Origin of the sequence: Saccharopolyspora sp. 7B, assembly GCF_020177435.1 — a bacterium.
GTDB classification, from domain to species: Bacteria; Actinomycetota; Actinomycetes; order Mycobacteriales; family Pseudonocardiaceae; genus Saccharopolyspora_C; species Saccharopolyspora_C gregorii.
In genome coordinates, this window is record NZ_JAIUKC010000099.1 from 1 (window position 1) to 47,293 (window position 47,293).

Annotated in this window: 45 protein-coding genes and 1 pseudogene; 30 read left to right on the forward strand and 16 right to left on the reverse strand. The window is 72.2% G+C overall.

Annotation, left to right across the window (positions count from 1 at the left end; genetic code table 11):
- Nucleotides 1-104: 104 nt before the first annotated feature.
- Entirely contained in the window at nucleotides 105-1,595 is a 1,491-nt protein-coding gene (locus LCD33_RS16400) for a leucyl aminopeptidase (RefSeq protein ID WP_224955295.1), read from the reverse strand.
- A 402-nt stretch (nucleotides 1,596-1,997) separates the two neighbouring features.
- Here LCD33_RS16400 and LCD33_RS16405 point away from each other — a divergent pair, with 402 nt between their 5' ends.
- A complete protein-coding gene (locus LCD33_RS16405; protein WP_224955296.1) occupies nucleotides 1,998-3,278 on the forward strand; it encodes an APC family permease in 1,281 nt (426 codons plus the stop codon).
- A gap of 7 nt (nucleotides 3,279-3,285) precedes the next feature.
- Nucleotides 3,286-3,951, forward strand: coding sequence for a DUF402 domain-containing protein (locus LCD33_RS16410; RefSeq protein WP_224955297.1), 666 nt, complete (start codon nucleotides 3,286-3,288; stop codon nucleotides 3,949-3,951).
- 9 nt (nucleotides 3,952-3,960) lie between these two features.
- Here LCD33_RS16410 and LCD33_RS16415 read toward each other — a convergent pair whose 3' ends face one another.
- Nucleotides 3,961-4,257: a hypothetical protein gene (locus LCD33_RS16415; RefSeq protein ID WP_224955298.1), complete on the reverse strand. Its 297-nt coding sequence runs from the start codon at nucleotides 4,255-4,257 to the stop codon at nucleotides 3,961-3,963.
- A gap of 145 nt (nucleotides 4,258-4,402) precedes the next feature.
- Between LCD33_RS16415 and LCD33_RS16420 the strand changes: the two genes are divergently transcribed.
- The 3 genes from LCD33_RS16420 to LCD33_RS16430 all read left to right on the forward strand — a co-directional run bounded on the left by LCD33_RS16420 (nucleotide 4,403) and on the right by LCD33_RS16430 (nucleotide 7,001).
- Nucleotides 4,403-5,503, forward strand: coding sequence for a branched-chain amino acid aminotransferase (locus tag LCD33_RS16420; RefSeq protein ID WP_224955299.1), 1,101 nt, complete (start codon nucleotides 4,403-4,405; stop codon nucleotides 5,501-5,503).
- Between the two features lie 126 nt (nucleotides 5,504-5,629).
- Nucleotides 5,630-6,709, forward strand: coding sequence for an exo-alpha-sialidase (locus LCD33_RS16425; RefSeq protein WP_224978011.1), 1,080 nt, complete (start codon nucleotides 5,630-5,632; stop codon nucleotides 6,707-6,709).
- Between the two features lie 10 nt (nucleotides 6,710-6,719).
- Complete coding sequence (locus LCD33_RS16430; protein ID WP_224955301.1) at nucleotides 6,720-7,001, forward strand: MoaD/ThiS family protein; 282 nt, start codon at nucleotides 6,720-6,722, stop codon at nucleotides 6,999-7,001.
- Between the two features lie 4 nt (nucleotides 7,002-7,005).
- Here the strand turns inward: LCD33_RS16430 and cobS are convergent, their stop codons facing one another.
- The 5 genes from cobS to LCD33_RS16455 all read right to left on the reverse strand — a co-directional run bounded on the left by cobS (nucleotide 7,006) and on the right by LCD33_RS16455 (nucleotide 11,248).
- The gene (gene cobS / locus LCD33_RS16435; protein WP_224978012.1) at nucleotides 7,006-7,740 is read right to left on the reverse strand and encodes an adenosylcobinamide-GDP ribazoletransferase; all 735 of its coding nucleotides are present in this window, start codon (nucleotides 7,738-7,740) and stop codon (nucleotides 7,006-7,008) included.
- Between the two features lie 25 nt (nucleotides 7,741-7,765).
- Entirely contained in the window at nucleotides 7,766-8,872 is a 1,107-nt protein-coding gene (gene cobT, locus LCD33_RS16440; protein ID WP_224978013.1) for a nicotinate-nucleotide--dimethylbenzimidazole phosphoribosyltransferase, read from the reverse strand.
- A gap of 28 nt (nucleotides 8,873-8,900) precedes the next feature.
- The gene (locus LCD33_RS16445) at nucleotides 8,901-9,455 is read right to left on the reverse strand and encodes a bifunctional adenosylcobinamide kinase/adenosylcobinamide-phosphate guanylyltransferase (RefSeq protein ID WP_224955304.1); all 555 of its coding nucleotides are present in this window, start codon (nucleotides 9,453-9,455) and stop codon (nucleotides 8,901-8,903) included.
- Between the two features lie 80 nt (nucleotides 9,456-9,535).
- Entirely contained in the window at nucleotides 9,536-10,519 is a 984-nt protein-coding gene (locus LCD33_RS16450; RefSeq protein ID WP_224955305.1) for an aldo/keto reductase family protein, read from the reverse strand.
- Between the two features lie 90 nt (nucleotides 10,520-10,609).
- Nucleotides 10,610-11,248, reverse strand: coding sequence for a DUF3043 domain-containing protein (locus LCD33_RS16455; RefSeq protein ID WP_224955306.1), 639 nt, complete (start codon nucleotides 11,246-11,248; stop codon nucleotides 10,610-10,612).
- Nucleotides 11,249-11,496: 248 nt separating this feature from the next.
- On the opposite strand from LCD33_RS16455, the gene LCD33_RS16460 reads away from it, so the two are divergent.
- On the forward strand, nucleotides 11,497-11,859 hold the full coding sequence (locus LCD33_RS16460; protein ID WP_224955307.1) for an iron-sulfur cluster assembly accessory protein: 363 nt from the start codon (nucleotides 11,497-11,499) through the stop codon (nucleotides 11,857-11,859).
- Nucleotides 11,860-11,913: 54 nt separating this feature from the next.
- On the opposite strand, the gene LCD33_RS16465 is transcribed toward LCD33_RS16460, so the two are convergent.
- The gene (locus tag LCD33_RS16465) at nucleotides 11,914-12,129 is read right to left on the reverse strand and encodes an RNA-binding S4 domain-containing protein (protein ID WP_224955308.1); all 216 of its coding nucleotides are present in this window, start codon (nucleotides 12,127-12,129) and stop codon (nucleotides 11,914-11,916) included.
- A gap of 245 nt (nucleotides 12,130-12,374) precedes the next feature.
- Between LCD33_RS16465 and LCD33_RS16470 the strand changes: the two genes are divergently transcribed.
- Nucleotides 12,375-13,826 carry an alpha-amylase family protein gene (locus LCD33_RS16470; protein ID WP_224955309.1) on the forward strand — a complete coding sequence of 484 codons (1,452 nt, stop codon included), beginning with the start codon at nucleotides 12,375-12,377 and terminating at the stop codon, nucleotides 13,824-13,826.
- A 67-nt stretch (nucleotides 13,827-13,893) separates the two neighbouring features.
- Here the strand turns inward: LCD33_RS16470 and asnB are convergent, their stop codons facing one another.
- On the reverse strand, nucleotides 13,894-15,822 hold the full coding sequence (asnB, locus tag LCD33_RS16475) for an asparagine synthase (glutamine-hydrolyzing) (RefSeq protein WP_224955310.1): 1,929 nt from the start codon (nucleotides 15,820-15,822) through the stop codon (nucleotides 13,894-13,896).
- 432 nt (nucleotides 15,823-16,254) lie between these two features.
- Here asnB and LCD33_RS16480 point away from each other — a divergent pair, with 432 nt between their 5' ends.
- The 3 genes from LCD33_RS16480 to LCD33_RS16490 all read left to right on the forward strand — a co-directional run bounded on the left by LCD33_RS16480 (nucleotide 16,255) and on the right by LCD33_RS16490 (nucleotide 18,061).
- Entirely contained in the window at nucleotides 16,255-17,214 is a 960-nt protein-coding gene (locus LCD33_RS16480) for a cytochrome c oxidase subunit II (RefSeq protein WP_224955356.1), read from the forward strand.
- Between the two features lie 36 nt (nucleotides 17,215-17,250).
- Complete coding sequence (locus LCD33_RS16485) at nucleotides 17,251-17,649, forward strand: cytochrome c oxidase subunit 4 (RefSeq protein ID WP_224955311.1); 399 nt, start codon at nucleotides 17,251-17,253, stop codon at nucleotides 17,647-17,649.
- A 133-nt stretch (nucleotides 17,650-17,782) separates the two neighbouring features.
- Entirely contained in the window at nucleotides 17,783-18,061 is a 279-nt protein-coding gene (locus tag LCD33_RS16490; RefSeq protein WP_224955312.1) for an Lrp/AsnC family transcriptional regulator, read from the forward strand.
- A 104-nt stretch (nucleotides 18,062-18,165) separates the two neighbouring features.
- Here LCD33_RS16490 and trpD read toward each other — a convergent pair whose 3' ends face one another.
- From trpD to LCD33_RS16505, 3 genes are all read right to left on the reverse strand, one after another.
- Nucleotides 18,166-19,191, reverse strand: a complete 1,026-nt coding sequence (trpD, locus tag LCD33_RS16495; protein ID WP_224966989.1) for an anthranilate phosphoribosyltransferase — start codon at nucleotides 19,189-19,191, stop codon at nucleotides 18,166-18,168.
- 27 nt (nucleotides 19,192-19,218) lie between these two features.
- Nucleotides 19,219-19,626 carry a hypothetical protein gene (locus tag LCD33_RS16500; RefSeq protein WP_224955313.1) on the reverse strand — a complete coding sequence of 136 codons (408 nt, stop codon included), beginning with the start codon at nucleotides 19,624-19,626 and terminating at the stop codon, nucleotides 19,219-19,221.
- 150 nt (nucleotides 19,627-19,776) lie between these two features.
- The gene (locus LCD33_RS16505; protein ID WP_224955358.1) at nucleotides 19,777-20,136 is read right to left on the reverse strand and encodes a hypothetical protein; all 360 of its coding nucleotides are present in this window, start codon (nucleotides 20,134-20,136) and stop codon (nucleotides 19,777-19,779) included.
- 265 nt (nucleotides 20,137-20,401) lie between these two features.
- Between LCD33_RS16505 and LCD33_RS16510 the strand changes: the two genes are divergently transcribed.
- The 4 genes from LCD33_RS16510 to LCD33_RS16525 all read left to right on the forward strand — a co-directional run bounded on the left by LCD33_RS16510 (nucleotide 20,402) and on the right by LCD33_RS16525 (nucleotide 24,608).
- Entirely contained in the window at nucleotides 20,402-20,920 is a 519-nt protein-coding gene (locus LCD33_RS16510) for a heme-copper oxidase subunit III (RefSeq protein WP_224955359.1), read from the forward strand.
- A gap of 63 nt (nucleotides 20,921-20,983) precedes the next feature.
- The gene (locus LCD33_RS16515; protein ID WP_224966980.1) at nucleotides 20,984-21,787 is read left to right on the forward strand and encodes a c-type cytochrome; all 804 of its coding nucleotides are present in this window, start codon (nucleotides 20,984-20,986) and stop codon (nucleotides 21,785-21,787) included.
- Nucleotides 21,784-22,944 (forward strand): ubiquinol-cytochrome c reductase iron-sulfur subunit, encoded by a 1,161-nt coding sequence (locus tag LCD33_RS16520; RefSeq protein WP_224955315.1) that lies wholly within the window; start codon nucleotides 21,784-21,786, stop codon nucleotides 22,942-22,944. The genes LCD33_RS16515 and LCD33_RS16520 overlap by 4 nt, the downstream gene beginning before the upstream one ends.
- Nucleotides 22,941-24,608, forward strand: coding sequence for a cytochrome bc complex cytochrome b subunit (locus LCD33_RS16525; RefSeq protein WP_304612899.1), 1,668 nt, complete (start codon nucleotides 22,941-22,943; stop codon nucleotides 24,606-24,608). The genes LCD33_RS16520 and LCD33_RS16525 overlap by 4 nt, the downstream gene beginning before the upstream one ends.
- A gap of 72 nt (nucleotides 24,609-24,680) precedes the next feature.
- Here LCD33_RS16525 and LCD33_RS16530 read toward each other — a convergent pair whose 3' ends face one another.
- Entirely contained in the window at nucleotides 24,681-26,399 is a 1,719-nt protein-coding gene (locus LCD33_RS16530) for a DEDD exonuclease domain-containing protein (RefSeq protein ID WP_224955316.1), read from the reverse strand.
- Nucleotides 26,400-26,524: 125 nt separating this feature from the next.
- Between LCD33_RS16530 and LCD33_RS16535 the strand changes: the two genes are divergently transcribed.
- The 3 genes from LCD33_RS16535 to LCD33_RS16545 all read left to right on the forward strand — a co-directional run bounded on the left by LCD33_RS16535 (nucleotide 26,525) and on the right by LCD33_RS16545 (nucleotide 30,717).
- Nucleotides 26,525-27,892, forward strand: a complete 1,368-nt coding sequence (locus LCD33_RS16535) for an NYN domain-containing protein (protein WP_374201633.1) — start codon at nucleotides 26,525-26,527, stop codon at nucleotides 27,890-27,892.
- A gap of 394 nt (nucleotides 27,893-28,286) precedes the next feature.
- Complete coding sequence (locus LCD33_RS16540) at nucleotides 28,287-29,339, forward strand: NlpC/P60 family protein (RefSeq protein WP_224966978.1); 1,053 nt, start codon at nucleotides 28,287-28,289, stop codon at nucleotides 29,337-29,339.
- 133 nt (nucleotides 29,340-29,472) lie between these two features.
- Nucleotides 29,473-30,717 (forward strand): basic secretory protein-like protein, encoded by a 1,245-nt coding sequence (locus LCD33_RS16545; RefSeq protein WP_224978014.1) that lies wholly within the window; start codon nucleotides 29,473-29,475, stop codon nucleotides 30,715-30,717.
- Between the two features lie 66 nt (nucleotides 30,718-30,783).
- Here the strand turns inward: LCD33_RS16545 and LCD33_RS16550 are convergent.
- A pseudogene (locus LCD33_RS16550) lies at nucleotides 30,784-32,578 on the reverse strand (long-chain fatty acid--CoA ligase).
- Between the two features lie 412 nt (nucleotides 32,579-32,990).
- Here LCD33_RS16550 and LCD33_RS16555 point away from each other — a divergent pair.
- From LCD33_RS16555 to LCD33_RS16575, 5 genes are all read left to right on the forward strand, one after another.
- The gene (locus LCD33_RS16555) at nucleotides 32,991-33,779 is read left to right on the forward strand and encodes a metallophosphoesterase (protein ID WP_224978015.1); all 789 of its coding nucleotides are present in this window, start codon (nucleotides 32,991-32,993) and stop codon (nucleotides 33,777-33,779) included.
- 69 nt (nucleotides 33,780-33,848) lie between these two features.
- Nucleotides 33,849-34,289, forward strand: a complete 441-nt coding sequence (locus LCD33_RS16560; RefSeq protein ID WP_224955321.1) for an SRPBCC family protein — start codon at nucleotides 33,849-33,851, stop codon at nucleotides 34,287-34,289.
- A gap of 195 nt (nucleotides 34,290-34,484) precedes the next feature.
- Nucleotides 34,485-35,705, forward strand: a complete 1,221-nt coding sequence (locus tag LCD33_RS16565; protein WP_224955322.1) for an ArsA family ATPase — start codon at nucleotides 34,485-34,487, stop codon at nucleotides 35,703-35,705.
- 33 nt (nucleotides 35,706-35,738) lie between these two features.
- Entirely contained in the window at nucleotides 35,739-36,287 is a 549-nt protein-coding gene (locus tag LCD33_RS16570) for a hypothetical protein (protein ID WP_224955323.1), read from the forward strand.
- Nucleotides 36,281-37,240, forward strand: coding sequence for an ROK family protein (locus LCD33_RS16575; RefSeq protein ID WP_224955324.1), 960 nt, complete (start codon nucleotides 36,281-36,283; stop codon nucleotides 37,238-37,240). The genes LCD33_RS16570 and LCD33_RS16575 overlap by 7 nt, the downstream gene beginning before the upstream one ends.
- Nucleotides 37,241-37,297: 57 nt before the next feature.
- Here LCD33_RS16575 and LCD33_RS16580 read toward each other — a convergent pair whose 3' ends face one another.
- Together LCD33_RS16580 and LCD33_RS16585 are read right to left on the reverse strand one after the other, a co-directional pair.
- Nucleotides 37,298-37,747: a DUF308 domain-containing protein gene (locus tag LCD33_RS16580; protein WP_224966976.1), complete on the reverse strand. Its 450-nt coding sequence runs from the start codon at nucleotides 37,745-37,747 to the stop codon at nucleotides 37,298-37,300.
- Entirely contained in the window at nucleotides 37,744-38,511 is a 768-nt protein-coding gene (locus tag LCD33_RS16585) for a carboxylesterase (protein ID WP_224955326.1), read from the reverse strand. The genes LCD33_RS16580 and LCD33_RS16585 overlap by 4 nt, the downstream gene beginning before the upstream one ends.
- A gap of 175 nt (nucleotides 38,512-38,686) precedes the next feature.
- Between LCD33_RS16585 and LCD33_RS16590 the strand changes: the two genes are divergently transcribed.
- The 8 genes from LCD33_RS16590 (at nucleotide 38,687) to LCD33_RS16625 (ending at nucleotide 47,176) form a co-directional block, all read left to right on the forward strand.
- Nucleotides 38,687-39,454 (forward strand): 1-acyl-sn-glycerol-3-phosphate acyltransferase, encoded by a 768-nt coding sequence (locus tag LCD33_RS16590; RefSeq protein ID WP_224955327.1) that lies wholly within the window; start codon nucleotides 38,687-38,689, stop codon nucleotides 39,452-39,454.
- 196 nt (nucleotides 39,455-39,650) lie between these two features.
- Entirely contained in the window at nucleotides 39,651-40,151 is a 501-nt protein-coding gene (locus LCD33_RS16595; protein WP_224955328.1) for a polyadenylate-specific 3'-exoribonuclease AS, read from the forward strand.
- A 156-nt stretch (nucleotides 40,152-40,307) separates the two neighbouring features.
- Complete coding sequence (locus tag LCD33_RS16600) at nucleotides 40,308-41,345, forward strand: 6-phosphofructokinase (protein ID WP_224978016.1); 1,038 nt, start codon at nucleotides 40,308-40,310, stop codon at nucleotides 41,343-41,345.
- A 129-nt stretch (nucleotides 41,346-41,474) separates the two neighbouring features.
- Nucleotides 41,475-42,893, forward strand: coding sequence for a class II 3-deoxy-7-phosphoheptulonate synthase (locus LCD33_RS16605; protein WP_224978017.1), 1,419 nt, complete (start codon nucleotides 41,475-41,477; stop codon nucleotides 42,891-42,893).
- Between the two features lie 408 nt (nucleotides 42,894-43,301).
- On the forward strand, nucleotides 43,302-44,063 hold the full coding sequence (locus LCD33_RS16610) for a DeoR/GlpR family DNA-binding transcription regulator (RefSeq protein WP_224955331.1): 762 nt from the start codon (nucleotides 43,302-43,304) through the stop codon (nucleotides 44,061-44,063).
- Nucleotides 44,064-44,079: 16 nt separating this feature from the next.
- Nucleotides 44,080-45,441, forward strand: a complete 1,362-nt coding sequence (locus LCD33_RS16615; protein WP_224955332.1) for a sugar ABC transporter substrate-binding protein — start codon at nucleotides 44,080-44,082, stop codon at nucleotides 45,439-45,441.
- Complete coding sequence (locus LCD33_RS16620) at nucleotides 45,438-46,361, forward strand: carbohydrate ABC transporter permease (protein ID WP_374108060.1); 924 nt, start codon at nucleotides 45,438-45,440, stop codon at nucleotides 46,359-46,361. The genes LCD33_RS16615 and LCD33_RS16620 overlap by 4 nt, the downstream gene beginning before the upstream one ends.
- Nucleotides 46,358-47,176, forward strand: coding sequence for a carbohydrate ABC transporter permease (locus LCD33_RS16625; RefSeq protein ID WP_224955333.1), 819 nt, complete (start codon nucleotides 46,358-46,360; stop codon nucleotides 47,174-47,176). Before LCD33_RS16620 ends, LCD33_RS16625 begins: the two co-directional genes overlap by 4 nt.
- The last annotated feature ends 117 nt before the right edge of the window (nucleotides 47,177-47,293 follow it).

Consider the following 47,293-nt stretch of genomic DNA (forward strand, 5'->3'; position numbering starts at 1 on the left):
CGGGGGGCCCCCCCCGCCCCCGCGCCCCCCCGCGGCCCCCCCCGGGGGGGCGCCCGCCCCCCCCCCCCCCGCGCCCCCGGGGCGCCCCGTCCGGGAGTCCTTCGTCAGCCGTTCTCGGCGATGTCGGCGAGCACCGCCGCGATCGTGCGCACCGGAACACCGGTGCCGCCCTTCGCGGTGTAGCCGTGCGGCGAGTTCGTGTTGTACGCCGGGCCGGCCACGTCGATGTGCGCCCACGGCAGCCCGTCGCGGACGAACTCCTTCAGGAACAGGCCCGCGGTGAGCATGCCGCCCCAGCGGTGCCCGGCCACGTTCGCCAGGTCGGCGAGCTTCGAGTCCAGGTCGCCGCGCAGCTCCTCGGGCAGCGGCATCGGCCAGGCGCCCTCACCGGTGGCCTGCGAGAGCTTCGCGACGCGGTCGCGGAAGTCCTCGTCGCCCATCACGGCGGGGGTGCGCTTGCCCAGCGCCACCACCTGCGCGCCGGTCAGCGTGGAGGTCTCGATCAGGTAGTCCGGCTCGTCCTCGCCCGCGCGCACGATCGCGTCGGCCAGGATCAGCCTGCCCTCGGCGTCGGTGTTGAGGACCTCGACCGTCTTGCCGCCGTACATGCTCAGCACGTCGCCGGGCCGGTACGCGGTGCCGGAGGGCATGTTCTCCACCATCGGCACGGTGGCGGTCACGTCCAGCGGGTAGTTCAGCTTCGAGACCAGCACCATCGTGGCGATCACCGCGGCGGCGCCGGACATGTCCGAGGTCATCTCGTCCATCGAGGCGGCCGGCTTCAGCGAGATGCCGCCGGTGTCGAAGGTGACGCCCTTGCCGACCAGCGCGACCTTCTTCGCCGCCTTCGGGCCCTTGTGCCGCAGCCGGACCAGGCGCGGCGGGCGGCTCGAACCGGCGCCGACGCCGAGGATGCCGCCGTAGCCGCCCTTGCGCAGGGCCGCCTCGTCGAGCACCTCGACCTCCAGCCCCGCGGACCGGGCCAGCTCGCTCGCCCGGTCGGCGAAGGACCCCGGGTACAGGTCGTTCGGCGGGGTGTTGATCAGGTCCCGGGCGATGGTGACGGACTCGCCGATGGCGGTGCCGCCCTTGAGCGCGTGCTTGGCGGCGTCGTCCTTCGCGTCCGGCACGACCAGGTCGACCTGGTTCACCGGGTCGTCGCCCGGCTCGGACTTGTACTTGCGGAACGAGTAGGCGCCCAGCACGGTGCCCTGCACCGCGGCGCCCAGGTCCAGCGCGCCCAGCGTGGTCGCGGCGTGCGCGACACCGCTCAGCGCGCGGGCCGCGGCACCGGCGGCGCGGCGCACCTGCTCGCCGGTGGGGGAGTCGCCGGTGACCTTGCCGAGCCCGACGGCCAGCAGCACGTCCGCGCGCAGCCCGGAACCCGCGGGCAGCTTCACGACCTCCTCGGCCTTGCCGCTGGCGCCGAGGGTCGCGAGCACCTTCGCCAGGTCGCCGTCGAAGGCCGCGGCCACCTCCTCGCCGCCCGGTGCGATCTCCGGGCCGTCCGCACCGGCGATGGTGCCGATGACCAGGACGTCCGCGGTGAGTTTCGCGGCTTTGGTGTCGGTGAGGGCGAGTTTCGGCGTGCTCACGTGTGTTTCCTCCGGGCGGTGTCGCCGTCGATGGGGATCTCGGACGTAGGGACTGTCCCCGGCGGGCCTGACCTGGTCGGAGGCCGTCCCGCGACCGCCACTGTAGATCGGGCGGGCCGCGGTGGGTCCGACAGGCGGTCGCGGTGCGACCGGCCGCGCCGTAGGTCCGAGCTTAGCGCTGCGCCGATCATCGCCAGCGGTTTTCCCGCGCGGGAGCGCGTCGGCGCGGTCCGGTGGGAAAGCGCACCGGGACGGGCCGGTGCCGGTGCGTAGGCTGGGCCGCCGCGGACCCGGGCGCGACCGGCCGCGCGGCGCCCGCCGGGCCGCCGCCGCGGGCGTGCCCGGTCGGCGTCGACCGGCAGGCGGCTGCCGGTGGGGACCGCGTTCTGCAAAGGTGGACGAGTGGGGCAACAGGTCGCGGAGCAGCAGGCGGCAACCGGTGCGGGTCCCGCCGCGGGCGGACCTCGGCGGTCGCTCGGATCGGCGCTGCCGCTGGCGCTCGGCGGCATGCTCGGCGCAGGCCTGTTCGTCGGCATCGCCCCCGCCACCCTCGCCGCCGGGCGGCTGGTGCCGCTCGCGATCCCGCTGGTGCTGGTGGCGGTCGCGTGCTGCGCGCTGGCCTCGGCGCACCAGTCCGCCAGCTACCGCGGCCCCGGCGCCGGCTACGCGTGCATCCGGGCGCGGCTCGGCGTGCTGCCCGCGCGGTTCGGTGCCGCCACCGCGCTCGCCGGGCAGGTCGCCGCCCTGGCCGCGGTCGCGGAGGTCATCGTCCAGCACGCGATGCCCGCCGCGCCGCCCGCGATCGCCGCGGCGATCGTGCTGTTCGTCGTGCTGGCGGCCACCGCGGGGCTGCGCATCCGCGGCGCCGCGGCCTGGGTGTGGCTGCTGCTCGCGCTGGTCGTGGTGGGGCTGGTCGTGGCGGTGTGCTTCGCGATCGAACCGCCCGCGGGCCTACCGGTCGGTCCGCCGCGGGGCGACGGGGCCATCGGCATCACCGGCGCGGCCGGGGTGCTGTTCTTCGGCTTCCTCGGCTTCGAGCGGCTCACCGCCCCGGCCCACGAGCAGGACCGCTACCGCGGCAAGGTCGTGAAGTGGGCCGTGATCGCCGCGCTGGTGGTGACCGGCGCGGCGGTGCTGCTGCTGTCGACGGCGCTGCTGCACCAGCTCGGCCCGGCCCGGCTCGCGCTGTCCGGGCAGCCGGTGCTCGACGCGATGGACGCGGCCGCGGGCGGCGGGTTGCGGCCGCTGGTCGGCACCGCGGTGGGGTTGGCGCTGTTCCCGGTGCTGCTGGGGATCCTCGAATCGCTGCGCTCCACGGCGCTCGCCGTCCAGCGCGACCAGGACCTGCCCGCGGTGCTCGGCCGGACGAGCCGCGCGGGCACCCCGTACCTGCTGGACCTGTGCGCGGGCGTCGCCGCCGCGGTGGTGGCGCTGCTGGTGCAGCCGGTCGCCGCGATGGCCTTCGCCTCCTGCTGCCTGCTGGTGCACCACGCGCTGGCCAACGCCGCCGCGCGGGTGCTGCTCGCGGACGACCAGGTGTGGCGGATGCGGTCCGCGTGCCTGGGGATGGGATTGGCCGTGATCCTGGCCATGAGCATGCCCGTCCATGCGATGCTCGGAACTCTCGTGGTGGTCATCGCGGGTCCGCTGCTGGCGGGCCTGGTCTCTCGGCGCTGGAGTTGAGGTCGGCATGCTCGAACGCGGTCCCGAACGTGGTGCTCGGCCGGACCCCGCGGACCGGTGGGAGCCCGGCTCGGACATCCTCTACCGCTTCTGGCGCCTCGACGGTTCGCTCGGCACCGTGCACCCGGCGCGGGTGGTCGACGATCGGCCGGACCGGTTGCTGTGCTGGGTGCTGCCGGGAACGCCGATCCGCATCACCACCTCGCCGGACGGGCGCACCCCGCGGGAGCTGCCGCTGCACGAGCGGTTCTCCGGCACCCGGGTGCCCGCGCTGTCGGTGTGGCGCACGACGGCCACGCTGCGGTTGGTGTTCGCCGAGCAGTGGTCCTCGGTGTGGTGGTTCTTCGAAGCCGACGGCAGCTTCCGCAACTGGTACGTGAACCTGGAGGTGCCGCTGGGGCGGGACGCCACCGGCGTCAACCGGGTGGACGGGGTGCTCGACCTGGAGGTGTTCCCCGGCGGGAAGTGGTCGTGGAAGGACGAGGACGAGCTCGCCTCCGCGCTGGCCGCCGGCCGCATCGACCAGCGGCGGCTCGACCGGCTGCGCGCGGAGGGGGAGCGGATGGCGGACCTCGCCGAACGGGAGCTGTTCCCGTTCGACGGCAGCCACTGCGACGCCCGGCCCGATCCCGGGTGGGCGCTGCCCTCGCTGCCCGCCGAGCTGGTGCGCTGAACCCGCCGGTCAGGCCAGCGCGAGGAAGAAGAACAGGCCGAACACGGCGGTGAGCGCCGCCAACCCGCCGACCTGGCCACCGCGCAGGTCCTTCGGGAACAGCGTCTTGTGCTTGCCGTACCACCAGAAGCCCCACCAGGCGACGCCCGCGCCGCCGACGATCGCGCCGAACCAGCCCAGCCAGGCGTACCCCCACAGCACGAGCAGCCCGCCGCCCAGCGGCAGCAGCAGGCCGAGCGCGGCCGCGAGCGTGTCCTGCTGGACCGTCGTCGGTCCCGTCACCGGCAGGTTCTCCTGGTCACCCATGGCCTCATCATAGAGGTCCGAACGGATCACCGGTACGTCTCCGGGAAGACCGCCTGGAACGGGTTCGGGCAGCCTCCGACACTAGGAGGACCGACCGATGCCACACCGGTTTCCACTGTTCCGAGGCGCGCGATACGGTACGGGCATGACAGAACTCTCGTTCTCCCGGATTCCCAGTTCGCATCCCGCCACCGAGGCGCACCGCGCGGACGTACTGGCGAATCCCGGCTTCGGGAAGTTCTTCACCGACCACATGGCGACGGTGCGGTACTCCACCGAGCGCGGCTGGTACGACGCGAAGGTCGAGGCCTACCACCCGCTGCAGCTCGACCCGGCGACGACGGTGCTGCACTACGCGCAGGCGATCTTCGAGGGGCTGAAGGCCTACCGGCAGCCCGACGGCGCGATCTCCGCGTTCCGCCCGGAGCAGAACGCGCGCCGGTTCCAGCGCTCGGCGCAGCGCATCGCGATGCCGGAGCTGCCGGAGCAGGTGTTCCTGGACTCGCTGCGCGAGCTCGTCGACGTCGACCGCGCCTGGGTGCCGGAAGCGGGGGAGAGCTCGCTGTACCTGCGGCCGTTCATGATCTCCACCGAGGTCAGCCTCGGCGTGAACCGCCCGGCCAGCGAGTACCTGTACCTGGTGCTCGCCTCGCCCGCCGGCTCCTACTTCTCCGGTGGCGTCAAGCCGGTCACGGTGTGGCTGGGCCACGAGTACGTGCGGGCCGCGCCCGGCGGAACCGGGGCGGCGAAGTTCGCGGGCAACTACGCGGCCTCGTTCGCCGCGCAGGCGCAGGCCGTGGAGAACGGCTGCGACCAGGTGGTGTGGCTGGACGCGGTGGAGCGGCGCGCCGTCGAGGAGATGGGCGGGATGAACCTGTTCTTCGTCTTCGGCTCCGGCGCGGACGCCCGGCTGGTCACCCCGGAGCTGTCCGGCAGCCTGCTGCCCGGCGTCACCCGGTCCTCGGTGCTGGAGCTCGGCGCCGACCTGGGCCTGGCCGTCGAGGAGCGGCGGATCACCACCGACGAGTGGGAGAAGCGCGCCCGCTCCGGTGAGCTCACCGAGGTGTTCGCCTGCGGCACCGCCGCGGTGATCACCCCCGTCGGGCACGTGAAGCACCAGGACGGCGAGTTCACCGTCGCCGACGGCAAGGCCGGTGCGGTGACGATGAAGCTGCGCGAGCGGCTCACCGCCATCCAGCAGGGCACCGCGCCCGACCGGCACGGCTGGATGGTCCCGCTCGCCTGACCGAACCCCCTGCTCGGTGCCCCCTCGTCCCGGCGAAATCGAGGGGGCGCCTTGCTTTCGGCCCGGGCGGGTTGTCGGTGCCCCGGCGTAGCTTCCGGTGACGTGGACCACGTCAAGGGGGCGAAGATGTCGAACCGAGTGCTCCTGCTGATCGGCACCCGCAAGGGATTGTGGCTGGCGCACCGCCACCGCGGGGACTGGGAAGTCACCGGGCCACACCTGCCGATGGCGGAGATCTACGCCGTCGCCGCCGACACCCGCGGTGCGCCCCGGCTGCTCGTCGGCGCCTCCAGCACGCACTTCGGGCCGAGCGTGGTCACCAGCGACGACCTCGGCGCCACCTGGCAGGAACCGGAGGTGGCGCCGATCGCGTTCCCCGCCGACACCGGGGTCGCGCTGGAACGGGTGTGGCAGCTCGCGCCGGGTCCCGCCGACCACCCGGAGGTCGTGCACGCGGGCGGTGAGCCGTCCGCGCTGTTCCGATCCGAAGACCGCGGGCGGACGTTCCAGCTGGTCCGCGGGCTGTGGGGCCACCCGCACCGGGAGCGCTGGGAGCCCGGGTTCGGCGGGCAGGCGGTGCACACCGTGCTCGCGCACCCGCACGACCCGGACCGGGTGGTGGTGGCGATGTCGGCGGGCGGCGTCTACCGCACCGAGGACGGCGGGGACAGCTGGCAGGCGAGCAACCGGGGCATCAGGGCGTACTTCCTGCCGGACGAGTACCCCGAGTTCGGCCAGTGCGTGCACAAGATCGCCCAGCACCCCGCGGAGCCGGAGCGGTTCTTCCTGCAGAACCACCACGGCGTGTACCGCAGCGACGACGGGGCGGCGAGCTGGCGCTCCATCGCCGACGGGCTGCCCAGCGACTTCGGCTTCCCGATCGTGACCCACCCGCACCGCCCGGACGTGGTGTTCGGGTTCCCGCTGACCGCCGACGCGACGCGCTACCCGCCGGGCGGGCGCTGCCGCGTGTACCGCAGCGAGGACGCGGGGGAGACCTGGACCGGGCTGTCCGAGGGGTTGCCCGACCGGTTCTGGTCCGCGGTGATGCGCGATGCGCTGTGCACCGACGACGCCGACCCGGCCGGGGTGTACTTCGGCTCCCGCAGCGGCGAGGTGTACGCGGGCAGCGACGACGGGGACCGCTGGGAGCGGATCGCCGCGCACCTGCCCGACGTGCTCTCGCTGCGCGCGATGAGCTGGTGAGGTGGTGGCGGTGCGGGTGACGTTGGTGCTGCCGCTGCTGCTGCGCGAGCACGCGGGCGGGCGGCAGCGGCTGGAGGTCGAACCGGGGGAGGCCACGCTGGCGGGGGTGCTGGACGTGGTCGCGGCCCGGCACCCGGCGCTGGAGCGGCGGCTGCGGGACGAGAGCCGCGGGCTGCGGCGCCACGTCAACTTCTACCTCGACGGGGAGGAATGCCGGTGGCTGGACGGCGCCGGATCGGAGGTGCGGGACGGGACCGAGGTCCGCGTCATCCCCTCGGTCGCCGGTGGTTGACGCGTCAGCCGAGCACGGAGACCGCCAGCACCAGGGTGGTGGTGAGCTCGGCGCCCGCCCCGAGCACGTCGCCGGTGATGCCGCCGAAGCGCCGCCGCACGTGCGCGGTGAACCCGAGCAGCACCACGCAGGCCAGCAGCACCGCGGCCGCCCCCGACCAGGACGCCGCGAGCGCGCCCCCGGCCAGCAGCCCGGCCCACCAGCAGGCGACCAGCCACCACGGCTGGGTCCCCGCGACCAGCGGGCCCATGCCCTCCGGTCGCGCGGCCGGCAACCCGCGGCGGCAGCAGAGCACGAACGCACCCCGGCCCGCCGCGCACGCCAGCACTACCACCGCCCAGCGCCCGGACGCGGCGAGCTCGGCGAGCGCCGCCGCCTGCACGCCCACCGCGATGATCAGCGCGACCACCGCGAACGGGCCGGCGCCGCCGTCGCGCATCACCGCCAGCGCCCGCTCCGGCGGGCCGTAGCAGCCGAGGCCGTCGACGGTGTCGGCCAGCCCGTCCACGTGCATGCCCCGGGTGACCAGCACCAGCGCCGCCACGGTGAGCAGCCCGGCCAGCAGTCCCGGCGCGCCGAGCGCCGTCAGCGCCCACAGCAGCACCGCGCCGAACCCGCCGACCAGCGCGCCCACCAGCGGGGCGAGCGCGATGGCCTGGCGGCAGGCGCGGTCGTCGACCTCGCGGGCGGGCAGCGGCAGCACCGTCAGCCAGGACACCGCCAGCAGCAGCCCGTTCATCGGGCCGCGGCCGTTCCGGGGCAGGTCACAGCTCCTGGTCCTCCGGGTCGGGGCCGATGGCCTCGGCGGAGGTGGGGCCGCCGACGCCCGCCTCGCCGAACGTCGCCATCTCGGCCAGCACGCGCACCGCGGCCGACAGCACCGGCAGCGCGGTGACGGCCCCGGAGCCCTCCCCGAGGCGCATCTCCAGGTCGAGGATCGGGCTCAGGTCGAGGTGTTCGAGCACCAGCGTCCCGCCCGGCTCGGCGGTGCGGTGCCCCGCCAGCCACCACTGGCGGGCACTGGGCGTGAGTTCCTCGGCGACCATCGCGGCGGCGCCGACGACGACGCCGTCCAGCAGCACCGGCGTCCGGCGCACCGCGGCCTGCGCGAGGAACCCGGCGAGCGCGGCGATGTCCGCGCCGCCGCTGGTGCGCAGCAGCGCCACCGGGTCGTCGAGCACCGGGCGGGCCCGGCGCAGCGCGTCCCGGATCGCGGCGGTCTTGCGCATCCACGCGTTGTCGTCGATCCCGGTGCCGCGCCCGACCACCGCCACCGGCTCGATGCCGGTGAGCGCGGCGATGAGCACCGCGGCCGGGGTGGTGTTGCCGATGCCCATGTCACCGGCGATGAGCAGGTCCGCGCCGGAATCGATCTCCTCGTCGGCGACGGCCTTGCCCAGTTCGACCGCGTCCCGCGCCTCGTCCGCGGTGAGCGCGTCCTCGCGGTCGATGGCCCCGGAACCGCGGCGGATCTTGCGCCCGGACACCGCGGGCGGGGTGTCGGCGTTCACCGCCACGTCCAGCACGCGCACGGTGGCGCCGTTCGCCCTGGCCAGCGCGTTCACCGCGGCACCGCCGTCGAGGAAGTTGCGCACCATCTGGCCGGTGACCTCGGCGGGATAGGCGGACACGCCGTGCTCGGCGACGCCGTGGTCCCCGGCGAAGATCACCACCCGGGCGCGTTCGAAGGGGCGCGGCGGGCAACTGCCCTGACGTCCCGCGACCCACACCCCGAGCTCTTCCAGCCTGCCGAGCGAACCGGCCGGTTTGGTCAGCTGCTCCTGCCGGGCCACCGCTTGCCGCCGCGCCTGCTCGTCCGGCGGCGGCACGGCGCCGAACCGGACCGGGGTGTTCTCGGGTGCGGTGGACAAGGGTTACCTCCGGGGTAGGGGCGGGTGGTCAGCGCAACCGGAGCGGGACTCCCGCGACGAGCAGCAGCACTGCGTCGCAGCGGTCGGCGAGCCGCGCGTTGAGCTCGCCGAGCCGGTCGCGGAAAAGTCTTCCAGAACTCGTGGCGGGCACGATTCCGAGCCCGACCTCCGCGGACACCAGCACCAGCCGGGCCGCGCAGCCCGCGACGGCCTCGACGAGCGCGGTGCAGCGGGCCGCGACCGCGTCGAGCGCCGCCGGGTCGCGGTCCCAGGCGCCCGCGTCGTCGAGCACCCCGGTCAGCCAGGTCGCGAGGTCGTCCACCAGCAGCGCGGGGCCGTCCGCGGGAGCGCCGCGCAGCAGTTCCAGCAGCGTCGCGGGGTCGCCGGCTTCGGCGGTCGTCCAGGTCGCAGGCCTGCGGACGACGTGCGCGGCGATCCGCTCGGTCCACTCGGCGTCGCCGGGGTCGTGCCGGGAGGTCGCGACGTAGGTGACGGGCTCCTCGGCGCCGAGCAGGCCCTCCGCGTGCGCGGACTTCCCGGAGCGGGCCCCGCCGAGCACCAGGGTGCGTGCGGACGCGGCCACCGGTGCACCTCCTGCGATCGGGTGAACGACTGCGGGAACCGTACCCGGGCCCGCGGTGCGCCGGGCCGGCCCGGGTCCGCTCAGGAGCGGGTTTCCCGCGGGTCCGCGGTGACCAGGTCGCCGAGCACCTCGTCGATGCGGTCCAGCACGTCCGCGCCGAGCTCCACGCCGGAGGCCGCGACGTTGTCGGCGACCTGCTCGGGCCGGGACGCGCCGACGATCGCCGCCGACACGTTCGGGTTCTGCAGCACCCACGCGATGGCGAGCTGCGCGGTGGACAGGCCCAGGTCGGAGGCGACCGGCTGCAGCCGCTGGACCGCGGAGAGCACGTCGTCCCGCATCCACCGCGAGATCATCTTCGCGCCGCCGCCCTCGTCGGTGGCGCGGGAGCCCGCGGGCGGCTGCTGCCCCGGCAGGTACTTGCCGGTGAGCACGCCCTGCGCGATCGGGGAGAACACGATCTGCCCGATTCCTTCGCGCTCGCTGACCGGCACCACCTGGGATTCGATGACGCGCCACAGCATCGAGTACTCCGGCTGGTTAGAGATCAGCGGCACCGACAGCTCGCGGGCCAGCTCGGCGCCGCGGGTGAGCTGCTCGGCGGACCACTCGGAGACGCCGATGTAGAGCGCCTTGCCCTGCCGCACCAGGTCGGCGAAGGCGGTCATCGTCTCCTCCAGCGGCACCGACGGGTCGAACCGGTGGGCCTGGTAGAGGTCGACGTAGTCGGTCTGCAACCGGCGCAGCGAGGCATTGCAGGACTCGATGATGTGCTTGCGACCGAGACCGCGATCGTTGGGGCCCTCACCGGTGGGGAAGTAGACCTTCGTGAAGATCTCCAGCCCTTCCCGGCGCTGCCCGGCCAGCGCCCGGCCGAGCACCGATTCGGCGCGGGTCCGGGCGTAGACGTCGGCGGTGTCGAAGGTGGTGATGCCCGCGTCGAGGGCGGCCCGCACGCAGGCGTGCGCGGCGTCCTCCTCGACCTGGGAGCCGTGGGTGAGCCAGTTGCCGTACGCGATCTCGCTGATGGACAGACCGCTGTTGCCGAGGCGTCGAAACTCCATGCCCGGACCCTATGCCGCGCGCGGACCCGGCGGCATCCGGCGGAATGCGGGGCGATCGAGGTCCGCCGCGGCGTCCAGCGGGAGCCGGGATCAGCCGATCTTGTGGAAGTCCTTCGGGGTGAGCCGCGGCCGCGGCACGCGCAGCCTGCGCAGCTGCATGGCCCGGGTGAACGCGTACCAGCCCAGCGACAGCGGCCGCTCGGTGGCGTCCGGGAACTTCGCGCGCACCCGCTTGTTCACGGCGCGGCCCAGCAGCGTGCCCTCGAACAGCATCGTCAGCAGCAGCACCAGGCACACCAGGGTGGCGTACTGCTGCACGAGCACGTTCTGCACGAGCGTGGTCACGAACACGACCAGCACCAGCGGCATGAACATGCCCATCATGTGCCTGCGGGTGTCGACGATGTCGCGCACGTACGCGCGCACGGGCCCGCGGTCGCGCGGCATCAGGTAGCGGTCGTCGCCGGCCATCATGCGCTCGCGGCGTTCCCGCGCGGCCTTGCGGCGCTCGTCCTTGTTGCCGCGGGCGCGCTTCATCGCCTCGCGCTGCGTCTTCGGCGGCGGCGCGACCGGGCCGCGGCGGCGGGTCTCGGCCTCGCGCCGCTTCGGCGTGGGACGGCCCTTGCCGGGAGTGCGGTCGCGGGCGGGTTCCGGCGCGACCTGGGCGCTCTCGGTGGAAGCGTCGTCGGTCGCGGTCTGCTCAGCGCTGCTGCGGCGAAGGAACCTCACCCCTCCAGGGTATTCGACGCCACTCGGCCGGGCGCACGTGACCGCGTGTTCGGGGAAGCGCCGGGCCGGACGCGTGCGGGTGCGAGGACGTTCACGTGGTTCCGCGCGCGGTCTGTGCCACCATGGAGGCTGGTAGACCAACACGACTCGCCTCCCGAGTCGCCCCTCCCCGGCGGGGAATACCTCGGGTCGGCGCCGACGTTGGACGTCACGCCGGAAGCGGACGAGCGAGACCTCTAGGGAGAGTCATGACCGCCCAGACGACGACTGAGAGCGAGGCGCCCTCGCACGGTGTCACCCTGACCGACTCCGCGGCGCAGAAGGCGAAGGCGCTGCTGGAGCAGGAGGGCCGCGATGACATGCACCTGCGCATCGCCGTCCAGCCCGGTGGCTGCGCCGGCCTGCGCTACCAGCTGTTCTTCGACGAGCGCTCGCTGGACGGCGACGCGCGGCGCGGCTTCGAGGGCCTCGACGTGGTCGTCGACCGGATGAGCGCCCCGTACGTGGAGGGCGCGGTGATCGACTTCGTGGACACCATCGAGAAGCAGGGCTTCACGATCGACAACCCGAACGCGGGCGGCTCCTGCGCCTGCGGCGACTCGTTCCACTGACCCGAACTCCGAACGGCCCGGCTCCCGCGCAGGAGCCGGGCCGTTCGCGTGCCGTCAGGGGGTCACGACGACCCGCACCTCCTCGTCGCCGAGGGCGACCAGGTCTCCCGGGGCGAGCTGGCGGCCGCGCCGGGTCTCGACCTCGTCGTTGACCAGCACCTCGCCCTCTTCCAGCAGGGCCTTCGCGTCGGCGCCGTGCTCGGCGAGGCCCGCCAGCTTCAGCAGCTGGCCCAGCCGGATGGTGCCTTCCCGGATCTCCACATCGCGCATGCCCGCATTCTCCGCCGGGGGCGCGGTGCGGTTCGCGGCCACCGGTCGCGAGTAGCGCGGGTCACGTTCCCGGCGAGGTGTGTCCGCCAAGCTCCGCGACGTTCGCGGTGACCTGCGGTGGAACGCGCGCGGCACCGCCGTTCCGGGTGAACGGGCAGGTCAGCGCTGGTGCCAATGGCGCATTGACTGGACGCGGGAAAGAACCTGTGATCGACGGGCAAGTACTCAATCGAGAAAGTTGCCCGATGCCTCTACCCGCATACGCCCTAGCGGTGGCGCTCGCCGCCACGTCCGTCGTGCCCGCGGCCGGGGCCATGACAGCTCCCGCCGCCCCCGAACCGGCCGCGGCACCCGTGGCCGGACCGATCGTGCAGCTGTTCCAGTGGCCCTGGGACTCCATCGCGCAGGAGTGCCGCAGCACCCTCGGACCGAAGGGCTTCGGCGCCGTCCAGGTGTCCCCGCCGCAGGAGCACGTGCGCCTCGACGGCGAGGACCACCCCTGGTACCAGGACTACCAGCCGGTGAGCTACCAGCTGGAGAGCAGGCGCGGGAACCGCGAGCAGTTCGCGGCCATGGTCTCCGCCTGCAACGACGCCGGGGTGCAGATCTACGCCGACGCGGTGGTCAACCACATGGCCGCCAGCGACGCGATCGGCAGCGCGGGCACCACGCACGAGAAGTACGTGTACCCGGGCCTGTACAGCGACGCCGACTTCCACGACTGCCGCCGCGACATCGCGAACTACGACGACAAGGGCGAGGTCCGCAACTGCGAGCTCGTCGGGCTCTCCGACCTCGCGACCGAGTCGGACTACGTGCGCTCCGCCGAGAAGGCCTACCTGAACGACCTGATCAGCCTCGGCGTCTCCGGTTTCCGCGTCGACGGCGTCAAGCACATGCCGCCGGAGGACGTCGGCGCGATCTTCGACGGGCTGGACGAGGTGCCCGGCACCGGTGCGCGGCCGTACGTGTTCCAGGAGGTCATCGCCGACCAGGCCACCTCGGCCGGGGAGTACGCCGGCAACGGAGACGTCACCGAGTTCGCCTACCACCACGAGGTCAGCGAGGCCTTCAAGAACGGTTCGCTCGCCGGTCTCAAGGACGTGGCCGACCACATGACGCTGCCCAGCGAGCAGGCCGTGGTGTTCATCGACAACCACGACACCCAGCGCAGCGAGCCGACGCTCACCTACAAGGACGGCACCGCCTACGACCTGGCGAACGCGTTCATGCTCGCCTTCCCGTACGGCACCCCGCAGCTGATCTCCGGGTTCGCCTTCGACGACCCGGACGCCGGCCCGCCCGCCGACTCCGAGGGCCGCACCAGCCCGGCGAGCTGCTCCGACCAGGCGTGGGTGTGCGAGCACGCGCGGCCGATCATCGCCGGCATGGCCGGGTTCCACCGCGAGGTGCAGGGCGCGGAGCTGACGAACTGGTGGGACGACGGGGCCGGCCGGGTCGCGTTCGGCCGCGGTGACGCCGGGTTCGTGGTGCTCAACCGCGAGGACGCGGCGATCGAGCAGCAGCCGTTCCAGACCTCGTTGCCCGCCGGGACCTACTGCGACGTGATGTCCGGTTCGCTGCAGGACGGGTCCTGCACCGGCGGCACCGTGGACGTCAACGAGGACGGCTGGCTGACGACCTCGGTGCCCGCGAACTCCGGTGTCGCGCTGCACGCCGGGGCCAAGCTGAGCTGACCCGCGCGAAGCGGAACGGCCGCTCCTTCCCGGTGGGAGGGAGCGGCCGTTCGACGTTGTCGCGCGGTCAGAGCTTGACCGGGTAGTACGGCTCCGGGACCTCGGGGGACAGCCGTCCCTCGACGAAGATGCCGTGCCAGATCATGAACACCAGCAGCGCCCACAACCGGCGGCTGTGGTCCAACACCCCGGACCGGTGCTCCTCCAGCAGCTGCAGGATCGCGGTCTTGTTCAGCAGCCGCTCGGTCTGCGACTGCTGGATGATGTTGCGCGCCCAGTCGTGCATCTCGTCGCGCAGCCAGTGCCGGATCGGCACCGGGAAGCCCAGCTTGCGGCGGTTGAGCACGTGCGCGGGCACGACCTGCTTCATCGCCTGGCGCAGCGCGTACTTCGTGGTCTCCGGGGTGATCTTCTGGTCCAGCGGGATGCCGCTGGCGACGCGGAACACCTCGTTGTCCAGGAACGGCACCCGCAGCTCCAGCGAGTTCGCCATCGTCACCTTGTCCGCCTTGACCAGGATGTCCCCGCGCAGCCAGGTGAACAGGTCCACGTGCTGCATCCGGGTCACCGGGTCCCAGCTCGCCGAGGAGCGGTACGGCGCGGCGGTCACGTCGCGGTGCGAGACGCCCGGGTCGAAGGCCGCCATCACGGCCTTGAGCTGGTCGTCCCGGAAGATCCGCGCGTTGCCGTAGTAGCGGTCCTCCAGCGACAGCGCCCCGCGGCGCAGCAGGTCCTTGCCGCGCACCCCGTCCGGGATCGCCGTGGAGACCTTGCCCATCGCCTTGCGCAGCGTGCCCGGCACCCGCTCGAACGGCGCCAGCGACAGCGGTTCCCGGTAGATCGTGTAGCCGCCGAACAGCTCGTCGGCGCCCTCGCCGGAGAGCACCACCTTCACGTGCTGGCGGGCTTCGCGGGCGATGAACCACAGCGGCACCAGCGCCGGGTCGGCCACCGGATCGTCCAGGTACCAGATGATCAGCGGCAGCGTCTCCATCATCTCCTCGGGGGAGACGGTGCGGATCACGTGCTTCACGCCGATCGCCGCGGCCGATTCGGCGGCCACGTCCACCTCGGAGTAGCCCTGCCGCTCGAACCCGGTCGTGAAGGTGATCAGGTTCGGGTTGTGCTCCTTGGCCAGGCAGGCGATCGCCGTCGAGTCGATGCCGCCGGACAGGAACGAGCCCACGGTGACGTCGGCGCGCATGTGCTTGGCGACCGAATCGCGCATGACGTCGACGATCTGGTCGTGCAGCCGTCGCGCGTCCGAGTCGTTGCGCACCGGCTTCGAGGTGAAGTTCGGCACGAAGTACCGCTCGGTGACCAGCCGGCCGCCGGGGGAGACGGTGAACGAGGTGCCCGACTCGATGCGCGAGATCTGGCGGTGCATCGTCTCCGGCTCCGGCACGTACTGGAGCGTGAGGTAGTGCTGCAGCGCCTTGTGGTCGATGTCCTCACCGATGCGCAGCGTCGTCGCCAGGCTCAGCAGCGACTTCTTCTCGCTGGCGAACGCGACCCCGCCGGGCCCGGACGCGTAGTACAGCGGCTTGATCCCGAACGGGTCGCGCGCGCCGAACACCACGCGTCGCTCGCTGTCCCAGATCAGGAACGCGAACATGCCGCGCAGCCGGCCGACCATCGCCGTGCCCAGGTAGTGGTAGGCGGCGACGATCACCTCGGTGTCGCCGTCGGTGTGGAAGCGGGCGCCGTAGTGCTCGGCGAGCTCGGCGCGCAGCTCCAGGTAGTTGTAGATCTCGCCGTTGAAGTTGATCGTGTAGCGGCCGGGGTTCTCCGGCGGGCCCCAGGTCAACGGCTGGTGCGAGTGCTCCAGGTCGATGATCGACAGCCGGTTGAAGCCGAAGACGACCTCACCGCCGTGCCAGGTGTCGCTCTCGTCCGGTCCCCGGTGCCGTTGGCAGGGCAGGGCTTTGGCCACGGCGTCGACGGCGAAACCGGCGTTCTCTTCAGTGGGACAGACAAGTCCAAGCAGGCCGCACACGCGTCCATGCACCTCTCGCGTCGGCGATGGGTCGGGCTCCGCCCCGCGTCCCGGTCGGGGATCTCGGCGGCGGGAGTCCCAGTATGCCGGGTGTGCCGCCGCGCTGTGCAGGCGCGGTGAGCGCGGGCGCGACCGCCGGGGCCGGGCGGTTGGTTCCCCGCGCGCGGGCGCGCGAGCCGCGGGAACCGGCGCCGCCGGGCAAGTCCACCGGTTCGAGTGGTCCCGCCCGCCGATCCGATCACCGCGGCGGGCGAGGACGATCTCGGTGATGTGCAGCGCACCTCGCCACCCCGGAGCAGTATCGCGGCTACTGCTGGGCTAGGCTCCCCCGCAGCATTCCGGCCGCGGGGCATGGTGGGTGCGCGTTGTGCCCAGAACCCGCGGCGACGGTGGGAACACGCAGCGAGGAGGCGTCGCGCAGTGGGCTTTCGGATGGGGAGCTTGCGGCAGGAACGTCTGGAGGAGGGGACCCGAGTGCCACGGCTGGTCAAAGTCGCCGGGCTGGCAGGCCTGGTCGCGGTCGCGGCCACGGGCTGTTCGACCGACGAGGTCCTGAGGTTCGGCTGGCCGGAGGGCGTCACCCCGCAGGCCGAGTCCATGCGGCAGCTGTGGACCTGGTCGGTGATCGCTGCGCTGGCGGTCGGCGTCCTGGTGTGGGGCCTGATGTTCTGGACGGTCGCCTTCCACCGCAAGAAGGGCGAGGAGCTGCCCCGGCAGTTCCAGTACAACGTGCCGCTGGAGGTCATCTACACCGCGGTGCCGTTCGTGATGGTCGTGGTGCTGTTCTACTTCACCGCCACCACCCAGAACTACGTGATGGCCAAGTCGGCCGATCCGGACGAGAAGGTCAACGTCGTCTCGTTCCAGTGGAACTGGGAGTTCAACTACCCGGACCACCGCACGCCGGACGGCCAGCCGGTCCGCACCGTCGGCAGCAGCAGCGAGATCCCGCTGCTGGTGCTGCCGACCGGATCGACGATCCAGTACAACCTGAGCTCCACCGACGTCATCCACTCGTTCTTCGTCCCCGAGTTCCACTTCAAGCGGGACACCTTCCCGCACCCGGACAAGAACGACCAGGAAGCCGTCTTCGAGAACACCATCGAACGCGAGGGTTCCTTCGTCGGGCGGTGCGCCGAACTGTGCGGCACCTACCACGCGATGATGAACTTCGAGGTCCGCGCCCTGTCGCCGGACAAGTTCGACCAGTACATCAACCTGCGTACGCAGACCAACCCGGCCACCGGCCAGTACTACACCGCCGCCGAGGCGTTGTCCCAGATGAACTGCGGTGAGCTGTGCGCGCCGCGGGCGGTGACCTCGGTCCCGTTCGACACCGACCGCACGTCCGGCTTGCCGTCCACCATCGGCGGCCGGCAAGCGGGCGACTGATCCCGGCAGGGCGTAGGGCGCGAGAGTGAGGAATCCATGAAGGTCGAAGCGAAGATCTTCAACATGATCACCGGCTTCTTCTTCCTGTCGGCGATCGTCTACGGGGTGTGGTCGCACGAACCCGTGGGCACGGTGGCCCTGATCCTGGTGGGCGGGTTGTCGCTGCTGATCGGCAGCTACTTCCAGTTCGTGGCGCGGCGCATCGAGCCGCGACCGGAGGACAACCCGGACGCCGAGATCAGCGACGGTGCGGGCGAGCTGGGCTTCTTCAGCCCCGGCAGCTACTGGCCCGTCGGGCTGGCGGCGGCCGCCGCGTTCGCCGGTATCGCGCTGGCGTTCTTCCACGTGGTGCTGATCGTGATCTCGATCGGCGTGCTGCTGATCATGGTCGCGGGTCTGGTGTTCGAGTACCACACGGGCCCGAACCACGACTGAGCTCCGCGACAGCGGACCGAGGCCCCTGGAACCCCTGGTTCCGGGGGCCTCGTCGCGTCCGGGCGCGGGCGAGCGCGGCGGCGGGGGAGCCTAGGATCGGGGCGACGACGTCCCGCAGCCAGGAGGCCCTCCCGTGATCACCGCGATCGTGCTCATCCAGACCGTCGCCGACCGGCTGACCGAGGCCGCCCAGGAGGTCGCCGACATCGAGGGCGTCGCCGAGGTGTACTCCTGCGCCGGGGACGTGGACCTGATCGCGATCCTGCGGGTCGCGAACCACGAGGACATCGCCGACATCGTCCCCGGGAAGATCAACAAGGTGGCCGGGGTGCTCGACACCGACACCCACATCGCGTTCCGCTCCTACTCGCGCGAGGACACCGAGGCGACCTTCTCCATCGGCCTGGAGTGAGCCCCGCCGGGTGATCTCCACCGGGGCTCCTCCTCCCCGGCACGACGGACCCGTTCCCGCGACGGGCCGAAGGCGGGGACCGCGGGAACCCGGCTCGTGCGGGACTACCGGCGGAAAGCCGCCCAGCGGGTGAGGAGGTCGGCCGCGGCGCCGGAGTCGATGGCCCGCTCGGCGCGGGCGATGCCGGCGCGCAGCTGGACGTCCAGGTCCTCGCCGATGCCGTCGTGGGCGGCGAGGGCGCCCGCGGTGTTGAGCACCACCGCGTCCCGCACCGGGCCGCGGTCACCGGCGAGCAGCCGCCGCACCACCTCGGCGTTCACCTCGGCGTCGCCGCCGCGCAGCGCCTCGGGCGTGGTGCGCGGGACGCCCAGGTCCTCCGGGACGATGCGCTCCCGCCGGACCTGCCCGTCGCCGACGACCCAGCAGGTCGTGGTCGAGGTCGTGGTGATCTCGTCCATCCCGTCGTCCCCGGACACCAGCAGCACCGAGCTGCCGCGCGCCGCGAACACCTCCGCCATCACCGGCGCCATCCGCTGGTCCGCGCAGCCGATGAGCCCGCTGCTGGGCCGCGCCGGGTTGGTCAGCGGCCCGAGCACGTTGAACGCGGTGGGGATGCCGATCTCGCGGCGGGCCCCGGCGGCGAACTTCATCGCCGGGTGGAACACCGGCGCGAAGCAGAACCCGATGCCGACCTCGGCGACGCAGTCCCGCACGCCCTCCGCGGGCAGGTCGATGGTGACGCCGAGGGTCTCCAGCACGTCGGCGGTGCCGCACTTCGACGAGGCGGCCCGGTTGCCGTGCTTGACGACCACCGCGCCGCAGGAGGCGAGCACGATCGCGGTCATCGTGGAGATGTTCACGCTGCCGGAGCGGTCCCCGCCGGTGCCGACCACGTCCACGGCCCGCCGGTCCACCTCCAGCGGCAGCGAGTGCGCGAGCATCGTGTCGGCCATGCCGCGGACCTCGGCCGCGGTCTCGCCCTTCGCGCGCAGCGCCACGACGAACGCGGCGACGCGGGCCGGGGTGGCCGCGCCGGTCATCACCAGGTCCATCGCCCACGCGGTGTCCTCGGCGGACAGGTCGTTGCCCGCCACGAGGTGTCCGAGGAGTTCCGGCCAGCTACCCGACATGGTGCCCACGATTGTTCTCCGGGAGGTTCAGGCCCGCACCGCGGGTAGCGCGGTGCGGAGCAGTTCGGCGACCGTTTCGGCGGACGACAGCGGGTCCAGCGGGTGCACCAGCACCGCGTCGGCCTGCGACCAGGTCGCCAGCCACCGGTCGTCCCGCCTGCGCACGGTGAGCACGATGGGCGGGCAGTGCGCGATCTCGTTCTTCAGCTGCCGGGACACGCCCATGCCGCCGGTGGGCTGCGCCTCGCCGTCGAGGACGACCAGGTCGGCGCGGCCCGCGTCGACCTCGCTGAGCACGTCGGCGACCGACGCCGCCTCCACGTAGGTCACCCGGGGCAGGTCCGGCGACGGGCGCCTGCCGATCGCGTTGATGATCGATTCGCGCACTTCGGCCCGGTGGCTGAAGACCAGGACGGTGGTGGTCGACGTGCTCATCAGCTGCTCCTCGCTGGCCAGGCGGTCCGCGCACTGCGTCGCGGTGACCCGGCCCGATGACGAGAGGGTGTCCTCGATGACGGTGATCTCCGGATGCTAGCCGCTCAACGGGGGTGAGCAGTACCCGCCACGAGGTCGCGGCGCGGGTGCTCAGCCGGACTGCAGCGCCACCCAGCCGACGGCGCGTCCGCCGAGCCGCTGGGCCAGCCCGGCCATCCGGGCGTTCTCCTGTGAGCAATGCAACGCGTCGAGTTTCTGCACACGCTCCGCGAACAGGGGCTCCTCGCCGGGCGCCGGTGCGGTGCCGAAGGCCGCCTGCTCCGCCTCGGGGGCGGGCCGCAACCGCCAGCCGTCCGGTTCCAGCAGTTCAGCGGCCTGTGCGACGGCTCCGGGCGGCAGCAGCAGGTGGTGGCGCAGCACGGCGGCACCCGCCTCGACCCACTCCGGGGAGCGGGCGAGGACCGCGGACGCGGCCTCCGCGTCGTCGAACGCGCTGACCACGACGATCAGGTCCGAATCGTCCCAATCCGGCGCGGCGGGCCCCGCTGACCGGGCGCGTAAGCCCAGACGGGACAAAACGCTGCGGAAATTAATCACGATGAGTTACCTCCAGGTCGCGATCCGATCACCGACGAGCCACGCCCGGGACCCGAGGGCGCAGCGGGAAAACGCACGGGACATAATGCGTCGCGTGACAACGGCAGCGCCCTCAATCAGTCAACGCGTGCACTCGCTGAACCGGCCGAACATGGTCAGCGTCGGCACCATCGTTTGGTTGGCCAGCGAGCTGATGTTCTTCGCTGGACTCTTCGCCATGTTCTTCACGGTGAAGGCGCAGAACGAGGGTGCGTGGCCACCGCCGCCCAGCGAGCTGAACATCGCATACGCCCTCCCCTTCACGGTGATCCTGGTGGCGTCCTCGTTCACCTGCCAGTGGGGTGTGTTCGCGGCCGAGCGCGGCGACGTGTTCGGCCTGCGCCGCTGGTACGTGGTGACGCTGATCATGGGCACGATCTTCGTGCTGGGACAGGCCGGCGAGTACTACACGCTGGTCACCGCGCACCACACGACGATCGCCTCGTCGGCGTTCGGCACGGTGTTCTTCATGACGACCGGCTTCCACGGCCTGCACGTCATCGGCGGGCTCATCGCCTTCGTGTTCCTGCTCATCCGAACCAAGCTGAGCAAGTTCACCCCGGCACAGGCCATCGCGGCGATCGTCGTGTCGTACTACTGGCACTTCGTCGACATCGTCTGGATCGGACTGTTCGCCGTGATCTACCTCGTTCCGTGATCCACCGGCCCCACCGGGCCGCCACGTAACACCCCGAACCTGACAGCAAGGGTTGCCGCACTCATGACCACCATCAAGAAACGGAACCGCGCGGGATCCAAGTTCCGGCGCAGGCTCTCCGGTGTCCTCGCGCTCGGGATCGCCTTGGTCGGCGCGGGCGGGCTGTACACCGTCCTGACCCCCGAGCCGCAGACCGCGCACGCCGCGGCGGACCCGGCGCTGGTCAGGCAGGGCGAGCAGCTCTACAACAACGCGTGCATCAGCTGCCACGGCGCGAACCTGGGCGGCGTGAAGGACCGCGGCCCGAGCCTGGTCGGCGTCGGCGAGGCCGCCGTCCACTTCCAGGTCTCCTCCGGCCGCATGCCGATGGTCCGACAGGAAGCCCAGGCGATCCGCAAGCCGCCGAAGTTCTCCCCCGAGGAGATCGACGCGATGGCCGCCTACGTGCAGACCTATGGCGGGGGCCCGGAGTCCCCGGACACCACCGGTGCCGCCGCCACCGGTGACTCCTCGCGCGGTGGTGAGCTGTTCCGGCTCAACTGCGCCTCCTGCCACAACTTCACCGGACGCGGCATCGCGATGTCGTCCGGCAAGTTCGCGCCCAGCCTCGACGCTCCCACCGAGCAGCAGATCTACGAGGCGATGCTCACCGGGCCGCAGAACATGCCGAAGTTCTCCGACCGGCAGCTCACGCCGGAGGAGAAGAAGGACATCATCGCGTACGTCAAGTCCGTGACGAACAACAACAACAACCCGGGTGGCAGCTCCCTCGGCGGCTTCGGCCCCGCCTCGGAGAGCGTCATCGCCTGGGTCGTCGGACTCGGCGCGCTGATCGGCGTCACCCTGTGGATCGGAGCCAGGGCATGAGTGCAAGTGACACCCCGCGGGACGAGGGGCACGAAACCCCCAGGCGGGACTACACCGAGGCCGAACTGGCCGAGATGAGCCGCGACGAGAAGATGCGGCTCGGGCTGGCGCTGGACGGCGTCGAGCTCCTCCACTACGAAGATCCGTTCCCGGTGGAGAACACCCGCGCCGAGAAGCGGGCCGAGCGCGCGGTCGCGGCCTGGTTCGCGCTGGCCGGGCTCTCCGCGATCGCCTTCATCGCCGTGTTCGTGTTCTGGCCCTGGGGCTACGTGACCCCGCAGCAGGGCGGCCGCGAGTACTTCCTCTACAACCTGTACACGCCGCTGGTCGGCCTGTTCCTCGGCCTGTCGATCTTCGCGATCGGCGTCGGCGTGGTGCTCTACGCGAAGCGGCTCATCCCGCACGAGGTCGCGATCCAGCAGCGCCACGACGGGCACGGCTCCGAAGAGGTCGACCGGCAGACGACCACCGCGATCCTCGCCGACACCGGCGTGCGCAGCGGGTTCGCCCGGCGCTCCATGATCCAGCGCACGCTCGCCTTCAGCGGTGCCGTGCTCGGGCTGGGCACCGGCGTCATCGCCATCGGCGGCTTCATCCGCAACCCGTGGGCGACCGAGGGACCCGACTCCCTCAAGCACACGGCGTGGATGAAGGAGGGCGACGAGAAGGTCTACCTGCGCCGCGACACCGGCGACCCGCACGACGTGTCGCTGCTGCGCCCGGAGGACATCGACGCCGGCGGCTTCGAGACCGTCTTCCCGTTCCGCGAGTCCGACCGCGAGGACGAGCACAAGCTCGTCTCGGTGCTGCGCCGCAGCGACGCCCCGGTGATGCTCATCCGGCTCCGGCCGGGCAGCGCTCCGATCAAGCGCAAGGGCCAAGAGGACTTCAACTACGGCGACTACTACGCTTACTCGAAGGTGTGCACCCACGTGGGCTGCCCGACCTCGCTGTTCGAGCAGCAGACCGGTCGCCTGCTCTGCCCGTGCCACCAGTCGCAGTTCGACGTGGTCAACACTTACGCCAAGCCGGTCTTCGGTCCGGCCACCCGTTCCCTGCCGCAGCTACCGATCACGGTGGATGAAGAGGGATATTTCGTGGCCAGGCACGACTTCATCGAGCCGGTCGGCCCAGCGTACTGGGAGCGCAACTCATGAGTTCGATCACGACGCCCACCAAACCGGAGAGCAAGCTCTACCGGAAGGCGGCCTCCGCGGCCGACGAGGCGGACAAGCGCTACAACATGGCGCCGGGCATCCGCCGCCAGTTGAACAAGGTCTTCCCGACGCACTGGTCGTTCCTGCTCGGCGAGATCGCGCTCTACACCTTCATCATCCTGATCCTGACCGGGATCTACCTCACGATGTTCTTCGACCCCTCCATGGAGGAGGTCACCTACGACGGGGTGTTCCGGAACCTGCAGGACGTCGAGATGTCCAAGGCGTTCGCGAGCACCCTCGACATCTCGTTCGAGGTCCGCGGCGGCCTGTTCATCCGGCAGCTGCACCACTGGGCGGCGCTGCTGTTCGTGGCCGGGATGATGGCCCACATGTTCCGGATCTTCTTCACCGGTGCGTTCCGGCGCCCGCGTGAGGGGAACTGGGTCATCGGCTCGCTGCTGCTGATCCTGGGCATGTTCGAGGGCTTCTTCGGCTACTCGCTGCCGGACGACCTGCTCTCCGGTACCGGCGTCCGCGCCACCATGTCCGGCATCGTGCTGTCCATCCCGGTGCTCGGCACCTGGATGCACTGGGCGCTGTTCGGCGGGGAGTTCCCCGGCACGGAGATCATCCCGCGGCTGTACATCCTGCACGTGCTGGTGCTGCCCGGGATCATGCTCGGTCTGGTCGCGGCGCACCTGGCGCTGGTCTGGTACCAGAAGCACACGCAGTTCCCCGGGCCGAAGCGCAAGGAGTCGAACGTCGTCGGCATCCGCATCATGCCGACCTTCGCGCTCAAGAGCGGTGCGTTCTTCGCGCTGACCACCGGCATCCTGGCGATCATGAGCGGTGTCTTCCAGATCAACGCGATCTGGAACCTCGGGCCGTACATCGGCTCGCAGGTCTCCGCCGCCTCGCAGCCGGACTGGTACCTGATGTGGGCGGACGGCATCCTGCGGATCTGGCCGGCCTGGGAGCTCTACATCGGGCCGTACACGGTGCCGCCGGTGTTCTTCTGCGGTGCGCTGGGCATGGGCATCATGTTCACGCTGCTCATCGCGTACCCGATGATCGAGCGCAAGCTCAGCGGGGACGACGCGCACCACAACCTGCTGCAGCGTCCGCGGGACAACCCGGTACGCACGAGCCTCGGCATGATGGCGCTGGCGTTCTTCGGCGTGCTGATGGTGTCCGGCATGAACGACGTGATCGCGTTCGAGCTGAACATCTCGCTGAACGCGATGACGTGGGGCGGCCGCATCGGCCTGCTGCTGCTGCCGCCGCTGGCCTACTGGGTGACCTACCGGATCTGCCTGGGCCTGCAGCGCTCGGACCGCGAGGTGCTGGAGCACGGCGTGGAGACCGGCATCATCAAGCGGCTGCCGCACGGCGAGTTCATCGAGGTGCACCAGCCGCTCGGCCCGGTCGACTCGCACGGCCACCCCGAGGAGCTGCCGTACCAGGGCGCTTCGGTGCCGAAGAAGATGAACAAGCTCGGTGCCGCGGGCACCCCCGTCGAGGGCAGCTGGCTCAAGCCGGACCCGGCGGAGGAGACCGAGGCGCTGGCGCGGGCGCGCGCCGAGAACGAGCGCCTGGCGCACGAGGAGCGGGAGCAGCGCGAGCTGGTCTCCGGCGGGAAGCCGCAGCAGCCCTCCGAGTGAGCCGCACGCACGGCTGAACGGCCCGGTGCCCCCAGGGGTGCCGGGCCGTTCGCTCGTTCGAGGACCGGTCGGTCAGTCGGCGGCCGGGTACGGGGCCCTGGCCTTGGCGGCCCGCTCCAGCCACTCCCGCCAGGACGCCGCGGAACCGGCCGGTTCCGACCACGGCTGCGCGCAGCGGACCAGCCGGGTGCCGCCGGTGGTCAGCCAGCGGTGCACCACCCGCACCTCGTCGGCGGGGGCGCCGCGCAGCGGGCCCGGCTCGGGCAGCACCGTCTCCGCGGCGGCCTGCAGCGCGTCGACCACCGGCATCGGCGGCACCCCGCGGCGCGCGTTCCCGGCGGCGGCGAGCCTGCCGTGGCGGACCACCGCCAGCTGCCAGCCGCCGGAACCGTCGGGGCGGGCGGCGACCAGTTCGGGCACCGCCGCCAGCGCCGCCCAGCGCTGCGCCCGGTCCAGCGCCCGCACCAGCTCGGCGAGCCGGTCGCGGGCCGCGGCGGCGTCCTCGAAGCGCTCCTCGGCGGAGAAGCGGCCCAGTTCCGCGCGCAGCCGGTCGAGCAGCCCACCGGGTTCCCAGCGGGGCGAGCCGGAGATCACCTCGCGCACCGAGATCACCTCCGGTGCGTACTCCTCGACGCCCTGCAGCCCGGCGCACGGTGCCGCGCAGCGCCCCAGCTCGTGCAGCGCGCACGGGCGGCCGCGCTGGTCGCGCGCCGGGATCCGCTCGGTGCAGCGGCGCAGCGAACCGCCCGCGTGCAGGGCCTCCACCGCCGCCGCGGCCGCGGTGCGGGAGCGGAACGGGCCGAGCGCGCCGTCGCGGGCGGTGCGCACGATCGACAGCCGCGGGAACGCCTCCTCGGTGAGCACGACCCACCAGGTGCGCTTCGGGAACTTGGAGCGGCGGTTGTAGCGGGGCTGGTGCGCGCCGAGCAGCCGCAGCTCCCGCACCTCGGCCTCCAGCGGGTGCGCGCACTCGACGTGGTCCACCCGCTGCGCGAGCCCCGCCATCTCCTTGACGCGGGCGCGGCGTTCCCCGGCGGTGAAGTACTGCCGGACCCGGCGCTGCAGGTCGGAGGCGGTGCCGACGTAGAGCACCTCCTCGTTCGGGCCGCGGAACAGGTACACGCCAGGGGCGTGCGGCAGCGGGTCGGCGAGGCCGCGGTTGCGGCGCTGCTGCGGGGTGACGTCGGGCAGGTGCTCCAGCAGTTCCGGCACGGTCCGCACCCCCAGCGGCCCGAGGCGCTCCAGCAGCGCGTGCAGCACGTCGACGGTGGCGCGGGCGTCGTCGAGGGCGCGGTGCACCGGGGTGGTGCGGGCTTGCAGCACCCGGGCGAGGGTGCCGAGCTTGTGGTTCGGCGTCTCGTCCTTGCCCAGCACCCGGCGGGCGAGCTTCGCGGTGCACAGCACGGCCGGCTTCGGCCACGCGACGCCGAGCCGTTCGCACTCGGCCCGCAGGAATCCCACGTCGAACGGGGCGTTGTGCGCGACGAGCACCGCGTCCCGGGCGAACTCCAGGAACGCGGGCAGCACCGAGTCGAACCGGGGAGCGCCGTGCACCATCGCCTGGGTGATGCCGGTGATCGAGACGACCATCGGCGGGATCTCGCGCCCGGGGTCGACGAGGGTGCCGAACTCGCCGAGGACCTCGCCGCCGCGCACCTTCACCGCGCCGATCTCGGTGACGGTGTCCTGCCGGGAGCTGCCGCCGGTGGTCTCCAGGTCGACGACGACGAAGGTGGCGCGGTGCAGCGGGAGTTCGTCGTCGATCTCGTCGAAGGTCAGCTGCCCGGTCATCGCGTGCACGCTACGACGGGTCCCCGACAACCTCCGGATCGGGTGAACGGGGAGCGGCCGACTAGCCTGGGGGCGTGGTTCCGCCGACGTCGGGTGCTGACTCCCCGCGCACCGAAGAGTCTGCTGTGGACGGTCCGCGGCAGGCGCCGGTCGGTGCCCCGGAGACCGGTCTCGACCAGTCCGCACCGGAACGGTCCGGGGAGTGCGGCGCCGAGGACCCGGAGGAGCTGCCCGCACCGGTGCGCGCCCGGCTCGCCGAGCTGGCGGCGGAGGCCCTCGACGACGTGCGGCCCTCGGACGTGCCCGCCCCGCTGCGACCGGTGGTCCGGTTCGCTCCGGCGAAGCGCGCGAAGCTCGGCCAAGGCCCGCTCGTGGCGGCGCTGCGGGACTCCCCGGTGTTCCGCACCGCGGTCGTCGATTGGTGCCGGGAGAACCGCCCTGAGGGCCTGGACGGGGTGCACCCGGACCCGGTGGTGGTGGCCGCGGCGGGGGTGCTGCTGGCGCTGCCGAACACGGGCCACTACCTGGAGCTGGTCGCGTTCCGCGTGGAGCAGGGCCGGTTGCGCGGCGAGCGGGATTCGGCGCAGGCCCGCGCCCAGCGCCTCGCCGGGGAGGTGGACCGGTTGCAGGCCGAGCTGGCCGAGGCCCGCCGCGCCGGGGAACGGGCCGGGGACGAGTCCGGTTCGGAGGCCGACCGGCTGCGCAAGCGGCTGCGGGAGCAGGGCGTGCGGCTCAAGGAGGCCAAGGACGACGCGCAGGCGGCCCGGGCGGAACTCGCCGAGGCGCACGAGCGGATCGGTTCGGAGCTGGCGGAGCTGCGCGCGCAGCGGGACCGGGAGCGCGCCCGCGCGCAGGAGGAGCGGGACCGCGCGCAGCGCGCGGCGGCCGAGACCGAGGTGGCCCGCCAGTCGGCCCGGGAGGCCCGCCAGGGCGACGAGGTCCGGATCTCGCTGCTGCTGGAGACGATGGAGGGCGCGCTCGGCGGGCTGCGCCGGGAGCTGCGCGCGGTCGGCCACGGGCCGCGCCCGGCGGACGTGGTGCAGCGGGTGCGGCCGGATTCGGGGGAGACAGGCCGGGTCGCCGACGCGGCGGCGTTGGACCGGTTGCTGGCGCTGCCCGCGGTGCACCTGATCGTCGACGGCTACAACGTGACGAAGACCGGCTACCCGGACCTGCCGCTGGCCGACCAGCGCAACCGGCTGGCGCACCAGCTGGCCGCGCTGGCGGCGCGCACCGGTGCCGAGGTGACGGTGGTGTTCGACGGGGCGGACGTGCTGTCGGTGCCGACGGCGGGCCCGCGCGGGGTGCGGGTGATGTTCAGCCCGCCCGGGGTGATCGCGGACGACGTGATCCGGGAACTGGTGGTGGCCGAGCCGCAGGGCAGGCAGCTGGTGGTGGCGACCTCGGACCGCGCGGTTGTCACGTCGGTGCGGCGCACGGGCGCGTACGCGGTGGCGTCGGCGGTGCTGCTGGAGCGCCTGAACCGGGTGTGAGGCCGGGCGCGTGGTGGATCTCATAGCGCGATCTTCCGGTGCGCTGGGCCGATCCGGTCCGGGCCGACCCTTCGGGGAGCCGCTGGTCAGAAGATCGGGCCATCTGATCACGCTCCGCGTATGAAGATAATCCCATTGTGCTATTGCGCAGTGTTCAGAAGAATTACCCCCCCTCTTCTAGACGTCACGCTTCACCTTTCGTAGCCTTACCGCGTCTTCGCGGCGATCAGCGACCCACTCCGGGTCCTCCGCGAAGCGCCGCCGAATCGGCTAGTCGGGGAGCCGAACCGGGACCTGCCCCCGTGGGGTGAGCGGGCGCCGCAACGCGCCCGGAGTCCGGGATCGCTCCGGACCACCCCTGCGTTCTCGGTAGGCGGTCGACAACGAAGGAGCTATGCGCGACGTGGCGTCGCACCGATTGAAGCGCACGATGCGCGGAGCCCTGGCGGCCTCGGCGGTCGCCGCCGCCGTCAGCATGACCTCCGCGCCGGCGATCGCAGACCCCCAACTCCCCGACAACGCCTCGGACGCGGCCAAGCAGGTGCGCGAGCTCTCGCACCAGGCCGAAGTCGTCACCGAGGACTACAAGAAGGCCGAGGACGACCACGCGGCCAAGAAGGCGGAGCTCGACCGCTCCACCGCCGAGGCGGACCAGGCCGAGCAGGTCGCCGCGCAGGCCCGGGTCGAGGAAGAGCGCTTCCGCGGCCAGGTCGACCAGCTGACCACCGCCTCCTACCAGGGCGCCCGGCTGAACAAGCTCTCCGCGCTGCTGGTGAGCGAATCCCCGAACGACTTCCTCGACCGCGCCTCCGCGCTGGACGTGCTGGCCAAGGACAACAACGACGCGATCAAGCGCCTGTCCGCCGCGGTGCACCAGGCCGAGGACGCCACCAAGCGCGCCCAGGACGCCCGCAACCAGGCGGCCCAGGCCGAGGCCGACGCGGCCCGCATCCAGGACGAGATCGGCCGCAAGAAGGCCGACATGGACGCGCAGATCGCCAAGGTCAAGGAGCGCTACGCCGAGCTCACCGAGGACGAGCAGTCCTCGCTGACCGGTGGCGGCGAGACCGACTACGAGTTCGCGGGCGGCAGCGGCTCGGCCGCCGCAGCGGTCACCGCGGCGCTGAGCAAGCAGGGCTCGTCGTACGTCTACGGCGCCAAGGGTCCGAGCACCTTCGACTGCTCCGGCCTGATGCAGTGGGCCTACAAGCAGGCGGGCGTGAGCATCGGCGGCTCGACCAAGTCGCAGGTCACCGAGGGCAAGAGCGTCTCGGCCAGCCAGCTCCAGCCCGGCGACCTGATCTTCTACTACAGCCCGGTCAGCCACGTCGCGATGTACGTCGGCAACGGCAAGGCCGTGCACGCCCCCACCGAGGGCGACGTGGTGAAGGTCGCCAAGTACGACAGCATCGCCCCGGTCAACTCGATCCGGCGCGTCGCGGGCTGATTCCTGCGGCACCGCGCGGAACGCACGCGAGGGCCGTCGTCCCCAGCAGGGGGCGGCGGCCCTCGTCGCGTGTGGGTGACGGGCGGCCGCTCGCGACGGGCTGGGCGCCGCGGGCCGACTTACGATCCGGCTCGTGCCTGGGGCTTCGAGGGGGTGGCCTGCGGCGGTCGCCGCCGCGGCCGCACTGGCCGTGGGCGCGTTCGTCCCGTTCCCGGCCCAGGCCCCACCGGCCCCCGCTCCCGCCTTCCAGAGCGCCGCTCCGGCGACCGCGGAGGAGGAGTGGCAGGCGGTGCTGCGGCACCGCGCCCGAGCGGTGCTGACGCGCGACGAGGCGGCGTTCACGGCGTCGCTGGACCCGGCCGCGCCGGAGGACTTCCAGCGCAGGCAGCGCGAGCTGTTCCAGAACCTGGCCGAGGTGCCGCTGGCCGAGTGGGACTACGAGGTGCGCGGGTCCACCGGCGGCAGCGGCACGCCGGAGGTGGTGCTGCGCTACGCCCTGGCCGGGGTGGACGAGGTGCCGACCGAGCGCCCGACCGGGTTCACCTTCACCCACCGGGACGGGCGCTGGCTGCTCAGCGGCGACGAACGGGCGCGCGGCCGGTCGTGGCGCGGGCCGTGGGACTTCGGCGACTGCCGGGTGCGGGTGCTGCCGCACGGCGTGGTCATCGGGCACGACGGCTCCGAGGAGCTCGCCGACCGGGTGGCGGCGGAGCTGGACTCCGCGGAGGCCGCCGTGACCGCCGTGTGGGGGCCGGAGTGGCGGCGCCAGGTGGGCGTGCTGCTGCCGCGCTCGCAGGAGGAGCTGCGCGAGCTGGTGGGTGCCGAGTTCGCGGTGGACGGCATCGCGGCGGTCGCCGTCGCGGACAAGGTGGACACCGCCGCCCGGCGGGTGGAGGGCCCGCGGGTCGTGCTCAACACCGAGACGGCCGACCGGCTCTCGGACACCTCGTTGCGGGTGGTGCTGCGGCACGAGATGGCGCACGTGGCGGCACGGGCGGACACCGCGGACGGTGCGCCGATGTGGCTGCTGGAGGGCTTCGCGGACTACGTCGGCTACCGGGCGAGCGGGTTGCCGCCGGAGCGGATCGCACCGGACCTGGCCCGGCGGGTGCGCACCGGGGAACCGCCCGCGGGGCCGCCGCCGGACGCGGACTTCCACACCTCGGGGCGCGATCTGGACCTGGCGTACCAGCAGTCCTGGTCGCTGGTGGCGCACCTGGTGCGGCGGGTGGGGGAACCGAAGGTCGTGGAGCTGTACAAGCGCATCGCGGGCTCCGGATCACCGTCCGAAGTGGACCCGGCGCTGCACGAGATCGCCGGGCTGTCCACCGCGGAACTGCTCAGGTCCTGGAGATCGGAACTGCGCAGGACGTTCTGATCCGGGAGCTCGGTGGCGGAACCGCGGCGGTCCCGCCACCCGGCTGCCGCGCGACGGGCGCGGAGCTCAGCCGTAGATCGCTTCGATGTCGGCCGCGTGGTTCTCGGCGACCTTGTTGCGCTTGAGCTTCATGCTGGGCGTCATCTCGCCGGTGGCCTCGGTGAAGTCCTTCGGCAGGATGCGGAACTTCTTGATCGCCTCGGCGCGGGAGACGGCCTTGTTGGCGTCGTCGATCGCGGCCTGCACGTCGGCGTGCACCTCGGGGTCGTCGACGAGCTCGGTCAGCGGGGTGTCCGCGGCGCGGCCGTGGTTGTTCAGCCAGGCGGGCAGGAACTCGGGGTCGAGGGTGATCAGGGCGCCGATGAACGGCTTCTTGTCGCCGACGACCATGCACTGGCTGATCAGCGGGTGCGCGCGCAGGTGGTCTTCGAGCACGGCGGGGGCGACGTTCTTGCCGCCCGCGGTCACGATGATCTCCTTCTTGCGCCCGGTGATCCGCAGGAAGCCCTCCTCGTCGAGGGAGCCGAGGTCGCCGGTGTGGAACCAGCCGTCCTCCAGGGATTCCTTGGTGGCGGTCTCGTTGTTCCAGTAGCGGCGGAACACGACGTCGCCCTTGAGCAGCACTTCGCCGTCCTCGGCGATGCGCACGCTGGTGCCGGGGATCGGCTTGCCGACGGTGCCGATCTTGTAGGCCTCCTCGACGTTGACCGCGGCGGCCGCGGTGGTCTCGGTGAGCCCGTAGCCTTCCAGCACCGGCACGCCCACGCCCCGGTAGAAGTGCGCGAGGCGGTCGCCCAGCGGCGCCCCGCCGGAGACGGCGCCGAGGCAGCGCCCGCCGAGCGCGGCGCGCAGCTTGCCGTAGACGAGCTTGTCGAACAGGAAGTGCTTGGCCTTCAGGCCGATGCCGGGGCCGCCGGTGTCCAGCGCCTGGCTGTAGGCGACGGCGGTGTCCTCGGCGGCGTCGAAGATCCGGCCCTTGCCGTCGCCGTGCGCCTTCTGCTTCGCGGTGTTGTAGACCTTCTCGAACACGCGCGGCACGGCGAGGATGAGCGTGGGGCGGAACGAGCCGAGGTCGCTGACCAGTTCCTTCACGTCGCCGGTGTGCCCGAGCGTGGTGCGGGAGTACACGCAGGCGGTGGCGATGGCGCGGGCGAGGACGTGCGCCATCGGCAGGAACATCAGCATCGAGTTGCCCTGCCGCAGCAGCTGCGGGAAGACGCTGACGTCGCCGCGGACCTCGGCGAGCAGGTTGCGGTGGCTGAGCCTCGCAGCCCTTGGGGCGGCCGGTAGTGCCGGAGGTGTAGATGAGGGTGGCGAGCTCGTCGGCGCGGACTTCGCGGCGGCGCTGGTGGGCGTCCTGGTCGCTGACGTCGGCGCCGAGCGCGGTGAGCTCGTCGACCGCCGCGCGGTCGGCGTCGATCTGCCAGACGTGTTCGAGCGCGGGGAGCTTCGCGACGACGTCGCCGATCTCGGCGCGGTGCGCGTCGGTCTCGACGAACGCGGCGCGGGCGCCGGAGTCGCTCAGGATCCACTCGGCCTGGTCGGCGGAGGAGGTCTCGTACACCGGCACGGTCACGCAGCCGGCGGACCAGATGGCGAAGTCCAGCAGCGTCCACTCGTAGCGGGTGCGCGACATCAGCCCGACCCGGTCGCCGTGCTGCAGCCCGGCGGCGATCAGCCCTTTGGCGACCGCGAGCACCTGGGCGGCGAATTCGGCGGCGGTGACGTCGATCCAGGTGCCGTCGACCCGGCGGCGGAAGCTCACGGTGCCACCGAAGCGTTCCGCGTTCGCCCACACCATGTCGGTGAGGTTCTCGTCTTCGGCCACGGCCTCAGTGGCGGGGACGCTGAACTCTCGCACCTTGAAACCTCCGATGGAACGCGAAATGTGCGCACAAACCTAACGCTGATAGTTACCGAGCGGTAGTCCCGAACCTTGATTACGAAACTAGCCCGACTCGTTTACTGCTCCCGCCCGCAGCCTGCCACGCCGGGATCCGCCGCGCACCGGTGCCCGCCCGAGTCGTTTCCGCCGGTGGTGAGGATCATGGCAGGCTGTCCTGCGCCACCGCTAACCACGTCCGGAGCAGCCCAAGCCGCGCGGAACCGTCCGAGCGGACCACTCCCGGCGCCGCCGAACGGAACGGTCGCACCCGTCCCGGACGGTGATCGCTGCTGGTTCGATCCCGCGCGGCGCGGCAGCATGGCGGTGCGGCGGACAACGGCGTCCGCGCTCGCGACCCGGTCGGCAGAACTGCGGTGAGGAGTAGATCGTGCGCGTGCACGTGGTGTCCGATGTCCATGGCAACGCCGAAGCCCTGAAACGGGCCGGTGACGGTGCCGACGCGCTCGTCGTGCTCGGCGACCTGATCGACTTCGTCGACTACCACGAGCACGGCCGCGGCATCCTCGGCGCGGTCTTCGGAGCCGAGAAGGTCGCGCACTTCGCCGAGCTGCGCCGCAACCACCGCGGTGCCGAGATCGGCGCCTACGCGCGCTCGCTGTGGGCTTCGCTGGACGATCCCAAGCGCGTCGTGCGCGAAGCCGTCCGCGAGCAGTACGCCACCCTGTTCGCCGCGATGAGCGCCCCGACCTACGCCATCGCGGGCAACGTGGACGAGCCGGAGCTGTGGCCCGAGTTCGCCCGCGACGGCGTGCACTTCGTCGACGGCACCAACGCCGAGATCGGCGGCCTGCGGTTCGGCTTCGTCGGCGGCACCGTGCTGTCCCCGGGCGGCGTGCTGCGCCAGGACGCGGCCTGGGTGCCGTACCTGCGCCCCGAGGACGAGTACGACGCCGCCGTCGCCGCCCTCGACCCGGTCGACGTGCTGTGCAGCCACCTGCCGCCCGCGGTTCCGGAACTGGTCTACGACGTCATCGCCCGCCGCCCCGAGCACGGCTCCGCGGCGCTGCTGGAACGGATCCACCGGGACCGGCCGCGCTGGTCGCTGTTCGGGCACGTGCACCAGCCGCTGGCCTCCCGGGTCCGCGTCGGGCGCACCGAGTGCGTCAACGTCGGGCACTTCCAGCGCACCGAGCGACCGTACGTGCTCCGCTGGTGACGATCTCGAACGGTGGAGCCGGCCGGACACCGCCCCGCCGGTCGTGCGCGGACCTGTAATCTTCGGGGCATGGTCGATCAGTCCACCCAGTCCATCGTGATCCAGGCAGCCGCGGCCGAGATCATGGCGGTGATCTCGGACTTCGCCAGCTACCCGGAATGGGTGGAAGCGGTCAAGGAGACCGAGGTGCTCTCGACCACCGGCTCCGGGCAGGCCGAGAAGGTGCGCTTCGTGCTCGACGCCGGGGTGGTCAAGGACACCTACGTCAACGTCTACGAGTGGGCCGAGGACGGGCTGTCGGTGAGCTGGACGCTGTCCGAGGGGCAGGTCCAGAAGGCGCAGCAGGGCAGCTACCGGCTCGCGCCGAAGGACGGCGGCACCGAGGTGACCTACAGCCTCGCGGTGGACCTGGCGATCCCGATGATCGGCATGTTCAAGCGCAAGGCCGAAAAAATGATCATGAACACGGCGCTGAAGGAGCTCAAGCGCCGGGTCGAAGCCCGCTCCTGACCCGGGCGCTCCAGCACCGCGGCGCGGCGGCGCCGGAGATCCGCACCCGGTCGTGACCGGTGTCCCGGGCGGCGCCGCACCAGATCCACACCGCAGCACTCCTCGGCGCGGTGACCCGCCGTTCCGGTGGCCGGGCAGCTCGGCGACCGGTCGGTCCGCCCCGGCAACAGCCCCGACCCGATCCAGAGACCGCCCTTGCGCATCCTGTTGTTCACCGGAAAAGGCGGCGTCGGCAAGACGACCCTCGCCGCCGCGACCGCCGCACGCCTCGCCGAGCTCGGGCAGAAGGTGCTGGTGGTCTCCACCGATCCCGCGCACTCCCTCGGCGACTCCCTCGGCGCGGCGCTGAGCGCCGATCCCGCCGAGGTCGAGCTCCGCGCCGGGCAGCGGACCGCCCGGCTGCACGCGGCCGAGGTGCAGACCCGCGACCTGCTCGACCGGGCCTGGGCGGACCTGCGGGAACACCTGCGCACGATGCTGCTCGGCGCCGGCGTCGGCGAACTCGACGCCGAGGAGCTCACCCACCTGCCCGGGGTCGAGGACCTGCTCGCGCTCGCCGAGGTGCACCGCTTCGCCGCGGGCGGGATGTGGGACACCGTCGTCGTCGACTGCGGCCCCACCGCCGAGACGCTGCGGCTGCTGGCGCTGCCCGAATCGCTGTCCGGCTACCTGGAACGGCTGTTCCCGGCGCACCGGCGCGTGGTGCGCGGCCTGCTCGCGGGCGTGGCGGGCAGCGAGAACGTGGAGCGCTGGGACGGGGTGGCCGACGCGCTCGGGCGGCTCGCGGACCGGCTGCTGGAGCTGCGGACCATGCTGCTCTCGCCGCGGACCGGGGTGCGCCTGGTGCTCACCCCGGAAGCGGTGGTGGCTGCCGAGACCCGGCGCACGCTTACCGCACTGGCGCTGCAGCAGGTCCGGGTCGACGGGCTGGTGGCGAACCGGCTGGTGCCGCACCCCGGCTCGGCCCGGGGCGAGGCGGCGACCTGGCTGCGCACCCGCCGCCGGGAGCAGGAGAATGTGCTGGCCGAGGTGCGGGCGGCGACCGACCTGCCGGTGCGCGCGGTGCTGCACCGGGCGGCGGAACCGGTGGGGGCGGCGCTGCTGGAACTCGCCGACGAGCTCTACGGGGAGGACGATCCGCTGGCCGGCGCCGCGAGCGCACCGGAGGTGGAGCTCGGCGGCGGTGGCCGATCGCTGGACGCGGAGTACACGTTGCGGCTGGGCCTGCCGCTGCACGAGGACGCCGAGGTGGACCTCGCGCGGATCGGCGACGAGCTCGCCGTCACCGTCGACGGCAGGCGGCGGCTGATCGCGTTGCCCGCGGTGCTGCGCCGCTGCGCCGTGACCGGCGCGGTGGCCGCCGACGACGGGCTGACCGTGTCGTTCCGGCCGGACCCCGGCCAGTGGATGCGATGAGAGCGGACCCGAGCAGTGGAGGTGGTGGACCAGATGCGCGGTGAACGACCCGATGCCGCGGGGACGGGCACGACGAGCGCCGGTACCGGGGGCTCCGCCGACGAGTCCCGGGCGACCGGATCCGGCCGCGACCGGATGGCCGAGGAGTTCCGGCTGCTGCTCGACGCGGCCGCGGGGCGCGCGGAGGAGTACCTGCGCGGACTCGGCGGCGCCGAGCACGCCGCGCACGCGGGCACCGACGACCTCGGCACGGGCGGCGGCCCCGCTCCCGGCGGCCCGGCCCCCGGCGAGCGGGACGGCGTCCGCGAGGACCGCGCCGGCCCGTCCTGCGGCTGGTGCCCGGTCTGCGCGATCGCGAGCCTGCTGCGCGGCGAACGTCCCGAGCTGACCTCCCGGCTCGCCGACCAGCTCGCCGGGCTGCTGGACCTGCTCCGCGAATCCGCCGAGCCCCGCCCGGCCGGAGCCGCGGCCCCGCCGCCCGAACCGGCGGAACCGGCGCCGTCGAAGGTGCAGCGCATCGACGTGCGGCGGGTTCGCGGCCGGACCGCCGCGCAAGCCGCGAGCGGAGGTGCCGAGTGCTGACCGTCGGGGTGGACGTCGGCGGCACCAGCCTGCGCGCCAGCGTCGTCGACCCGCAGGGCACCGTGCTCGACACGCTGCGGGTGCCGTCCGCGGGCACCGGCCCGGAACTGGACTCGGCGATCGCCGACACCGTGCTGTGCCTCGCCGACCAGTACCCGGTCGCCGGGGTGGGGCTCGCCGTGGCTGGCTTCGTCAGCGAGGACCGGCGGGTGGTGCGGTTCGCCCCGCACCTGCCGTGGCGGCACGTCGCGGTCGCGGACAACATCGCCGACCGCGTGCGGCTGCCGGTGGTGCTGGAGCACGACGCGAACGCGGCCGCGATCGCCGAGCAGCGCTTCGGCGCGGCGGCCGGGGCGAAGGTCGCGGCGCTCGTCGCGCTCGGCACCGGCATCGGCGGCGCGCTGGTGCTGGACGGCGACGTGTTCCGCGGCGCGCACGGCGTCGCCCCCGAACTGGGGCACCTGCGGCTGGTGCCCGGCGGACGGGCCTGCCCCTGCGGGAAGCGGGGCTGCTGGGAGCGCTACTGCAGCGGCACCGCGCTGGCCGCGACCGCGCTGGAACTGCTCGCCGAGGACCCGTCCTCCCCGCTGGCCGCCGAAGCCGCCAAGGACCCCGGCGAGATCACCGGGGAACGCGTCGCCCAAGCCGCCGAGCAGGGCGATCCGGTGGCGGCGCGCGCCGTGGACGAGCTCGCGCGCTGGTTCGGCGAAGGGCTGGCGCTGGTCGCCGACGTCTACGACCCGGAGGTCGTGGTGCTCGCCGGTGGCGTGTCCGGCTCGGCGCACCTGTTCCTGCCCGCGGCCCGGCGGCACTACGCCGCGGCGCTCACCGGCACCGGCCACCGCCCGCTGGCCCAGGTGCGGGTCGCCAAGCGCGGCGACGAAGCGGGCATCGTCGGCGCCGCCACCCTCGCCAGGGAGCACGTGGCCGCCACCGCCACGCACCTCAGATGATCACCTCGCGGCGCCGCGCGTGAGCGGGCCGCTCGCCGGACCCGCCGGCGCACGTGGTCAGAGCTGGGCGCCGTCGTCGGTGGGGTCCGCGGGAGGTGTCCGGCGCATCCGGAACAGCAGCCAGCCGATGCCGCCGCTCACCGCGACCAGCCCGATCGGCAGCGCCGCCGTGGCACCCAGGCCGACGAGACCGGGCACCAGCAGCAGCGTCATCCCCAGCACGACCAGCAGGATGCCGCCGACCGTGGCGACCCCGGGCCGGGGCATCGGCGGCGGTTCCGGCGGCTCGTAGTGCCCTTCGTCGGGCGCGTCGGCGGGCGGCGTCCAGTCCCGCGGCGCGGACGCGGCCTCGGGCGCGGCGGGCTTCGGCGACGCGTCCTCGGTGCTCCGGTCCTGCTCCTCCGGCCACCGCGCCATCGGCTCGTCCTGTTCGAGACCTGCGACGATCTCGGCGAAGGCGGCGTCGATGTCCTCCGGGCCGTCGGCGTTCTCATGGCGGGTGCTCATGCGGGTTCCTCGACACGCTCGCGGTGGATCCTGCGGACGAATTCGACGCTACCGGCGAACACCGACGCGGCGTCGTGGTCGAGGGTCGCCACGTGGTAGCTGTCGCGCAGCACGACTTCGGTGACGTCGCCGCTTCGGATGCCCTCCAGCACGATCGTCGAGTTCACCGGCTCGACGACGTGATCGGTGGCGGAGCGCGCCAGCAGCACCGGCTGCCGCACCTTCCCGAGGTCGCGGCGGACCAGCCGCCACAACCGCTGCAGGCTCGCGGCCGCGCGCAGCGGCGTCCGGTCGTAGCCGAGCTCGACGGCGCCCGGCTTCGCGATGTCCCCGGCCAGGCCGGGGATCGACGGCAGCACCCGGGACAGCGCGGGCAGCAGGAACGCGTCCTTGCGCAGCGTGGTCACCGACGGGTTCACCAGCACGATCCCGGACAGCTCCGGGTGCTGCTGCGCGAGCCGCAACGTGAGCGTGCCGCCCATCGACATGCCGAAGACGAACACCGAGCGGCAGCGCCCGGTCAGCTCGGCGAGCTCCCGCTCCACGGCCGCGTACCAGTCGGTCCAGCCGGTGCGGTTGAGGTCCTGCCAGCGGGTTCCGTGCCCGGGCAGCCGCGGGCAGCGCACCGTGAAGCCATCGGCGGCCAGGTGCTCACCCCAGCCCCGCATGCTCTGCGGAGTTCCGGTGAACCCGTGGCACAGCAGGACGCCGATCTCGTCGGACCCGTCGTGCACGAACGGTTCGGCGCCGGGAAGAACGGGCACCGCAGCCTCCTACCGCCATCGATCCGCCGCTGTCCGGACATCGTCGCACGCGAGGGGCCTCCGCGGGGCGATCTCCAAGCGCGTGATCCGTCTCGGGCGGGGTCGCATTGTGCGGGCAGACCGGGCTCCGTAACCTTGAACGAGGCATTCCGGGTGTTCAGAAAGGCAGCGGCGCGTGCTGTACTGGGTGATGAAGCACATCGTGCTCGGTCCGCTCATGAAGCTGTTCTGCCGTCCACGGGTGGAGGGCGTCGAGCACGTGCCGGAGTCCGGAGCGGCGATCCTGGTCAGCAACCACGTCGCGGTCGCCGACTCGTTCTTCATGCCGCTGATGATGCCGCGCCGGGTGACGTTCCTGGCCAAGCGGGAGTACTTCACCGGCACCGGGATCAAGGGCAAGCTGCAGAAGTACTTCTTCTCCGGCGTCGGCCAGGTGCCGATCGACCGCTCCAGCGGTGCCGCGGCGCAGGCCGCGCTGGACACCGGGGTGCGGCTGCTGCGCGAGGGCAAGCTCCTCGGCGTCTACCCGGAGGGCACCCGCTCCCCGGACGGCCGGCTCTACAAGGGCAAGACCGGGGTCGCACGCATGGCGCTGGAGGCCGACGTGCCGGTCATCCCGATCGCGATGTTCGGCACCGACAAGGTCAACCCCATCGGCTCCAAGATGTGGTACCCGCACAAGGTGAAGGTGAAGGTCGGCGAGCCGCTGGACTTCTCCCGCTACGAAGGGCTCGCGGGCGACCGGTTCGTGGAGCGCTCGATCACCGACGAGATCATGTACGCGCTGATGGAGCTGTCCGGCCAGGAGTACGTGGACGTCTACGCCGCGAAGGCCAAGGACGACCTGGCCGCGCAGGGCAAGCACGTCGCGGGCTGGACCGTGCAGGGCCGGCCGGACGGTCCCGGCGGCGCCGACCGGCTGCCGCGCTCCCAGGCCGGCTGACCGCCGCGCGCTCCTGCCGCGCCCGGCTCGCCGGCCCTGATCGCCCGCACCGGGCCGGATCTCCGGCCGGTCCCCCGGAAGTCGCCGTCCTCGGGCGGAAGACCGCCGAGGACGTCGGCGGCCCAGCACACCGCTCATCGGGCGACGGTCCCCGGGGCCGGTCCTGACCGGTGGGCGCCGTCCTTACGCTGGACCGGTGCGGTTCTTCTACGACTGTGAGTTCATCGAGGACGGCCAGACCATCGACCTGGTCTCGATCGGGGTGGTCGACGAGACCGGCCGCGAGTTCTACGCCGTGTCCACCGAGTTCGACGAGTCCAAGGCGGGGCAGTGGGTGCGCCGCAACGTGCTGCCGCAGCTGCCGCCGCCCGCGGACCGGGCGTGGCGCTCGCGCAGCCGGATCCGGGACGACCTCTACGAGTTCCTGACCGCGCGCGATCAGGACGTGGAGCTGTGGGCCTGGCTGGCCTCCTACGACCACGTGGCGCTGGCGCAGCTGTGGGGCGCGATGCCCGCGCTGCCGCCGAAGGTCCCCAAGTTCACCCGGGACCTGCGGCAGCGCTGGGAGGACGTCGGCAAGCCGCGGCTGCCCTCCGCGCCGGCGAACGCGCACGACGCCCTCGCCGACGCCCGGCACAACCTCACCCGGTGGAAGGTGATCGAGGAGGTGCAGCGCAAGCGCGGGTTCCCGCTGTGAGCGCCCGTCCTCGCTGACCAGGTACTTCGCCGATCTTCGCATCATTCGCGCCCGATTTGTCGCCCGGTCGGAGTACTTGCTGCACCGATACAGGGCGTGACAGGCTCCCCACGAGATCCAGATCACTCATGGAGCGGATCAAGGGAGGCGGCGACGATGCCGGCTGGAACGCGTATCGGAGTGTTGACCGGCGGTGGCGACTGCCCGGGGTTGAACGCGGTGCTGCGCGCGGTCACCCGCAAGGGGATCGCGGTGCACGGGCACGAGATCGTCGGGTTCCGCAGCGGCTGGCGGGGGCCGATGGACGGGCTCACGATGCCGCTCGGGCTGGAGCAGGTCGAGGACGTCCTCGCCCGCGGCGGCACCATCCTCGGTTCCTCGCGCACCAACCCGTACCAGGAGCAGGACGGCGTCGAGAAGATCAAGCGGACCCTCGCCGAGCACGGGGTGGACGCGCTGATCGCGATCGGCGGCGAGGACACCCTCGGCGTCGCCGAGCGGCTCAACCAGGACGGCGTGCCGGTGGTGGGCGTGCCGAAGACGATCGACAACGACCTCGACGCCACCGACTACACGTTCGGCTTCGACACCGCCGTGCACATCGCCACCGAGGCGATCGACCGGCTGCGCACCACCGCCGAATCGCACCACCGGGCGCTGGTGGTGGAGGTGATGGGGCGGCACGCGGGCTGGATCGCGCTGCACTCCGGGCTGGCCGGCGGCGCGAACGTGATCCTCGGGCCGGAGAAGCCGTTCAGCGTGGACCAGGTCTGCGAGTGGGTGCAGCAGCGCTTCGAGCGGCAGTACGCGCCGATCATCGTGGTCGCCGAGGGATCCGTCCCGCAGGACGGCCAGGAGGTGCTGCTGACCGGGGAGACCGACGCGTTCGGCCACGTGCGCCTCGGCGGCGTCGGAACCTGGCTGGCCGACGAGCTGGCCCGGCGCACCGGCAAGGAATCCCGCGCGGTCGTGCTCGGCCACACCCAGCGCGGCGGCACGCCGACCGCCTACGACCGGGTGCTGGCGACCCGCTTCGGGCTGCACGCGGTGGACGCGGTCAGCGAGGGCGCCTTCGGCAAGATGGTGGCGCTGCGCGGCACCGACATCGTGCGGGTCCCGCTGGGGGAGGCGACGGCGAAGCTGAAGACCGTTCCGCTGTCCCGCTACGCCGAGGCCGAGGTGCTGTTCGGCTGACGCGGTGATCGTTCCGGCGCCGTCCCGCCCACCGGGTGGGGCGGCGTCCGCGCGTCCCGGGCGGTCGTCCCGGGCGGCCGAGCGGGTGAATCGATTCGCCCGGCGTGCGCTCCGTCTCTCCCAGGTGAAATGCACTGGCCAGCACGGCCTATCCTGGTAAATGTGAATTGGACCGTCGATGTTCCGGTCGATGAACTTCCGGAACTTCCTCCGCTGCCCCCTGAGATGCGCGCCCGCCTGGACGAGGCGCTGAAGCTGCCCGCCGCACAGCAGCCCGAGTGGCCCGAGGAACAGGTCGCGAAGGTCCGCAAGGTGCTGGAGAGCGTGCCGCCGGTGACCGTGCCCTCCGAGGTGGACCGGCTGCGCGGACAACTCGCCGCCGTCGCCCGCGGCGAGGCGTTCCTGCTGCAAGGCGGGGACTGCGCGGAGACCTTCGCGGACAACACCGAGCCGCACATCCGCGGCAACATCCGCACCCTGCTGCAGATGGCGGTCGTGCTCACCTACGGCGCGAGCATGCCGGTGGTCAAGCTCGGCAGGCTCGCCGGGCAGTACGCCAAGCCGCGCTCCAGCGGCACCGACGCGCTCGGACTGCCCAGCTACCGCGGTGACATGGTCAACTCGCTGGTCGCCACCGAGGAGGCCCGCAGGCACGACCCGTCCCGGCTGATCCGCGCCTACGCCAACGCCAGCGCCGCGATGAACCTGTCCCGCGCGCTGACCAGCGGCGGCATGGCCGCGCTGACGAAGGTGCACGACTGGAACAAGGACTTCGTGCTCAACTCGCCCGCGGGCGAGCGCTACGAGTCCGTCGCCGCCGAGATCGACCGCGGGCTGCGCTTCATGGCGGCCTGCGGGGTGGACGACACCAGCCTGCACGCGGTCGACCTGTACGCGAGCCACGAGGCGCTGGTCCTGGACTACGAGCGGGCGATGCTGCGGCTGGACGGCTCGCAGGAATCGCCGCGGCTCTACGACCTGTCCGGGCACTTCCTGTGGATCGGGGACCGCACCCGTCAGCTCGACCACGCGCACGTGGCCTTCGCCGAGCAGATCGCGAACCCGATCGGCCTGAAGATCGGCCCGTCCACCACGCCGGAGATGGCCGTGGAGTACGTGGAGCGGCTCGACCCGAACAACGAGCCCGGCCGCCTGACGCTGATCAGCCGGATGGGCAACGGCAAGGTGCGCGACGTGCTGCCCGCGATCGTGGAGAAGGTCAGCGCCACCGGCCACCAGGTGGTGTGGCAGTGCGACCCGATGCACGGCAACACCCACGAGTCGAGCACCGGCTACAAGACCCGCCACTTCGACCGCGTCGTCGACGAGGTGCAGGGCTTCTTCGAGGTGCACCACCGGATGGGCACCCACCCGGGCGGCATCCACATCGAGCTGACCGGCGAGGACGTCACCGAGTGCCTCGGCGGCGCCCAGGACATCTCGGACACCGACCTGGCCGGCCGGTACGAGACGGCCTGCGACCCGCGGCTGAACACCCAGCAGTCGCTGGAGCTGGCGTTCCTCGTCGCGGAGATGCTGCGCAGCTGACGCGCGCGGCGGGCCGCGAGGACCGGCGGGCCGGGGTGGGCGACCACCCCGGCCCGTTCGCGTTCCGGCCGCCGACGGGACCGTGACCGGCGATCTCCGGTCGATCGTTGCTCGAATGGGATCTTCATCGGTTCCGAGACCACGGTTCCGCGCGGTCCTGTGGTGCCGTTGCCGCACATCCTGGGCCAGATGGTCGCTGCCGCCGTCTGCTTCCGACTCCTTTTGCTTCTGCGCGTATTCCTGTGGTCACGCTCCGCATTCACCTTGGGCTGATCGGGGCGGACGCTGGTCCTATTGCTGGTCGTGCACCCTTGACGGTGACTGCGAACACCGGCTAAACAAACTCGGTCAGATGAAAGCGGACCGATTCGGGCATCGGAGTCGGGTCGAGACCGGAGGCCGACCAGGGTGTACGCGCGTGAACGCCAGCAGCTCATCGTCGAGCGTGCGAGGCAGGAGGGCCGCGTCGACGTGACCGGACTCGCGGGGGAGCTGCAAGTGACCCCGGAGACGATCAGGCGCGACCTGACCGTGCTGGAAGAGCACGGACTCCTGCACCGCGTGCACGGGGGTGCTATCCCGGTGGAGCGGTGGAGTTTCGATCCGCAGCTGTCCGCCCGAGAGAACGTGATGGTCGCCGAGAAGACCCGCATCGCGCGGGCCGCTCTCGCCGAACTGCCTGCCGAAGGCGCCATCCTCATCGAATCCGGCACCACGTGTGCCCGGTTCGCGGAACTGCTGCCGGCCGACCGCCCGCTCACGGTGATCACGGACAGCTTGAGCATCGCCGTCTCGTTGGCGGCGCGGCCCAACCTGTCGGTGCTCACCCCGGGCGGACGGGTGCGCGTGACCACCAACGGAGGTGTCGGGACCTGGGCGGCGCAACGGTGGCGAGAGGTGTTCGCCGATGTCGCCTTCCTGGGCACCGACGGGGTTTCCCTGCATCGGGGCCTCACCACTCCGGACCAGAATTCCGCTGAGATCAAAACACTGATGTTGCGCGGGGCGCGACGACGGGTCCTGCTCGCGGACCACAGCAAGATCGGCCCGGTTTCCCTGCACCGGTACGGCGAACTCTCCGAGGTCGACGTGCTGGTCACCGATACCGGGCTGGACCAGGGCATCGCCGAGGACATCGAGGCGATCGGCCCGCGCGTGGTGCGAGCGTGAGCAACGGCAGAAAGGGATGCCGATGAATTTCGGCAGGAAATGGTGGTCGCTGGTCGCCATGGCGGCGGCGGTGCTGCTCACCGCGAGTTGCGCGGGAGCGGGAGCGATCGGGTCCGGCGACGGGCGCCGGGTGCTGCGGGTGGCGGTGGTGTCGAACCCGCAGATGGAGGACATGCAGGACCTGGTCGGGGAGTTCGAGGCGCAGCACCCCGACGTGCGGGTGCGGTTCATCTCGCTGCCGGAGAACCAGGCGCGGGACAAGATCACCCAGTCGGTGGCCACCGGGAGCGGCCAGTTCGACGTGGTGATGGTCAGCAACTACGAGACGCCGATCTGGGCGGCGAACGGCTGGCTGCACGATTTGGATCCGCGGATGGACGCGACTCCGGGCTACGACAAGGACGACTTCATCCCGTCCATCAAGGACTCGCTGTCGTACCAGGGCCACATGTACGCGGCCCCGTTCTACGGCGAGACGGCGCTGCTGAACTACCGCAAGGACCTGTTCGCCGAGGCCGGGCTGACGATGCCGGAGAACCCGACCTGGCAGCAGGTCGCGGACATGGCGGCGAAGCTCGACGGCGGCCCCGGCGGTCGCGCCGGGATCTGCCTGCGCGGCCTGCCCGGGTGGGGCGAGGTGATGGCGCCCCTCAACACCATGATCAACTCCTTCGGCGGGCGCTGGTTCGACGAGGACTGGAACGCGCAGCTCACCTCGCCCGAGGTGCGCGAGGCGGTGAACTTCTACGTGGACCTGGTGCGCGACCACGGCGAGCCCGGCGCCTCCAGCAGCGGCTTCACCGAATGCCTCACCGAGTTCGGCCAGGGCAACGCGGCGATGATGTTCGACTCGACGTCCTCGGCGGGCACGCTGGAGGACCCGAAGGAGAGCACCGTCTCCGGCAAGATCGGCTACGCGAACGCGCCGACCGGCCCCGGCGGCAAGCCCGCCAGCTGGCTCTACACCTGGGCGCTGGGCGTGCCGAAGACGACCGAGATGCCCGACGAGGCGTTCGACTTCATCGCCTGGTCCACCTCCAAGCAGTACCTGCGGACCGTCGGCGAGCGGCTCGGCTGGCAGAACCTGCCCCCGGGCAGCCGCCAGTCCACCTACGAGATGCCGGAGTACGAGAAGGCCGCCGCGGCGTTCGGGCAGCAGACGCTGCACGGCATCAGCCGCGTCGACCAGACCACCCCGAGCTCCCAGCCCACGCCCTACCAGGGCCTGCAGTTCGTGCGCATCCCCGAGTTCGTCGACCTCGGCACCCGCGTGAGCCAGCAGATGTCCGCGGCCATCGCCGGGAGCAAGACCGCTGACGAAGCGCTGGAGCAGGCGCAGCGCTACGCCGACACCGTGGGGGAGAACTACCGGCCATGAGCACTGCGGAGATGACCGCGGCCAAGGGCGCGACCCTCAGCCGCAAGGAGAAGTGGTCCCGCCGGGGACCGTTGCTGCCCGCGCTGATCTTCACGATCATCATCACGCAGGCCCCGTTCCTCGCGACGATCTTCTACTCGTTGCACTCGTGGAACCTGCTCAACCCCGGTTCGTGGGGCTTCATCGGCCTGTCGAACTACGTGGACGTCTTCACCGACAGCGAGTTCTACACGGCCGCGCTGAACACCGTCGTGATCACCGTCGGCTGCGTGCTGGTGTCGCTGGCGCTGGGCGTCGGGCTGGCGCTGCTGCTGGACCGGCCGTTCTTCGGGCGCGGCGTGGTGCGCACCATGCTCATCACCCCGTTCCTGATCATGCCGGTCGCCTCGGCGCTGCTGTGGAAGACGAGCATGCTCAACCCCACCTACGGGCTGGTGGACGCGGTGCTCAGCCCGATCGGGCTGGGCGGCGTCGACTGGGTCGGGGAGCACCCGATGGTGTCGGTGCTGGCCGCGCTGGTGTGGCGCTGGACGCCGTTCATGATGCTGATCGTGCTCGCCGGGCTGCAGAGCCAGCCGCGCGACGTGCTGGAGGCCGCCAAGATGGACGGCGCCACGCACTGGCAGACGTTCCGCTTCATGACGCTGCCGTTCCTGCGCCGCTACATCCAGCTGGCCGGGCTGCTGGGCTCGATCTACGTGGTCAACACGTTCGACGAGATCTTCATGATGACCCAGGGCGGTCCCGGCATCGCCACCACCAACCTGCCGTACTACCTCTACCAGCGGGTCTTCCAGGGCTTCGACGTCGGCCAGGCGGCCGCGCTCGGCGTCGTGGTCGTGATCCTGACCATCATCGTGGCCACCTTCGCGTTGCGCGCGATCTTCACCGCCATTTCCGGCAAGGAGGTTTCGGAATGAAGCGCCGCACGGCGGGAGGGACCGCACTGACGATCATCGCCTGGGCGCTGGGGATCGTGTTCGTGTTCCCGGTGTTCTGGATGGTGCTGACGTCGTTCAAGCAGGAGGCCGACGCCTACACCGACGACCCGAAGTTCCTGTTCACCCCGACGCTGGACCAGTACCGGCTGGTGTTCGACGGGGGTCTCGGGCCGTACCTGCTGAACTCGCTGATCGCCACGGTGATCTCGTGCCTGCTGGTGGTGGTGCTGGCCGTGCCCGCGGCCTACGCGCTGTCCATCCGGCCGGTGAAGGGCACCAAGGACGCGCTGTTCTTCTTCATCTCCACCAAGATGCTGCCGGTGGTCGCGGCGATCGTGCCGATCTTCGTGGCCGCGCAGAACATGCACCTGCTGGACAACGTCTGGTCGCTGGTCCTGCTCTACACGGGCATGAACCTGCCGATCGCGGTGTGGATGATGCGCTCGTTCTTCCAGGAGGTGCCCTCCGAGGTGCTGGAGGCGGCGAAGGTGGACGGTGCCGGGCTGCGCACCGAACTCACCCGGGTGCTGCTGCCGATGGTGGCCCCCGGCATCGCCGCGACCGCGCTGATCTGCGCGATCTTCGCCTGGAACGAGTTCTTCTTCGCGGTGAACCTGACCGCGATCAACGCACCCACGGTGCCGGTGTTCCTGGTCGGCTTCATCACCAGCGAAGGCCTGTACTGGGCGCGGTTGTCGGCGGCGGCGACGCTGGCGGTGCTGCCGGTCGTCATCGTCGGCTGGATCGCGCAGCGCCAGCTGGTGCGCGGGCTGTCCATGGGCGCCCTCAAGTGATCGGACCGGTTCACCTCCGGTGAACCGGCAGACGGGCCCCCCCGCCCCCCCGGCCCCCCCCCCCGGGGGGCGCCCCCGCGGGGGGGGGGGCGCGGGGGGCCCCCCCCGCCCCCCCCC

Excerpts from the sequence above, each read along its gene's own strand:
- LCD33_RS16410 (WP_224955297.1), top strand. The coding sequence starts at position 3,286 with ATGCTCGAACGCGGTCCCGAACGTGGTGCTCGGCCGGACCCCGCGGAC.
- LCD33_RS16415 (WP_224955298.1), bottom strand. The coding sequence starts at position 4,257 with ATGGGTGACCAGGAGAACCTGCCGGTGACGGGACCGACGACGGTCCAG.
- LCD33_RS16420 (WP_224955299.1), top strand. The coding sequence starts at position 4,403 with ATGACAGAACTCTCGTTCTCCCGGATTCCCAGTTCGCATCCCGCCACC.
- LCD33_RS16425 (WP_224978011.1), top strand. The coding sequence starts at position 5,630 with ATGTCGAACCGAGTGCTCCTGCTGATCGGCACCCGCAAGGGATTGTGG.
- cobS (WP_224978012.1), bottom strand. The coding sequence starts at position 7,740 with ATGAACGGGCTGCTGCTGGCGGTGTCCTGGCTGACGGTGCTGCCGCTG.
- LCD33_RS16450 (WP_224955305.1), bottom strand. The coding sequence starts at position 10,519 with ATGGAGTTTCGACGCCTCGGCAACAGCGGTCTGTCCATCAGCGAGATC.
- LCD33_RS16460 (WP_224955307.1), top strand. The coding sequence starts at position 11,497 with ATGACCGCCCAGACGACGACTGAGAGCGAGGCGCCCTCGCACGGTGTC.
- LCD33_RS16465 (WP_224955308.1), bottom strand. The coding sequence starts at position 12,129 with ATGCGCGATGTGGAGATCCGGGAAGGCACCATCCGGCTGGGCCAGCTG.
- LCD33_RS16470 (WP_224955309.1), top strand. The coding sequence starts at position 12,375 with ATGCCTCTACCCGCATACGCCCTAGCGGTGGCGCTCGCCGCCACGTCC.
- LCD33_RS16480 (WP_224955356.1), top strand. The coding sequence starts at position 16,255 with ATGGGGAGCTTGCGGCAGGAACGTCTGGAGGAGGGGACCCGAGTGCCA.
- LCD33_RS16485 (WP_224955311.1), top strand. The coding sequence starts at position 17,251 with ATGAAGGTCGAAGCGAAGATCTTCAACATGATCACCGGCTTCTTCTTC.
- trpD (WP_224966989.1), bottom strand. The coding sequence starts at position 19,191 with ATGTCGGGTAGCTGGCCGGAACTCCTCGGACACCTCGTGGCGGGCAAC.
- LCD33_RS16500 (WP_224955313.1), bottom strand. The coding sequence starts at position 19,626 with ATGAGCACGTCGACCACCACCGTCCTGGTCTTCAGCCACCGGGCCGAA.
- LCD33_RS16515 (WP_224966980.1), top strand. The coding sequence starts at position 20,984 with ATGACCACCATCAAGAAACGGAACCGCGCGGGATCCAAGTTCCGGCGC.
- LCD33_RS16520 (WP_224955315.1), top strand. The coding sequence starts at position 21,784 with ATGAGTGCAAGTGACACCCCGCGGGACGAGGGGCACGAAACCCCCAGG.
- LCD33_RS16525 (WP_304612899.1), top strand. The coding sequence starts at position 22,941 with ATGAGTTCGATCACGACGCCCACCAAACCGGAGAGCAAGCTCTACCGG.
- LCD33_RS16530 (WP_224955316.1), bottom strand. The coding sequence starts at position 26,399 with ATGACCGGGCAGCTGACCTTCGACGAGATCGACGACGAACTCCCGCTG.
- LCD33_RS16540 (WP_224966978.1), top strand. The coding sequence starts at position 28,287 with ATGCGCGACGTGGCGTCGCACCGATTGAAGCGCACGATGCGCGGAGCC.
- LCD33_RS16560 (WP_224955321.1), top strand. The coding sequence starts at position 33,849 with ATGGTCGATCAGTCCACCCAGTCCATCGTGATCCAGGCAGCCGCGGCC.
- LCD33_RS16570 (WP_224955323.1), top strand. The coding sequence starts at position 35,739 with ATGCGCGGTGAACGACCCGATGCCGCGGGGACGGGCACGACGAGCGCC.
- LCD33_RS16580 (WP_224966976.1), bottom strand. The coding sequence starts at position 37,747 with ATGAGCACCCGCCATGAGAACGCCGACGGCCCGGAGGACATCGACGCC.
- LCD33_RS16600 (WP_224978016.1), top strand. The coding sequence starts at position 40,308 with ATGCCGGCTGGAACGCGTATCGGAGTGTTGACCGGCGGTGGCGACTGC.
- LCD33_RS16605 (WP_224978017.1), top strand. The coding sequence starts at position 41,475 with ATGCACTGGCCAGCACGGCCTATCCTGGTAAATGTGAATTGGACCGTC.
- LCD33_RS16615 (WP_224955332.1), top strand. The coding sequence starts at position 44,080 with ATGCCGATGAATTTCGGCAGGAAATGGTGGTCGCTGGTCGCCATGGCG.
- LCD33_RS16620 (WP_374108060.1), top strand. The coding sequence starts at position 45,438 with ATGAGCACTGCGGAGATGACCGCGGCCAAGGGCGCGACCCTCAGCCGC.
- LCD33_RS16625 (WP_224955333.1), top strand. The coding sequence starts at position 46,358 with ATGAAGCGCCGCACGGCGGGAGGGACCGCACTGACGATCATCGCCTGG.